Source organism: Desulfosoma sp., from assembly GCF_052743555.1.
In genome coordinates, this window is sequence record NZ_JBRAHS010000003.1 from 133,997 (window position 1) to 188,287 (window position 54,291).

Consider the following 54,291-nt stretch of genomic DNA (forward strand, 5'->3'; position numbering starts at 1 on the left):
CGCAAAAGGTGGTGGTGCCGGAAAGAATCATTTCTGCACAACCTAAAAGGGATCCCCAGTAGACCCAGGCCTCATTGAGCCGGCTTTCGGCGGGGAAAATGTGTTGGTGCAGCCAGTCCATGAGGGGAAGGTCATCGGCGAGGCCCCGAAAAAGGGTCATGGCTGCATGGGTGTGGGCATTGACGAGCCCGGGCAGCACAACACCTTGGCGGGCATCCAAAAGATGGTCGGGCGCAAAGCGGCGTTTCATCTCCGCGGTCGCTCCCAGGGCTTCGATGCGACCGTGGGTAACGGCGACGGCTCCATCGTCAAGAACCGTTCCATGATCATCCAGGGTCACGATGAGGCCATGGACGATGAGCAGATCACAGGGAGTCTTTTCCATCGTTTTCAGAGTCCTCAAGTGTGGTGGCGATGCGGGGCAAAGAGCGTTCCAAGAGGTGCATGAGTTTGGGGCCGGCGGCCGAAGCCGTTTCGATGACTTTTTCCAAGGGCACGGGCTCGTAACAGTCCGGGCGGTTGACGTTGGAGATGACGGAGATACCCACGACCTTCAGACCGGCATGCACGGCGGCGATGACTTCCATCACCGTGGACATGCCCACGGCATCCGCTCCGGCAGCGCGCAGGAATCGGGTTTCCGCCGCCGTTTCCATGCTCGGCCCAAGCACTCCCGCATAGACCCCTTCTCGCAACGGAAGGCCTGCCTTCAAAGCTTCTTTTCGAACAATATCCTGCAGCCTTCGACAATACGGTTCGGTCATGTCGGGGAACCGAGGACCCAAGGCGTCCACATTGGGACCCACCAGGGGATTTTGTCCCGTGAAGTTGATGTGGTCCGTGATCAGCATCAGATCGCCGGGCTCAAATCGTGGGTTTAACCCTCCGGCGGCGTTGGACACGATGAGGACCTTAATGCCTAGGCGTGCCATGAGTCGGACAGGAAAGGCAATCTGCACGGGGCTGTAGCCTTCGTACAGGTGAAAGCGTCCTTGAAGCACCATCACCTCCACGCCCGCCCATGTGCCCCAGAGGTAGCGTCCTTGGTGGCTTGGCACCGTAGAGATCGGATGATGGGGCACCGCCGTATAGAGCAGTTCTCCTTGAACGCTCATAGCGTCGGCCATGCCGCTCAGGCCCGTGCCCAGGACGAGCCCGCAGCGAGGATGCAAATCCATGGCGGACGCCACAACCTCATAGGCTTCATCAAGGTGAAGGGTGGTCCAAGAAGGCTCTCCCATCGATGTCTCCTCTTGCTTGTTTTATCAGGCGGCACCCGTCGTGGTTTCTCGCCTTTTTCGAAGCAGACGGCAAAGCATCAATTGACAGAAAGCCGCCTTTTTGTAAAGATCCGCCGACTTAAGTGCCATTGTTAAGACGCCTTTTTCCGACGAACCTTAGGTGCAAAGGTGTGCACGTGTCCGAGCTGATCTTAGTTTTGGGGCTGTTGGCGGGCGCGTATATGGCCTGGAATATCGGGGCCAACGATGTGGCCAACGGCATGGCTACCGCCGTGGGGGCCAAAGCCATCACAATGCGCCAAGCGGTGCTTTTGGGAGGTACTCTGGATTTTATTGGTGCCACTTTCGTGGGTTCTCATGTGACGACCACTATTCGGGAAAACATTTTGATAGCGGAAAAGATCACGCAAGATCCCCAAGTCATGATGTTGGGTATGCTGGCAGCCCTGCTTTCGGCGGCGTTTTGGGTCTTTTTCGCCACATGGAGCCAGTTTCCCGTTTCCACGACCCATTCCATTGTGGGGGCCCTTATCGGCTTTGGCATCGTTTCCGGAGGACTTCGAGCCATTGTCTGGGCAAAAATCACGGCCATCGTCGCCAGCTGGATTGTGTCGCCGATTCTTTCAGGGGTTCTTTCTTTTCTCATCTTTCATTTTGTTCGAAAAAGTATTTTGGCGCGGCGCAACGCCTGCGCGAGGGCTCTTCGCTGGAGCCCCCTTTTTGCCGGGGCGACGCTTTTCATCGTGGTGGCTTCGTTTCTCATGAAGACGCCTTTGGGCAAGAGGCTGCAGATCTCGGATTGGGACGCCCTGGGCATAGCCTTGAGCATCTCGGTCGTGCTCGGCCTGGTCGCTCAAGAATGGCTGGGCCGTACGATTCGGCGTTTCGATGAAGAGGGTGTGGAAGAGATCTTTCGCCGTTTTCAAGTGTTCACGTCGTGCTATGTGGCGTTGGCTCATGGCGCCAACGATGTAGCCAATGCCGTTGGACCTGTGGCCGGCATCTATGCGATTTACGCCACCCAGTCCGTGGCGACGACGACGCCCGTTCCCACGTGGCTTCTGGCCGGTGGAGGCCTCTTTATCGCCCTTGGCGTTTTCACGTGGGGATACCGAGTCATCGAAACCCTCGGCAGCCGAATCACGACCCTGACCAACACGCGAGGGTTTGCCGTGGATTTCGGCACGGCCACCTCCGTACTCTTGGCCTCAAAGATGGGCCTCCCTGTTTCCACCACCCATGCGGCGGTGGGCGCTGTTATCGGCGTGGGGCTTGGCGGCGGCTTGGCGGCGGTTGACTGCAAGGTTGTTTTTAAGATTATTATCTATTGGGTGATCACTTTGCCCCTGGCGGCCATACCGACCATGATGATTTTCAAGGCGCTGATGTGGATTTTTAACTAGATAAGGAGACCGGCAATGCGTTCGGCGTTTTTCTCCATCTTTCGTAAGTCTCCCTTTGAGAGTCTGTTGCGTCATGCGGAAATCATACGGGAGGTAGCGCCGCTTTTCAAAATGGCTTTTCTTTCCTACCTGGAGGAAGTGCCATCGGATTTTGAAAAATACCATAACCGCGTCACGTTGCTGGAAAGCGAAGGGGACGCTGTCAAGCGCAACATTCGAGGCCATCTGCCTCGATGGATCTTACTTCCCATGGATAAATTCCAATTGTTGTGGTATCTGCGAGAACAGGACAAGATTTTGGATTCGGCGCAGGATTCCCTGCACTGGCTCTCTTATCGGTACACGCACATTCCCGATGAATTTGTGGATGACTTTTGTTGATGGTGGACAAGATCACCAGTGTGCTTAAATCGGTGCATCCCATGGTGGCTGCGGCCGAAAGCTACTTTCAAAGTTTTTCTGAAAATTATCGGGCCATGGTCAAGAACACCATCAAGCAAATCCGTGAATATGAATTTGAATCGGACCAGGTGGAACGCAAGCTTCTTGCGGATTTTCTCAATTATCCCTTTGATCATGCCACCTCGGCCTTTCATTTGGTACGCCTCGTGGAATACATGGGAAACATCTCCAACCATGCGCAAAACGCCGGAGACATGATGCGGGCCATGATTGCCCGTTAGGTTCGTTCGTGCCATGACCGCTTCACCGTTTTGTGAAAAGCCCTTGGAACGCTGCGCGCCTTCTGAGGGCTTTTTGCACAGGTCCTCGACTCCATTCACGATGCCCCTTCGCCTGTCCTATCCAGACGATTTGCCCATTACAGAAAAAAAGGACGCTGTTGTTGACGCCCTGTGCCGGCATCGCGTTGTGGTGGTCACGGGGGATACCGGATCGGGCAAGAGCACGCAGCTGCCGAAGATGTGCCTGGAAGCGGGCCTGGGCCGACGTCGGCTCATCGGCATCACCCAGCCGAGGCGCATTGCGGCCGTGACGCTGGCCCGTCGCGTGGCTCAAGAGCTTCAAGAGCCTCTCGGCGGCCTGGTGGGCTACAAGATTCGTTTTCAGGAAAAGCTCTCAAGCGTGACGCGGATCAAGTTCATGACGGACGGGATTCTTCTGGCGGAAGCCCAAGCGGATCGATATTTCAAAGCCTACGATGTGGTGATTGTGGATGAAGCCCACGAACGCAGCCTCAACATCGATTTTCTTCTCGGCCTGTTGCGCAAGGCCATGGCGCGCCATTCGGACCTCAAGGTGATCATCACATCGGCGACCATCGACCCGGAAAGCTTTTCCAAAGCCTTTGACAACGCACCCGTGATCGAAGTGACGGGTCGGACCTATCCCGTGGAGATTTGCTACCGGCCTCCTGACCCGATGGCGCAGGAAGACAGCACGGCGGTGGATCTGGCGGTGGAGGCTGTCGGGGATCTGCGAAAGGAAGGACGTCGCGGGGATATTCTGGTGTTCATGCCCACGGAAAACGATATTCGCGAGGCATGCGCGCGTTTACAGGAGGTGCACGGATCCACGGCCGCGGTTTTGCCCCTTTACGGAAGGCTTGCGGGTGCGGATCAGGAAAAGGTCTTTCAGCCGATTGCACAGGATAAGATCGTTGTCGCCACCAATGTGGCGGAGACTTCGGTGACCATTCCTGGAATCCGTTATGTGGTGGATACGGGTCTTGCCCGCTTAGGCATGTATAATCCACGAAGCCGCACCCAAGGACTGCCGGTGGTGCCCATATCCCAAGCCAGTGCCGATCAAAGAGCGGGGCGCTGCGGCCGCACGGGACCCGGCCTGTGCGTGCGGCTCTACGCGGAAGAAGACTACATAAGCCGCCACAAATATACCCCTCCGGAAATCCTTCGATCCAACCTGGCTGAAGTCATCCTGAAGATGCTGGCCTGGCGTTTTGGGGACGTTCGATCCTTTCCCTTTCTCAATCCACCCTCTGCCGCCGCCATCAAGGATGGGTTTGCCGTTCTCATGGAACTGGGCGCTGTGGATCGCCATCACCGCCTCACGGATCTGGGACGGCTCATGGCCCGTTTTCCACTGGATCCGCGCATGGCTCGCATGCTTCTGCAGGCGGAAAAGGAAGGGGCTTTGGAAGAAGTGACCGTTTTGTGCGCCGCCTTGAGTATTCAAGACCCGAGGGAAAGGCCTTTTGAGCAGCAGCAACAGGCGGATCACATCCATGCACGGTTTCGGGATCCCCGTTCTGATTTTCTGACACTGCTTAACATTTGGAAGGCCTACGAACAAAAGCGACGAGAGGGGGCGTCCCAGTCTCAGTTGCGTGCCTTTTGTCGAGAGCATTTTCTAGCGTACCGTCGCATGCGCGAATGGGCGCAGTTGGTGGATGAAATCCAGGGCATTTTGGAAGAGGTCGGGATTCGCAAAGGAACAGGCGATGACAGGGCGCCGGCTTCCTACGAAGCCATTCACCGCAGTGTGGTCTGCGGTTATTTGAGCCACGTGGGACTGAAAAAGGAAAGAAATATTTACGTGGGGGCCAAAGGCCGCCAGATGATGCTCTTTCCCGGCTCAAGCCTTTTCAACAAGGGCGTGGATTGGATCGTCGCGGCGGAAATCGTTCAAACAAGCCGTCTTTTCGCGCGCATGGCCGCTACCATTGAACCTGCGTGGCTGGAGGATTTGGGACGACATTTGATCAAATCCCATGTGTCGTCGCCCCACTGGGAAAAGAAAAGCGGCCGTGTGGTCGCCTACGAGAGGGTGACCCTCTATGGGCTACCCATTGTGGACAAAAGGCCTGTGGATTACGGACGGTACGACGCCGCAGAAGCCCGCCGCATTTTTATTCGTTCCGCCCTTGTGGAAGGCGAGGTGCCCAAGCCCTACGGCTTTTACGAACACAATGCAAAGCTGCGTCAAAGGCTGGAAAATGTGGAAGACAAGCTGCGTCGGCGAGGCATGCTCATTGATGACGAGGACGTTTTCGCCTTTTACGATCAAAGAATCCCCATGTTGTCCGATATTCGCTCCTTTGACAAGTGGTTGAAAACCCAGGGGGGTGACGGCATCCTGTGGATGAAGGAAGAAGATCTCCTTCGGAAGGGCACAGGCCCGTGGGGACTCGCGGAATACCCGGATACACTGGATCTGAAAGAGTGTCGTTTGCCCCTGCGTTACAGCTTTTGTCCGGGAGAAGAGGCGGACGGCGTCACGGTCACCGTTCCCATTCATGTTTTGACACGTCTTCGACCGGACGACTTTGAATGGCTGGTTCCTGGGTTTCTTGAAGAAAAGATTTTTGTGCTGCTCAAGAACCTGCCGAAAACTCTTCGACGTCAACTGGCCCCTGTGTCGGAAACGGCAAGAAAAGTCTTTCTTCATCTTTCTTGGGGACAGGGCGATTTTTATAGCGCTTTGGAGCAGGCCGTCCTGGACCTGACGGGTCTCCATGTCCCTCGGCCCCTATGGACGCGGGACCTTCTTCCCGATCACCTGCGCATGCGTTTTGAAGTGGTGGGCGAGGACGGATCTGTGCTGCAGGCGGGCCGAGACTTGGCGCAGCTGCAACAGCAGACCCTTCAAGTGCATCACGATGCCGTGTGGGACAAAGCGCGCCGTCAGTGGGAACGCTCCGGCTTGACTTCCTGGGATTTTGGGCCTATTCCAGAAAAAATCGAATTGGGACGAGACGCCTACGGTGTCATGCGCTGCGCCTATCCTGGGCTTCAAGCGGAAGGGACCACCGTGTCTATTCGTCTCTTTGCTGATGCGCACTCAGCCCAAGAGGCCACTCGAGACGGGCTGCTTGTCCTGTACCAGCATGCCTTTGCTCCTTTGTTGAGAGGGCTTCGCAAGGAATGGGTCCTGGCCCCATCGGGCGCGCGCTGTGGATCCACGCCGTCGCTGTTGCCTTTGAGCGCCGTTCATTTTCTCGGCCATCTGGGCGAAGCGGAAAAACAAGCGCATCTCTACATGCTTCGAGAGCTTTTCGACCTTCACGACCCGCAGCCCGTGGACGAAGAAAAATACCGGCAAAAGATTCGGGATCTTCCGGCCCAGGTGGGGAGTCGCTCGAGGCAGTTGTGGGCTGAGATCCTTGCGGTGCTCCGGGCCCGCGCGGAGGTCAGCGAGACGCTGGAGAAATTTCGCTCCAAAAGCGCGGCCACGCCCATGGCCTTGGAACGATTGCAGGCTGTGGAACAGGAATTGACGGCATTGGTCCCTACGGATTTTTTGCATCGTTATCGCAGCGGAGTGATGCGGGAATTGCCGAGGTACCTTCGAGGGTTGGCCCTGAGGGCCGAAAGGGCTTACGTGGCTCCGGAAAAGGATCGACAGAAATGGGCCGAAGTGGCTCCCTTTGTGGCACGTTACGAGAGGGCGCACCAAAGCCTTGCGCCGGACGCGCCGGCCCAGGTTCGCGAGTTCCTTGACGCGATGCGTTGGATGATAGAAGAATACAAGCTCAGTGTTTTCGCGCCGGAAGTGAAAAGACCTTACGTGGTCTCGGCCGGGCGTTTGGAAAAGAAATGGGCCGAATACGAAGCCCTGACAGGTTTGAAGCCATGAAAACCTCTGCCGCCAAAGGCGATGTGGATGCAATCCTGGCACATCCGGATCTCTTGCAAGACCGCATCCTTCAACGCTTGGCTCCATGCCATTTCGAGGATTCGTGCGCCGAGGCCTTTTGGAAGCAACTGAAAACCTCTTCCAGCGTCCTTGTGCTTCTGGGCTGCGGTCTGGACAAAAATGGATGTAAAGACGAGCCCTGCTTGATTCTCAACCGCCGTTCCCGGCGCGTTCGCCAGAGCGGGGACCTATGCTGCCCCGGTGGCACCGTGGAACGGCGAATGGATCCTCTGCTGGCCAGGGCACTTTCCTTGCCGGGATTGCCTCTGGCTCGATGGCCCCACTGGGCGGCGATGCGCCGCCACTGCCCTCGGACGGCTCGCCTGCTCGCCCTGCTGCTGGCCACGGGTTTACGAGAAAGCTGGGAGGAGATGCGACTCAACCCCCTTGGTGTCCGATTTCTTGGAGCCTTGCCGGCAGAAAGGTTGCGTTTGTTTGTTCGCGTCATTCACCCATTGGTGGGGTGGATTGGTCGGCCCCAGCGTTTCGTGCCCAACTGGGAAGTGGAGCGCATCGTCAGCATCCCGCTGCGCCAACTTCTGAATCCCGGGCATTACTACCGCTACAGGTTGTATGTGGATCCGGAAGTCCAGGAAACGGTGGACCCTCCGACACAGGATTTTTCATGCTTTTTGTATCAGGACGGCGCTCACGTGGAAGTCCTCTGGGGAGCCACGTTTCGCATTATCACCCTTTTTCTTGCCAAAGTCTTTGACTTCTCGCCTCCGGACGTTTCCACACGACCCGTCGTTCCAGGCATTCTCGATGCCGCGTATCTCAACGGCACCAAGGGATAAAGGTTTTGGCCGAGAAGGCCTTTTGGGGATCGTTTTCGTTCCATAGAGAAGCCCTGCATGGCGCGATAAGGCGTCGCGGCTTGCAGCGCCGCCACAAGATGCTTGTTGGACAGCCGACCGCCAATCCACGGGGCGCACGCATGCGGTCCATCCCTTGGACCGCACGATCCGGCACACTCGCCAAGCAAGGCCTTTCCGAATGGACTTTGAAAGCCCTGCGCCTAGGTCCCTTCAAAATTTCTTGAGGATGTTTTCAAGGCGGCCATCAAATGGCGCACAAAGACATTGACCATGGCCCAGATGGTATCCAAAGCGTGAAGGTGCTTGGTGATGGAAGCATCGAAACGAAGCGCGAGGGAGGCTCGGAATTCGTCATCTCCGTGCCAATAGATGCACTGAACGGGGATGCGGGGCAACACGACGAAGGCAAAGCCCATATCGCCGAAGGCCACGGGAACACCTCCAAGGGCCGCGCACGCTTCGGCCAATCGAGGCGGGGCGTCGGCCATGCGACGCACCACGGCATCCAAAGGCAAAGCGTGAGGGCCGGTGAAGAACTGGTGTCCCGAAGGGATTTCTTTTTCGCTGATCCACCGGCCCGAGAGAGGAAGATCCTGGGCTTCCAGAAGATAGTGCAGCAGCACGAGTCCGGTTTGAAAGTCCACTGTGGGCCGGGCCAGTCCTTCTTGTGGCAAAATAACTTTTTGCGCAGGCGCGCAGGTGTATGCTCCGGCAAGGAAAGGAATGCGGTAGGATTGATGCGAAGCATGCCAGGTGACAGCGGCCCGTCGGCACACATCCTGAGGGTCACGGCGCGCCAGCTGGTCCCACAAGGAAGGATCCAGTTCCTCTATGGACTCGTAGAGCTTGGGTGCGCTAAGGGACTCCAGGACGGAGGCCACAAGCTTTCGCGCTGCGCTCAGATACCGGGCCGGCACGAGCATCTGTCCCCAGCCGCGCTGGGGCACGAACAGGCCGTCGTAGGCCGTTTCCACGAAAGAACGGACGAGATAGGGCACCCCGTTTTTTTCCAACACGTCCGAAAGCACATCCGCCTCAAAACGGTTGGCCAGAGTGTAAAGGAAAACCCAAGAAGACTCGGACGAGAACTCCATCAGCGCACAACCTTCGGGCAGTCGTCCAGGGAACTTTCCCTTCGAAAAACCTTGGCGGCAAAGGCCAGGCAGGTGGGCACACCGCACCGCCCGCAATTGGTCTTGGGAAGAAGGTGGTAAATATCCAGAACAGTCTTCGTAGGGCGAGTCTGGAAGGTCGGCGTGATCCTTTCTCGATTTCGACGGATGTCTTCAATTTTTTGAAAATAGCGATCACACCACTCCATGGCGTCCTCGGGGCCCGTGACGTCTGTGATGGTGATCATGTCGGCGTAAATACCCACGATATGCCCTTGATCCATCACGTTCACCACGCCGCTGCCGTGAATATAGGTGGCATTGGGAAGAACGGCGGCGCAGTAAGGCAGAAGATCTTCAATGGATTCTTGGAGATCCATGATGACATTATAGTGGTCGGATTGGGGCATGCACTCAATGTTTACCAAACGGTATCGATACGGTCGTTCGAACTGTTCATGGTGCGCCGACTTGCTCATGGGCGTGACTCCCGCCGTGCTCGCATCACCGTTTCATAGGCCCATTGAATCTCCTGGAACTTTTCCTTGGCCAGCTGTTGCAATTCCTCACCCAGGTGGTTCACTTTGTCGGGATGATATTGAGCGGCCTTTCGATGATAGGCTTTCTTGATACTTTCCAGGTCGGCTTCCGGGGAAACACCGAGGATATCATAGGGATTCTTTCCATTGGACGTGTTCCGATGCTGGGTGTCTTCGGTTCTTGGCCCACGTTCGTATGCTGTGCGTCGGCTTTGCGCGTTCGTATCTTGGGAGGATGTCTTTGCGTCGCTACGGGTTCCTTGACGCAGGAAGAAATAGTACACCAGGCCCAGCAGCACAAGGTCATCCGCCCATCCGGGTCCCAGCACAAAATCGGGAAAGAGATCCGTGGGCACAAGCAAATAGATCAACCAGGCGAACAAAGGCCAAAACTTCTGCATCTGGGCACCTCGGTTGTCCCTTAGCCAAAGAAATGTCTCATGCCTTGAAGGGCACGGGGGGCATGGGACGGAGCGGTGATGGGGCCGGCGGCGCCGGGGCTGAGACCCGCTTTGCGCAAAAGCAGTTCCCAATCTTCATCCACCATGCGTTGAATTTCCTCCAGATCGGCATCCGTCAGATGCTTGAAACGGCCTTGAAGTTTAAAATATTCGCGCACCAGGTAGCCTTTGGGCATGTAGTTGATGGTGTAGCGCACGCCGTTTTCCACTTCGTAAAGGGGAAAGATATTGGTTTGAACGGCCATTCTGGCGATCCTGACGGCCAATTCCGAGGGCAGGCGCCAGCCCGTGGGGCATGACGCGTAGATGTGCAGAAAACGGGATCCTCGAATGCCTTTGGCTTTGTGCACCTTGCGCATCAAATCCTCGGGAAAGGCGATGCTGGCCGTGGCCGCATAGGGAATGCGGTGGGCCACCAGGGCTTCCACGATGTTTTTCTTACGCAGCTTTTTCCATTCCTGCCCAGGTGTGGTGGTGGTCCAGGCCCCGTAGGGCGTAGAGGAACTGCGCTGAACTCCTGTGTTCATGTACGCTTCATTGTCGTAACACACATAGATGAAATCCTCGTTGCGCTCCACCGCTCCGCTCAAGGCCTGAAACCCGATGTCAAAGGTCCCGCCGTCTCCAGCCCAAGTCACCACGGTGGTCTCCCGATCGCCTTGAATATCCAAGGCGGCGCGCACACCGCTGGCAACGGCTCCTCCGGTTTCAAAGGCCGTGTGGAGCACCGGGACCTTGAGAGTCGACTGAGGGTAGGGGCCGGCGATGATGGACCAGCAGCACGCCGGGATGACCATAATGGTCTTTTCACCCAAGGCCTTCAGGAGGAACCGCATGGCTATAGCCGCCCCGCATCCCGGGCATCCTACGTGGCCCGAGCACATGTACTCACGCTCCGAAACATTGGATTCCATGGCAAGACTCCTTTACGATGCAACATTTCCTCATGCCGCCGGCGCAGGGTGCTGCAGACCCATCCACACACTTTCCGATTCGGGATGGGCGCTGGTTTTGGTGCGCCAATAGATCTCTTCCAAGAGATCGGGCGTTACGTCACGGCCGCCGAGCCCGGCCACGTAGCCAAAGACCAAGGGTCTTTTGGATTCATTGCACAAGGCGGCCCGGATTTCCTGCGCAAAGATCCCCGAAGCTCCAAAGGAAAAGTTTCGGTCGATGACCGCGAGCTTTCGAGCTTTCGCGGTCCATTGTTTGACCAGAGCGTAGGGGAAGGGCCGAAAGAGGCGCATTTTCAAAAGCCCAACCTTTTCTCCGTCCCGGCGAAGCTTGTCCACCACCAAGCGACATGTGCTGGTGATGGTCCCTGAGGTCACAAAAATAATTTCCGCATCCTCACAGTGCACGCCTTCCACAGCGCCGTAGCCTCTTCCAAGCAAGGAAAGGTATTCCGTGTCGATCTTCAGAAGCGCATCGAGCGCCGATTCCATGGCATCTTGCAGGTCCCGGCGCATTTCCATGTAAACGTTGGGCGGCGACAACTGATTGAACGCGGCAGGCTCACGAATGTTCAATTGAAAAGCCGGACGAAAAGGCGGCAGAAATCGATCCACATCGCGGGGATCGGGAATGTCCACCGGTTCGTAAGTGTGGGACAAAAAGAAAGCATCCAGAACAACCATGACCGGCAAAAACACCGTTTCGGCCAACTTGTAGGCCTGAATGGTGGAATCCAGGGCTTCCTGAGCGTCTTCGCAGTAGATCTGAATCCAGCCCGTGTCCCTTTGCGCCAGGCTGTCGGTTTGATCCGTCCAAATGTTCCATCCCGGCGCCAAAGCACGATTGACCTCCGCCATGACGATGGGAAGTCGCGCACCCGATGCCCAGTGTAGCAGTTCGTGCATGAGCGCCAGACCTTGGGATGATGTGGCCGTAAAGGTACGCGCGCCCACGGAAGCTGCGCCGATGAGCGCCGCCATGGCCGAATGTTCACTTTCCACGCGTAAAAACTTGGCTTTCAAGGAGCCGTCGGAACAGAATTCCGAAAGCATTTCCACAATGTGGGTCTGCGGCGTGATGGGATACGCCGAGATGACCTGAACGCGGCAGAGTCGAACGGCTTCGGAGACGGCATGGCTGCCTTCCACCACTTTTTTCATGGGCGGCCTCCCGTTTCGTTTTCCACTAAAGACATGGCGTTTCGAGGGCACTCCACCACGCAGACGCCGCATCCCTTGCAGTAGTCCAGATTGATGTGGCGCCCTTGCGCCGAAGCGTCTTTACAGACGGCAAGATCCGGGCAGTAAAGCCGGCAATTGTCACACTGATTGCAAAGGCCGCAATTGAAGCAGCGCTCGGCCTCACGAATGGCCAGGGCTGCCGAGATCTTGAGATCGATTTCCCCAAAGCCCTGCAGCCTCTCTTCCTTGAGCAGCCTGGGTTGCACAAGGCGAGGGCTGTAGAGGAAATAGTCCGTGTTGATTTCGTGAAAGCTGACCACATGAGGATTTCGACGACAACGGTTTCCGCCAAGATAGATTTCCATGGAGAGCGACGGTCCTGGTCCGACGCGGCACCGCGCCAAACCGTCGAATACGGCGTCCCAGCCTGTGCGCAAGCCCACATCCAAAGCCATAGCCGCCTCTTTGCCCGAGCCGATGGCATGGGCCACGGATTTGCTTTGCGCTGCCAGATCACCGCCGTAGGCCACCAGTGTCCCGTCGCGGTGGCGTACCAGAACGCTGTTGGCCAGGCGCAACACCTGGGAACCGTCCTCCATGGGCGGATGCAGCCACGTTTCTTCGGGTACATTGCCCAAAGCCATAAAAATCTTTGTGACCACAAGGTGCCCGGTTCGTCCCGATATGGGGCGCACCTCGGCACGCCCTTTTTCTTCGGCGACCACTTCCATTTGTTGCAGCGTCAACAGAAGCCCTTGGGGATGCTGAGAAATTTCCAAAGGCGCCCACAGTTCCATGAGCTCCACGCCTTCTTCCAGAGCCATATCCACTTCGTGAGCAAAGGCCGGCATGTCTTGGCGGCGCCTTCGGTAGACCATGACGGGCCGGGCCCCGAGCCTTACAGCACATCGGGCCACATCGACGGCAGTGTTGCCGCCCCCGATCACCGCCACGGTTCCCGACAAAGACGGCAAATGTCCCGAGCGCACCTTTTCCAGAAAGGGTAGACCCTGTTCCACCCCAGGCAGATTCTCGCCGGGAATCCCCGCCGCGACATTTCCATAGTGACCGCAGCCGAGAAAAACCGCGGCGTAGCGTTCCGGCAGCATCTTGAGAAAATCCGGGGACAGCTTTCGATCACAATGAAGCTGCACACCCAGGGAACGAATCATCTCCACTTCCCGCTTCAGCACCGATACAGGCAGCCGATAGGGGGGGATCCCCCATCGAAGCACACCTCCGGGTTCGGGTCGCGCTTCAAAAACGTCGCAGGAATAACCCAATCGGGCGAGAAAATAAGCAGCGGCCAGGCCGCTGGGACCCGCGCCCACCACGGCCACTCTTGCCCTTGGCACAGATGGAGCGGTCCAGAGCTCAGGATGCAGCCCGTAGCGCATGGCCGTATCGGCCACAAACCGCTCCACCGTGTGAATGGCGATGGATTCGTCAAAGGGCCCGCGGTTGCAGCGGGTTTCGCAGGGATGAAAACAGACGCGGCCGCACACGCCGGGCAGGGGATTTTCCTGAAGAATCGTTTCCCAGGCTTCCTTAAAGAGTCCTTGAGCGACGAGCATTTCCACTCGAGCGATGTCTTCTCCGGCCGGACAAGCCGCACTGCAGGGCGCCGTTTTTTCATCGTAGCGCGGCTGAAGAAATCGCCACGATCCCGTCTTGTTGCTTTCCGTAGTGGTTTTCGAGCGTGGAATAAAAGGTAGCGATACCTGGGACTTGGACGGATTTCTCATAAGGACCTCTCCTCGTGCCGCCGTCATGAAGCGGTGGGTGGACAGATGGCCAGAGGCGCACCATGAGCCGTACGATCCGGTTTGAACTCGCCAAAAATCACGGCATCATAGGCTTCACGGGCTGCGGCGATGTTGTTTTCGGGCTTCACGGGAATTTCTTCTTCTATGGCATGGATCACCGCTTCCAGAGGCGGTTCTCCGAGAACCCGCGCGAAGGCCCCTATCATGGCCGTATTCACAATGGGATGCGTGCGCGTGCCCAGGGAATGCTTCAAAGCAATGCGCGTGGCATCCACTGTGGCGATGCGAAAGGACGCAAAAGAAGGCGGCATATCCATCCCTTTTGTCCCATTGATCAGAATCCATCCCCCCGGCTTCAACCCTCGCGTGATATCCACAGCCGTGATCAAGGATGGATCCATCACCACCACGTGATCCGGCGTGTAGACGTTGGTTCGAATCAAAATTTTGGTCTTATCCAAGCGCAGGTAAGCTTCGACGGGCGCACCCCGCCTCTCGACACCGAACAGAGGAAAGCTCTGCACAAAGTAGCCGGCCTGAAAAAAAGCCCTGGCCATAAGGATGGAAGCCACCACCGTCCCCTGACCGCCACGACCATGAAATCGCACTTCGACCATTGTCGCCATCCTTTTTCGCGCCTAAGGGCGGCTCCACACCACCACCACGGCTCTGGCCGTGCCTTCGCCCACGCACCGAAAGCTGTGACTGACATCGGAATCAAAATAGATGCTGTCCCCGGGTTCCAGAATCTCCACGCGATCCGGCGTGCGAAATTCCAGGCGCCCTTCCATGAGGTAAACAAACTCCTCGCCCTCATGGCTTACAAACACCATGTCCTCTGTGGGCATGGCCGGAAATTCCACTAGGAACGGCTCCATGTGCTTGTCCGGCCTCCTATTCTCAAGCGACTCATAAATGTAAGTCACTTCCCCAGCCATGTGATGCGGCCGTTTTGCCAATCGCTTGCGGTCTTCTTTGCGTGTGAGGGAAATTTTGACACCTTCGGGCTGGTCTTCAAAGAAATAGGCCAGGCCAACCTGAAAGGTTTTGGCCAGCTTAAGCAGGGTAGCCACAGGGGGAACGAGGGCGCCGCTCTCGATGTTGGCAAGCATCTGAGCGTCAAGGCCTGTGCGTGCTGAGAGGTCTTGAAGGGTCAGACGGAATTTGTCTCGGAGTTCCCTCAGCTTGCGTCCCAGCTTGAGATCCTTCAGTTCATGACTTTCATCCTCGTGGGTTGGCATGATCCAGCCTCCTTCTTCCATAGCGTTGCGTAACGGTCCGCAGCCTTGCGAAGCTCACTGTCCTTTGGCTCCTGGCCCTGGGAGAGCCTTTAGAATGGAATGTAACTGAGAGAGCGTAGATCATCAACGCCAGCTAGCGATGCACGCACCATGGAAAGCGGCCATGAAGGGACGCCGTCGGACGGAAAGGAAAAACGGAAAGGACCAGCGGAAAGGGCATGGCGTGGTTTTCAAATTCGCCAAGCCCTTCCGCCTTTGAAAAGCCCCGCTAAAACTTGCGGTGAATAATGGCTTTTTTCAACTGCGCGATGGCCTCAGTCGGGTTCAATTGCTTGGGACACGCCTCTACGCAATTCAAGATGGTGTGGCAGCGCCAGGCGCCGTCCCGGTCGTTGATGATTTCCAGGCGCTCGTCGGCCCCCTCGTCCCGCGAGTCGGCGATAAAGCGCCAGGCTTTCAGCAGCGCCGCAGGTCCCAGGTACTGAGGATCCGCCCAGAAACTGGGGCAGGAAGTGCTGCAGCAGGCACAGAGAATACATTCATAGAGCCCGTCCAGTTTCTTGCGATCTTCGGGGCTTTGGAGTCTTTCTCGGTCCGATGGGGGCGGCGTTTTGGTGATCAGGTAGGGTTTCACGAGGTAGTATTTGGCGTAAAAGTCGGTGAAATCCACCACCAAATCCTTGATCACAGGCATAGACGGCAGGGGCTGCACCACGATGGGTTCTTTCAGCGCTTCGATGTGCGTGATGCAGGCCAACATATTGACTCCGTTAATATTCAGCCCGTCGGAACCGCACACGCCTTCCCGGCAGGACCGGCGATAAGCCAGGGTGCCGTCTTGCTCCCAGCGGATTTGGTTGAGGCCGTCCAAAACCATCATACCGGGGCGGCGCAGCTCGACGCGGTAATCCTTATAATAAGGTCGGCGGTCTTTTTCCGGGTCATATCGAAAGATTGAGAAGGTCACTGTCTTCGCCATTCCATGCACCTCTTCTGAGAGAAAATCTTTTCCATGGCTGGAGGCCGGAACCCCAACTTAATAGACGCGCTCCTTAGGTTCAAAGGTTGGTACGGTTAGGGGTTTCATGCGCACGGGCTTATAGTCCAGGGTGATGTTACCGTCTTCGTCCATGGTGGCCAAAGTGTGTTTGAGCCAGTGGGCATCATCGCGCTTGGGAAAGTCGTCGCGGTAATGTGCGCCCCGACTTTCTTGACGGGCCAGAGCCCCTTCCACGATGGCCTTGGAAAAATCCAGCATATGTCCCAGTTCCAGTGTTTCAATAAGGTCCAGGTTAAAGGTCAAGCCCTTGTCGGCGATGCCCACCTTCTTGAAACGTTCGCACAGCTTCTTGAGAATCCCTTTCTGGGCGGACAAGGTTTCCTCGGTGCGAAAAACGCCGCAGTTGAAATCCATGGTCTCCTTCAGTTCATTCCAGATGGGGCCCATGCGCTCCGAACCGTTGCCGTTGAGAAGGTTTATGACCTCTTCGATGCCTTTGTGGCCGGCATTTTCCGGAAGAGGCACATGTTCGGGAAGCGACTGGGCAAAGGCCGCCATGCGCTGTCCCCCCACCTTGCCAAAGACCATAATGTCCAGAAGGGAGTTGGATCCCAGTCGATTGGCGCCGTGCACCGAGGCGCAGGCCGCCTCTCCGGCGGCATAAAAGCCCTTCACGGGTTCTTCAAGTTTTTCCATGTTGCCGATGACCACTTCCGCAAAACGATTGGTGGGAATGCCCCCCATGGAATAGTGTGCCGTGGGTGTGACGGGAATGGGTTCCTTGGTGCAGTCCACGTGCGCGAAGACGTAGGCCAGTTCCCAGATGCCAGGGAGCCGTTCGTGGATGAGTTCCGCGCCGATGTGATCCAATTTGAGCAAAATATAGTCGCCTTTAGGGCCACATCCACGCCCTTGGCGCATCTCTTCCGCCATGGCTCGGGACACCACATCCCGGGAGGCCAGATCCCACACCGTGGGGGCGTAGCGCTTCATGAAACGTTCGCCATCTTTGTTGAGCAGATAGCCGCCTTCGCCGCGCACGCCTTCGGTGATGAGGTTGCCGACGCCGTAAATGCCCGTGGGATGAAATTGGACAAATTCCAGATCTTCCACGGGCAAGCCCGCCCGCAGCGTCAAAGAAAGACCGTCCCCCGTGTTGATGTGGGCGTTGGAGTTGGTCTTGTAGACGCGAATGTAACCTCCCGTGGCGAACAACGTGGCCTTGGCATGAAAGATATGAAAGCCGCCGTTGGCGATATCCCAGGCCAAGACGCCCACCACGTGGCCTTCGTTCATGAGCAGTTCCAGGGCAAAGAATTCATTGTAAAAAATGACCTGGTTTTTCACACACTGTTCATAAAGCGTGTGCAGCATGGCATGGCCGGTGCGGTCCGCCGCCGCGCAGGTGCGGCAAATGGCTTCCTTGCCGAAGTATTTGGTATGGCCGCCGAAACGGCGCTGAAAGATCTTGCCGTCCTGCAGCCGGCTGAAGGGCATACCCATGTGTTCTAGTTCGATGACCACTTCCGGAGCCATGCGGCACATAAGTTCAATGGCGTCTTGGTCGCCCAGGTAATCGCTTCCCTTGATGGTGTCAAACATGTGCCAAACCCAATCGTCAGGTTCCACATTGCTCAAGGAAGCCGCTACGCCTCCTTGGGCTGCCACCGTGTGGGATCGCGTGGGAAACACCTGACTGATCACCGCCGTGTTGACGGACTTGGAAGCCTCCAGGGCCGCTCGAAGCCCCGCACCCCCGGCGCCCACGATCAATGCATCGTGCTTATGGACTGTGACGGGAATATCTTTCATGATGATGTTCGCTCCTTTGTCGCTAGGCTTGCACTTTGAGAGTGACGATGGTGAGGATGCCCAGCCCGAAAAATCCGATGGCCACAACCCACAAAGCCCCCACGAGCACCGCTCGAATACCCGGCGCGTGCACGTAATCGTCGATGATCATTTTGAACCCGTTCATGGCGTGATAGACGGCGAAAACCAAAAAGGCGATGTCCAGGGCCTTCCATGCTGGAGATACCATGCGCGCCATGACCTTTTGGTATGTGACAGGGCCTTGGGTGGCGTAATGCAAGACCCAGAAGTGGAGGAACAAGGTGATGAGCAGAGCCACTCCGGATACGCGCTGAAAGAACCAATCAAAGGCTCCGGACCGACCGGATCCGAAAGACTTTCCTAACATGCTGCCCTCCTTTGCTTACAGGCCCAAGGCCAGCCGAAGCATGGGAACGGCTCCGGCGGCGACCAACACGGCGGACACCGCCAAAACGGCATAGACCGCCTTGCGCATGATCTGTCGATGGGCCAGGTTGCCGTAGTCAATGAAAACCACACGCAAACCGTTCAACCCATGATAGACCACCGTCGCCAGTAGGCCGATTTCAAGCAGGTGAAAGAGCGGCGACTGCACGACGACCATCACCTCGTTAAAGGCTTCCTCCCCTTGAGCCAGGTGATGGATCACCCAGATGTGCAGAAACAGGTAAAGGCTCAAAAGGATGCCCGTGGCTCGGTGCAGGATCCAGGCCAGGTAGCCCGAATGCATCTTGTAGCGGACCTTGGGTTGAAAGACGACCTTTTTCATGAAAAAACCTCCTCGTCTGAACGGAAGAATTGCCCTCCTCGCCCTCAAGGCTTGGAACATTCGTCGCGTTATTCCGAAGGCCAAGGGGCGGGAAGCTCACCAATGGAGGCCATCAGGTCTTTTGAGCATAGCGCCGTATCCCTTCTTCGTAAAGGTCACCGCCGTGCACATCGTTGGCAACGATTACAGGAAAATTGCGCACTTCCAATCGCCGAACCGCCTCTGGGCCTAATTCCGGATAAGCGATCACTTCCGCGGACACAATGCTTCGAGCCATGAGGGCTCCGGCACCGCCGATGGCGGCAAAGTAGACGGCCTTGTACCGGCGCATGGCTTCCTTGACGGCATCGTTGCGAGCCCCTTTGCCGATCATGCCTCGCAGACCGTGACGCATGAGCGCAGGGGCATAAGCGTCCATGCGGTAGCTGGTGGTGGGCCCCGCAGCGCCGACCGGTCGTCCGGGTGGCGCCGGGGACGGTCCTACGTAGTAGATGACCTGGCCTTCCAGGGGAAACGGTAAGGGTTCACCACGATCCAAGAGCTCCACAAGACGTTTATGGGCGGCGTCTCGAGCGGTGTGCACCACGCCGTTGAGGAGCACACGGTCCCCGATTTTGAGGGCCGTCACGTCGCTTTCCCTCAGGGGCGTTTGCAGAAGGATGGCATCGGGCATCATGAAAGATCTCCTTGGTGCGCTGGGTTTCAGCGCGCGGGTTCCAGATCACGAGAGCGCAAGGCCGGCCTATAGAGAGGCTTCCTTGTGACGTGCAGCGTGGCACTGAATATTCACCGCCACGGGAAGACTGGCAATGTGGCACGGCATCATACGTATGTGCACGGCAAGGGACGTGATGCGCCCTCCCAGCCCTTGAGGACCGATGCCGAGGCGGTTGACCGCCTCCAGCCAGTCCTTTTCCAGATCCTGCAGTTCCGGGTCAGGATTGAGGCTGCCCAAAGGACGCAACAAGGCCTTTTTGGCCAAAAGCGCCGCCTGTTCAAAGGTCCCCCCGATGCCCACACCCACAATGGTCGGCGGGCACGGATTAGGCCCCGATTCCTTGACCCGCTGTACGACGAAATCCTTAACCCCTTGCAAACCCGCGCTGGGTGTGAGCATGGTCACGCGGCTCATGTTTTCACTGCCGCCTCCCTTGGGGGCCAGGGTGAGGTGAAAGTGATCGCCCGGCTGAAAATCGATGTGGACGATGGCCGGGGTGTTGTCTCCTGTGTTCTGCCGCGTGAAAGGATGGCAGATGCTCTTTCTCAAATACCCATTCCGATACCCCTGTCGTACGCCTTCTTCAATGGCTTCACGCAGAGCGCCCCCCACAATGTGCACGTCCTGGCCCATGTCCACAAAGACCACGGCAAACCCCGTGTCCTGACACATGGGAATTTTTTCCTCGCGAGCGATCTGGGCGTTTTCCAACAGGCGTCGAAGGATATCTTTGCCTGTGGGAGATTCCTCCCTTTCCAAGGCCGCCTCAAAGGCGTTCACCACATCTTCACCGAGCTCAGTATTGGCGCGTATGGCCAAATCCCTTACGGTTCGAACGATATCATCCACGTGAATAGAACGCATGGGTGCTCCTTTGAAATACGCGGTATGCCTTCAATTGGAGGTCCAGACAAGGGATTCCAGTCGGCAGGAAGATTCTGAAGCGGGGCGTTCTTTCTCGCCTTTTGCACGCTGTTGCCGGCACGGCTTTTTTATGGAAGAAGGTCTCCCAGCACAACACACTCCGCTTGACATGCGCCGCCATGACCGTCACCGATGGGAACTCTCGCGGGAGATCCTTGATCGTCCCTTGGGCTTGTAATCCAAAGCGGTTAGGGTGTCAATCGTTTCTCCGCTTTGGAGTGCATGACGTTCATCCGATCATTTTTTGGGGAAGAAACAGCGCGATCTGAGGGAACACCGTGACCAGAATGACTGTGATAATCATGATCACGAAAAAGGGAAAAGTGGCCTTGAGAATGAACCCCACGTCTTTGCGGCTCATGGACTGCAGTACGAAGATGCTGAATCCCACGGGAGGAGTGATTTGAGAAATTTCCACCATGAAAACCAAAAAGATGCCGAACCACAGGGGCGAAAAACCCGCATTGAGGATCATGGGCAGAACAATGGGTAGGGTCATGACCACCATGGAAATGCCGTCCAGAAGCATGCCGAGAAAGAGGTACATCAGACCCAGAATAAAGATCAGCACGGACGGAGAAAGATGAAGCTCTGCAATAAAGCGGCTGACCGCCGTGGTGATGCCCAAAAAGCCGACCACCTGACTCAGGAAAGCGGCGCCGACAATAATGAAGGTGATCATAGTGGATGTGCGCACCGCACTCAGCAGGGCGTCCTTGAAAACCGTCCAACGCATGGTGCGGAAAAGCACGCCCAAGACAAAAGCGCCCAGAACCCCTATGGCGGCCGCTTCCGTTGGTGTGGTGTAGCCCAAATATATGCCACCCAAAACGATGGCGATGAGGCAAAATACCGGTGCCAAATCCCGCAGGGATTGAAGGCGCTGGGTCCACGTAAAGGATTCTTCATGAGGCGGGACGATGTTCGGCGTCAGAATGGCCCGCACAGCGATATAGAGGGAGTAGCCGCCAGCCAGCAGCAAACCGGGCAGAATGCCTCCGATGAAAAGTTGGCCGATGGACGTGTCGGACAAAATGCCGTAAATGATCATGATCAGGCTCGGTGGAATCATGAAACCCAGAGTCCCGGCACCGGCCAAAGATCCCAAAGCCATGGATTCGCTGTAGCCGCGCTTGGAAAGTTCGTCCAGCGTGATTTTGCCGACGGTGGCCGTTGTGGCGGCACTGGATCCCGATACGGCGGCAAACAAAGTGCAGGCAAAGACGTTGATATGCAAAAGCTTTCCGGGAACACGATTCAACCAGGGCACCAGGCCGTTGAACAACTTGTCCGAGACGGCGGTTCGGTGAAGCAGTTCCCCCATGAACACGAAAAGAGGCAGGGCCGTCAAAGACCAGGAGTCGACGCTGTTCCACATGGAATTGACGAGAAGGTTTCCAATCTTGGTCCAGACGGAAAAACCGGGCGGAAGGTTCAAATCAGCGAGAAGCATGCCTGCGATGGCGGCGGCCATTAAGGAAAATCCAATCCACAGACCGGAAAACAAAAACAGAAACATGATGGCAAAAACGGTCATGGAAAGCGCAAGAGGCTCTGCGATCATGGGCGCGGTTCTCCTGAGATTCTTTCAAGCGCAACATGAAACATCACGGACGAGGTCGCGACGCTTTCCAGCGCGCGTAGGCCGAGCAGCCGTGAGCCAGAAGTTGTCCCATGAAGAGCACCAGGCCTAGGGGGATGGCCGCCTGGGGAATCCACATGGGGGTTTGCGCCGGTGTCTCGGAAACCATGCGCAGCTCGTAAGCTTCCCACACCAGTGAAAGGGAAAACTTCAGGGCAAATCCCGTCAAACCCAAAGCCAAGGTGGTAGCGCACAGATCCACTAGGGCTTGGCCACGTTCATTGAGGCGGGACAACAGGATTTTTACGCGAATGTGCCCGTCGGTGGCCAGGGTGTAGCCCAGCCCGAAAAAGACCAGGACCACGTAGAAATAGGCGCTGTATTCATCGGTGATCATGGTGGAGGTGTCATAAATTGACCTCACAAACACTTCCAGAAGGATGAGAAGGACAATCAGCAACATGGCCGCCGATGAAATAAGGGCGGCCCATTCGGAGACCTTATTAGCCGATCGAAGAATCTTTTCCATAAGCGTCGTCTTATTGAAAAAAGTTTCTAGCACCCATCGCAACCCTCAGGAGCGGCTGTAACACCGCCCTTTGAGGTCGTTTCAAAATGGTCCATGTGGGAGCGGCGCAAGCCCCGAAACCGTCTCGCGCCGTGCAACACCCCCACAACGGAGAACCCCGCAGGTCTTATCGGACGCTCTGTATAGGGCGCCGTACGGCTTTGCCCGTCAACCGGCATCCCTTGCACCGCGTGCCTCACGCCTTGGCCGTACGGGGCTGCTATTTCTTTTTGCGAAAGCCTTCCACCACGGCGGCCACATCGGCTCCGGCATCGGCCAGAAACTCTTTGATGATGGTGTCAGCGGCTCGATCCAATTCGGCACCCAAAGCGGCGTTCGTGTCACTGATGACCATGCCGTTTTCTGCCAGGGTTTTTAAAGACTCGTTGTTGTCGACGGCGGACTTTTTCCACTGCAGGTCCTGAACCTCTTTGGCAGCCTTTTCCATGGCCGCTTTTTGGTCGGCCTTAAGCGCCTTCCAGTAGTCCAGATTGATGGCGACCATATTGAGTGGGTAAGCGTAGTCGATTTTATTGAAGTATTTCAGAACCTCCCAGAGCTTGGCGTCCCGTCCCGAAACGGCGGACGTGAGCACGGAATCGATCATGCCTGTACGTAAAGCCGCGTAGACCTCACCCCAGGGTAAGGATACAGGGCTGCCGCCCAAGTTGGCCAAGAAGTCGGCACCGTTCTTGTCGTAGGTTCTCGTCTTCAGATTCTTGATGTCGAGGGCCGTCTGGATTTCCTTGTTGGTGAAAAGACCGCTGGGCGGCCACGGCGAAACGTAGAGGATCTTTTGATTCCACTTGGCTGCCGCTTTGTCGTAGAGATCCTTGCAGCTCTCATAGAGCTTATAGGCTTCCTCGTATGAGGTGACCATGCGGGGCAGGGAACTAATACCAAAGACTTTTTCACTCCCTTGGACCACCCCCATGAGAATATCCGACATGGGCACCGTGCCGTCCTTGACCGTCTTGAGCAGTTCCGGGCCCTTGAACCCTAGGGCGCCTCCCGGATGCACCGCGATCTCCACGGTCCCTCCAGTGTATTCCTTGACTCGCTTAGCGAATTCCTCAGCCCCTTGGGAATGAAAATTGGTGGCCGGATAAATGGCGTTCAAGTTCATCTTCACAACATCGGCGGCTGATGCCAAGCCGCACACAAGAAGACTCAGAACGAAAAAGGGAATCCACACTTTTTGAACCATTCGTCTTTCCTCCTTGTCTGGCGTTTTTCGGGTGAAATGCATCGGCCCTTTGATACCTAGACGCGGACCTCGTATTTCGCACATTCTTCACCACAAGGGCAATAAAAAGCTTTTCTCCCTGTCGAAAAGCCTCCAAGCTTTTCCGCGAAGGGATTTTTGGAAGTGCCGCAGGCCGCGATGCCTGAGCGCGCCTTGAGGCTCTTCTCCGGAACTGAAGGAAAACCATCTGGAACGAACACGAGAACAAGCGCCCAGAGTTCGCTGCCTTTCTATCGAGGCTTTGAGCCCACAAACCGATGCATAGGAACCACCTGAATGCCGGAACTTTCCAGCGCTTGTCGAATGGCCGCCGCCAACTGCCAGGCTCCGGGCGTATCCCCGTGAACGCATAGCGTATCCGCTTCCATGGGGATATCCTGGCCTGTGATGGTTTGGACTTTTTTTTCTTGAACCAAGCGCAGCACCCGTTCGCGCACTTCCTGCGGATCGTGCAGGACGGCGCCGGGCATGGAACGGGGCGCCAAGGCGCCGGAATCCGTGTAAGCGCGGTCCGGAAAAAATTCCCGAGCCACCGCGATGCCCTCCTGCGCGGCCAGCCGTGCCAGGACGCTTTCAGGCTGGGTGACCAAGATCAATCGAGCATCAAAGGCCAGAACTGCCTCGCAGACTTCCCGAGCCAGCCGCTCGTTGACGGCCCCCATGTTGTAAAGGGCGCCGTGAAGCTTGACGTGCTGCAACGTGGCGCCGTGAGATCGAGCCAACCCGAAAAGGGCTCCCAACTGGTAGAGCAGGTAATGTTTGACTTCTCCGGGAAAGGTTTCCAGAGCACGACGCCCAAAACCCATAAGGTCTGGAAAGCCGGGATGCGCTCCTACGGCGACCCCATGGTCCAGGGCCAGCCGAATGGTGGCCCCCATGACCAGAGGGTCTCCGGCATGATAACCGCACGCGATGTTCGCCGAGGTGATGGAACGGATGACCGCCGCATCATCACCCAGGGTGTAGGAACCGAAACTCTCTCCCATGTCGCAGTTGATGTCGATCCTCATGAATTCATGTCCTTCCTTGTTCGTGGAGCCCCCAGAAATGCCGAAACGCAAAAACGTGTTTGAGGTAAAGTTCCCGAGCTTCCAAAAGACTGAGGCTTTGAAATTGGAGGCATCGGCCCGGTGCGGTTTGCACCAGAAGCGGCAGGTCCAGGGAAAACACGGTGGCGACTTTGGCGTAGCCCCCCGTGGTGGGCCGATCCGCCAAGAGGACAAAGGGTAACCCTTCCCCCGGGACTTGAATGGCTCCCAGAGCCAGCCCTTCCGAGATGATATCCGCCGCGCGGCGGTGCTGGAGTCGTGGACCATCCAACATCATGCCCATGCGATCGCTGCGTGGGGTCACTTGGTAGTGTGCCGACAGAAAGGTGTGGATGGATTCCGGAAGAAAGGCGTCGTCCTGCGGGCCGAGGATCACGTGAATGGTGGGGAAATCGGTATAAGAAGGCCGCAAAGCCTCGGGAAGGAAATCCAGGGGATTCCGCCGCCGTGGGCCCGCTGCCAAGACATCTCCTCGGCGCAAGGCTCGACCGTCCAACCCTCCAAAGCGTCCCCGCAGATAGGTGGACCGGCTTCCCAGCACCACAGGCACGTCAAGGCCTCCGGCCAGGCATAGATAATGCCAGATGCCCGAACCACCGGCTTTCACCTCCAACACATCCCCGGGCTCCGCCCCGCAGGCCGTCCAGGAAGGCACGGATTGGCCGTTGAGAAAGGCCTGAGGGTTAAAGCCGGTCACAGCAAAGGTGGTCGCAGCCAGAAACCGCGCTCGAAAACCTCCTACGGAAATTTCCAGAGCCGCTGCACCAGGGGTATTGCCCACGAGCACATTGCCGAGTGTCAAGGCGGCGCTGTCCATAGCTCCGGACACGGGAACCCCTTTGTCTTGGTAGCCGTAGCGCCCTGTGTCCTGGACTGTGGTGAGAAGGCCGGGGTCTTCAACGTACAAGATTTTCATAGTGTTCCCGTGAAATGGCGCGAAACCGCACCTTCATTCCGGCTTCCACCAAGAAAGGCGGTTCGCGATGGACATCGAAAAGTTTCAGCGGCGTTCGGCCGATGATCTGCCACCCACCGGGGCTCTCGATGGGATAGATTCCCGTCTGCTGTTCGGCAATCCCCACGCTGCCTGCAGGTACTTTGGGTCGAGGGGTCTTTTTCCGGGGTGTGGCCAAGCGGGCGTCCAGGCCGCCTAAGTAAGGGAAACCCGGTGTGAATCCGATCATGTACACGTGATAGGTGGGCGCCGTGTGGCGTCGCACCACCTCTTCCTCCGCCAATCCGTGAAAAGCGGCCACGTTGGCCAGATCCGGTCCAAATTCCTCCCCATAACACACGGGAATCTCCACGCAGGATGCGTCATCTTCGCCGGTATCTTGAAGTTGCTCCAGAAGCTCCTGAACCGTCAGCATCAGACGTTCAAAGGAGCACAGAGCCGGATCGTAGTGCACGAAAAGGGACCGGTAGGTAGGATTCATGGAAACAATGCCGCCCAAGGGCCTCTGTTTCAAGGCTCGGTGCAAAGCATGGACGCGCCGGTTGACCTGCGCATCGATGCCTTCGCCGAGCTCCACCGAAAGGGCCGTCTCTCCACTATGGCGAAATCGAGGAAATGGGCTCACAGGGTTCCCCTTGAACACGTGTAAGATTCCCGCAGGCATCTTTGCCGTGGGTCGGCATGTGCCGTCCCTGCTGTTTTTCTTCGCCGGGGCTTTCGCACAACCGATCAAGGGGTTTATCTGACATAAGTTCGATCGGCTGGCCAGAAGAAAAATCGGTGGAACTTCGGCAGGGTGTTCCAAAATCCACTCTGTGAAACTGGATCGAACCGAAATTGAGTGTCTTGTCCTTGGGCGGTCATTCAGGAGCCCGTGCGGAAATGCCAATTCTGGTCAGATGTGACCTTTTTACTCACTGAGAGTACTAGGCGGCCAACGGGCAAAACCCAGAGAAGCGCCCAGAAGTGTTGGAAAATACCGGCAGAAGCCGTCCTCGGTCAGACCTTCGATGGCACAGCCTGTTATTTTTCAGCTTGACTTGCCCACGGGTTTTTGAAATAAACTTCGATTGAAGAATCCCCCGCTCCGCACGCATTCCTTCTTCACACGGTGTAATGATCTGTGTCCTTCTCCCGCGGTCATCCATTGCGTCCAGGTTGTTCGGCGTCATGACATGAGCGTTGTTCTAAGGTTGTGAGCAGGGGGAAAGGTATTGTTATTGGAGAAAGGGGGTGATAAGGGTGGCTCGGTTGAGCCCTGAGCGGTTCTCGCACAGGAGGGCTTAGCTCAGGAAGACGTTTATTGGCTCTTTTCAAAACCATTTTACTCCGTTCTGTGACATTTGACGTGCATCGTTCAAGATTTTCCACGCACTCGAGAATGCGGCCACGGCGAAGCCCACAGTGTGGAATTCCTTGCGGGAACGTCTTTCGACCCTTATCCCACAGAACAGGCGCGCACACCCTCCGGTGTCGTTTCCCTTATCGTTTCCTCATGACCCCAAGGTTCTCTTAATCCCACGAGAGATTTTCGTCAGGGGCCGAGTTCCTCAACCACCAGGGCGTTAGGGAAAGGTTCCAAAAGAAGGCCGAAAAGGTCTCCGAGGTGAACCCCTTAAGAGGAAGGGAAGGAGGGACCAAAATGGCGGACAAAGTTCCAGGAAGAGCGTGGGTGGTCACCTTTGCGGGAACCGCCATCAATTTGTGCTTGGGTATTCTTTACGCATGGAGCGTTTGGGCAAAGGAACTCATTAACGAAAAGATGGTCGGACAACCCATGACCGGCCTCAATGAGGGGTGGACCTATCTGAACAACGCCCAGGCGTCCGTACCTTTTTCGCTTTGCGTGATTATCTTTGCGCTTTTGATGATTCCCGGCGGACGCATTCAAGATAAGTTCGGACCCAAAGTGGGTGCCACAACAGGTGGTTTATTCCTTGCGGCTGGGTGTATTCTCTCCGGGCTCATGAAAAGTTACACGGGCCTGATCATTGGGTTCGGCATTTTGGGGGGTATTGGCATGGGCATTGGGTATGCCGCGCCCACTCCGGCGGCCCTCAAATGGTTCGGGCCGCATAAACGGGGTCTGGTGGCCGGCCTCGTGGTGGGCGGCTATGGTGGCGCGGCCTTGTACGTGTCGCCTTTGGCGGCTTACCTGATCAAATCCGGGGGTCTCTCCTACAGCTTCTATTTCTTGGGCATTCTGTTTGCGGCCGTGACCATCATTGCGGGTCAGCTTTTGTCGTGGCCCCCGCCAGGTTATGTGCCTCCGGCGCCTCCCGTCAAAGCCGGTCCTACTCCCAGTATCACCACAGTGGACTGGGTCGCTGGCGACATGGTGAAGACGTGGCAATTCTACGCGTTGGTGTTCCTGTTCATCGGCACCACCCAGTCGGGTCTTCTCATTATTGCCAATGCGGCAAAAATCCTCGCTGAAGCGGCGAAAGGGAATCCGTTCTTTGCAGCCAACGCCTGGATTTTGGCCTCCTATGGCGGCCTTGTGAACGCTTTGGGCCGTGTGGGCACAGGGTTGTATTCGGATAAGATCGGGCGCGCCAACGCCTACACCCTCAATTGCTTGGTGTCCGCTGTGTGCCTGTTTGCGCTCCCTGCGATTATTACTTCAAAGATCTTGTTCTTCCTGTTTCTTGCCGTGGGTATTGCGTATTGGCAGTACGGCGGCGGTCTGGCCCTGATGCCTTCCTTTACGGCGGACTTCTTCGGGCCCAAGAACTTGGGCTTCAACTACGGCTTGGTGTTCCTCGGCTGGGGTCTCGGGTTCTTTATGGCGCGCCTCGGCGGGACCATCAAAGACGTTACGGGAAGTTTGAACTGGGCGTTCTATCTTTCCGGTCTCGTCTTGATCATTGCCGTGATTGTGTGCCGGCTCACGAAGCGACCTATGGCGGTCGGCGAGAGACAATAGTCGAGCCGACATGGTCTTTAGGCCCCCGAGGGGGTGTTTAAGAATCGTTCGGTTGACATCACGTTTTTGGGATGAGCCTTGGGCGGCGCCCCATGGCCTTAAGGAAGGCAGGAAGCGGGCTTCCTGCCTTCCTGTTTGAGAGATGGACAGGAGGTGCAAAAGTTTCATGGAAGCGCGCCCACTTTTTCCCATTCCCTTTGTGCTGCACCCTGCGCATATGGCCCTCGATGATGTCGTCTCCTTCTGTGTGGCTGTCTTGGTTTCCGTGTTGGTCAACGCCGAAGGGCAGGCGTTTGTGGCGACCCTTCTTGGGGACAAGCGGCCGGGGGCCAGAGATCGTTTGCATTTCAACGCCTTTCTGCATCTGGATCTTTTAGGCACGTTGTCTTTTTTGGCCACAGGCATGGGCTGGCCCAAAGCCGTTGCCGTGGACACGACCAAATTTAAGCATCCTGACCTTTGTCTTGTGATCACGCGGGCAGCCGGCCCCTTTGCCAATTTTCTCATGGCTAACATCGCCGGCAGTCTGGTTTGGCTTCTTAAGAGTCTGTCCTTGGACCCCCGGGTTTTTCTCATGGTTGTGGCGGTTAACTTAACCGTGACGGTATACCACCTCGTGCCTCTACTGCCCATGGCCACCGGGACCCTGATTTCCGCCATACTCATTCCCAAGGGCTCCCGCCTGGAACAATCCTACGGGCAGCTTGGCCCCTACCTTCTTTTGTCGCTCCTCCTTTTAGACCGATTGTTGCGGGGGGAAATCGTCGGGCACATCTTGGCGCCTTTCGTGCGCGATCTGTTTACCCTACTGACCACTTAAGCCCATGGCCGAGACGAGCGCACAAAGCCTCGTGTGAAGAAAGCCCGGGTCTTGACGGACTTTCTCAGCCAGTGGCTCTTGAAGGCACATGGTCTGGGCTGCGGCGATTTTCGGACGGCCTGAAGCCGTCCCACCGGAAGGGAAAGCCGCGCCCGTGGCGCTACTGCAGCCCTCGGCGAAGCAAGAATGGACGGGTGGAACAGAAAAGGCGTGCCCTTGATGGTCCAAGGCAGCATGTTGTCGCGGTCTGTACCACTTTGACCGTCCAGGGGGTGCTGCTTTGTTGCCACACCCGCGCGGAGGGCGGAAGAGCACTTGGCTCTTGCGTCACGAAAACGATGCCGTTATGGTCCAGCGCCGTGGGTGCCGCCGAGGCGTTTGCGTGGAATTGAGCTTTGGGGACGGTCGATTCCCTTTGAGTTAAGGCCGAGGGCCTTTTCCCGCCTAAGGGAACTGCGGCGGGATCACCATTTTCTGCAGGTTGTGGATGGGTGGTCATGCTTTTGTGAGAACCGGCGGGTGAGGCACTGACCTCTTTAGGAGGAGGCGGGCAGGTTCGTTGCGCTATTTCCCCCGTGGAATGCCTTGTAGGGGACATGGAGCGGTTGCATGGTGGGGACGGCATTGAATGTGAGCACGGTTGTTGTCGGCGCCATGGTGGGGAGCGTGCTGGGCGCGCGCCTTCCGCAAAAAGCCCAGCAGACCGTCATGAACGGCCTTGGGTTGGTCACTCTGGTTGTGGGACTGCAGATGGCCCTTCAAACCCGCAACATCCTGATTGTTCTGGGAGGTATTCTGCTGGGTGGTCTTTTGGGGGAAGGGCTTCACCTGCAAGACGGATTGGAAAAACTCGGAGGCTTTGCTCAAAATCTCTTCCGATCCGGGTGCAGCTCATCCGTGAGTGAAGGGTTTGTGACGGCGAGTCTCGTTTTTTGCGTCGGCCCCATGGCCATTCTTGGCTCCATTCAAGACGGCCTGAGCGGCGATTTCAGGCTCTTGGCCGTCAAGTCCACCTTGGACGGATTTGCCGCCGTGGCCTTTTCGGCCACCCTGGGCTGGGGGGTCAGCTTGTCGGCCTTGAGTGTCTTGGTTTTTCAAGGCTCGGTCACGCTCATGGCCTTGGTTTTGGATCGGCTGTTGTCTCCGGAGATGGTCGCCGAGATGTCCGCCACCGGTGGGTTGCTCATCATGGCCATCGGCTTGAAGCTTCTGAGCATCAAAGATGTTCGAGTGGCCAACTATCTTCCGGCTTTGGCTGTGGTTCCGGCCATTGTTTTTCTGGTACCGTGGGTTCAGTCGTGGTGGCCGCTTTAGGGCAAAGAAAAGGGGCTCGCAGGAACAAGGAGAATGCATGAAAATTTTGGATTTTCCCGAGAGTGTTCGCGACCGGATCGTGCCCAAGGTTTCCGGCACATATGTTTACCGCTGCCTCTCGTGCCAGGGGACCTTTGACGTGGGGAAGCTGCTCTACACCTGCCCCGATTGCCGCAGCGTGCTGATGATTGAAGACCGCGACTGGGAGCGCCTCAAACAAACACCCGGCCCGCAGTGGCGCCGAATCTTTGACTATCGGGCCGTGATTCAGGAGCCGGCCCTCAAGGGCATCTACCGTTTTCATGAGCTACTCGGGTCCATTTTACCTCTCGATGCCGTGATCTTTCTGGGCGAAGGGCATACGCCTGTGGTGCAGGCCAACGGACGCCTTAAGGACTGGGCGGGGCGGCCTTTCTTTTTTAAAAACGACGGCCAAAATCCCAGCGCATCCTTTAAAGACCGAGGCATGGCCAGCGCCTTTAGTTACCTGAACCACCTCATCACAAGCCAAGGACTGACCAACGTCTTGGCTGTGTGCGCTTCCACAGGGGACACTTCCGCCGCTGCAGCCCTCTACGCCTCATACCTCGTGCAAGGGGTCACTTCTGCAGTGCTGCTGCCCCAGGGCAGAGTGACACCCCAGCAATTGAGCCAGCCCCTGGGCAGTGGCGCTCGAGTGATCGAAATTCCGGGCGTCTTTGATGACTGCATGAAAATTGTGGAATACCTAGCGGAGCACTACCCGGTGGCGCTCATGAATTCCAAAAACGCCTGGCGCATTTTGGGCCAGGAATCGTACAGCTATGAAATCGCGCAGGTGTTCGACTACAATGTGTCCGATCTGGTGGTGACCGTTCCCATCGGCAATGCCGGCAACATCACGGCGGTCATGGCGGGTTTCCTTAAATTGTACGACCTGGGTATCATCACCCAGCTTCCGTGGATTTTGGGCGTGCAATCGCACCATGCCGATCCGGTTTATCGGTACTACTTGGAACCCAATCCTCACAAGAGGGTTTTTCGGGCGGTGACGGTCCAGCCCAGTGTGGCTCAGGCGGCCATGATCGGCAACCCGGTGAGCATGCCTCGAGTGGTGCAGTTGGTGGAGCAATACCGATCCATGGGTGGGGAAAAGGCTGTCCAAGTGGTCCAGGTGACGGAACAGGAAATCATGGACGCCATGCTTCTGGCCAACCGAAACGGGCACATTGCCTGCACTCAGGGCGGCGAATGTCTGGCAGGGTTCCGCCGCGCCGTTTCCGATGGGCTGGTACCGGACGGCAAGGTGGGGGTGCTGGATGCCACGGCGCACGCACTTAAATTTGCTGTTTTTCAAGAAAAGTACTTCGAAGATCGCTTTGAGCCCGAATTCGGCGTGGTGCCCAAAGAAGCGCTTCGGAATCGACCGGTGCTGGTGCGCCCACCCGAGGGCGTGCCGTGCCCGGTGCCGGGAACCGCCATGGATTCGGAATCCTTCCGGGCCTTTGTGACGGCGACCGGCGATGCCGTGGCTTCAGTCCTAGGGTTGCGGCCCTGAGGCGAGCTCATCAGCAGTGCATCGTCCCCGCTTTGGGGAACGCAAGGAAGAGGTTTTCTCGAAACTTTTCATCGGAGCGACACCGCGATGAAGGAAACGACTTATCCATCGCACGATGGAAACGGTGGATGCGGGCGAATGTCCGACAACGTTGCCGAAGGTCACGGGGCCGTGAGGTTGAGGCCGGGCCTTGTGGCCTACAAGGGGATCGTGCCAACGTTGGGACAACACGTTTTCATCGCACCCGGAGCGTGGGTGATCGGGGACGTGCATCTCGGAGACCGCACAAGCATTTGGTTCAACACGGTGGTGCGCGGCGATGTGCATTTCATTCGCATCGGCTGTGATACCAACATTCAAGATAACGTCACCTTGCACGTGACCGGAAAAAAGTTTCCGTTATTTATAGGAAATCGTGTGACCGTAGGGCATCAGGCCGTGGTGCACGGCTGTGTTGTGGAGGATGAGTGCCTCATCGGCATGGGAGCCATCGTCTTGGATGGTGCACGGATCGGCAAAGGATCCCTAGTGGCGGCGGGCGCCGTGGTGAGCCCGGGGACTGAAGTGCCGCCGGGAAGCGTGGTCATGGGCATTCCCGCCAAGATCAAAAAGACGCTCACCGAAGAGGAAAAGGAAAGAATTCGGGAAACGGCCGAGCACTACGTCGAACTGGCTCGGCGGTACATGACGGACGATAGGGCGTTAGGAGAGCGGCCGATTCGAGGATTTCTGGGATAATACTTTCCAAATGGCCTGCACCGCGTGGTCCAGATCTACGGCGATGATCCGTTCAGCGTCTCTCAGTTCTTTGACGGACTGAAAAACAGAGCCGAGAGCCAGCAGAATGCGGTGAAAAGGGGAAGGGCGCACGGCCCAGCGTTCGTAGGGGATGTGCAATTCTTCGTAGTGATCCCCCACGAAGAGGTATTTTCCGAATCCGTCGCATCCCGGCTTGCGATAGGGCCACCGAAGCTTCCATTGCCAGATGCGTCGCAGAGCCCTTTGCACGGACGGATGTGCCAACAACTCGGGCTGTACGGCCTCGCCCAGTCTGTCTGAGACGGCCTGGTACACGCCTTTGACCAGATCGATGTCCGTGATGACAAGGCCATAAAGATACCAATCATTCAGGGTTTCCACCACGAACAACTGTTCGTTTACGGTCAAATAATAATAGCTTGGGCAGAAATGGCCTTCACAGAGTTCCTTGCCGTAAAAGGAACAATGCCGCAGGTCTTTGCCGTCATGGCGCAAGGGATGAAGAAGACAGCCTACCCGCCGATGCGCCTCATCCAGAAAGCCCACGAACTCACAGTTGAAGACGGTTTCAAACCTCTTGGCAGACCCGTTGTCCCGGCCTCGCCACCTTTGACTGTGCAAGGCCAAGGCTCCCAGAAGCACCTCTCGGTCTTCGCCGGGTAAAAGGGTCCCGTTGCGATGAAGCCTGCGGCTGACGGCTCGGCGTGCATTGTTCTTGAAGTTGTAGATGCCGCAGCACGCGGCACAGGATTTCTTCAAATCCGGTTGGCACAGATGGATGGGAAAACGAGGTGCCGATAGCATCGACCTGTCACTCGCTTCGAACCCATTGGCGGGACGGTTGCACCCAAAAGCGGCCCGAGGATTCGCTCTCCAACTCAATGCGAAGGACTTTTCGGCTTTCCAACTCTTTGGCCGCCGTCCACAAGGCGTCCTCAGAGGCGGTCCATTGGCGGCGCACCGTTTCCAGAGAGGGATCCTGGCCTTCATCCGCCAAGGCGCAAATCAAAATGTACAAGGACACGGCATGCACGCTGAGCCCGAGATCAAACACCGAACGGTCCATTTGCATCATCGTATGTCCTTTGCGTGGTTCGCCGACGCATAAAGGGATAGCCCATTCGGCGCCAAACTAACAGCCATCCATGAGAGCGTCAATAAAGCCTTTTCGCTACAGAGGCGACATCACGGCCGCAGGAAAAGGGGCGGCCGATGAGCTTCGGTGGCTTCGTTGGCAGAAGACAGGCTTGGAGCCAGCGCAAAAAAGGTGTTCGTTCTGGCTGCCGACGGTCTGTTTGGGCATAGTCAGGAAATGGGGTTGGAGGCCGTCTCTGGAGAAGCACCGAAGAGCGACTCGTGCATTGCCTCATGGGGCATGGACGTAGTAAGAAAAAGCCACGGCGGTCGTCCCTGTCGGAGAGGATAAAAGCTATGGAAAAGAAAATCACTGTGGACCTGGAAAACTGGAAAGATTTCTTGGAACGGTCCTGGCGTGCCGTGCCCAAACCTTTTCAGTCGCAAAAGGCTCTTCGTCGCACCCTGCAGTGCGCCCTCTACGCCAAATTGGCCTCAGAAGGCTCGCTGGTCGTCGCCGATTACCAGCCCCCTCGCGCTGACCGGCCCGTGGATTTGATCGTCGTGGACGGAACCCCTCCGACCATTGCCTGCGCCATCTGCTTCGACGATGTGGTGACGCTCTATGCCGTGAAAAGCCTAAGCTCTTTCGAAGCCGTTGAAAAAGTGATCTTCACCACAGGATTTCTCAAAAAGAAGGTGGAAGAAAGTCGCTTCTTTCTGAAACCGGACATTCACCACATGCACCTGGAATGGTGAGGTGAACCGTCGCGACATGAAAGATTTGCGCACAAAAGGCCTTAAGGCGCTTTGTGCATTTCTTAACAAGTGAAAAATAAAGACTTTTTTCCTGACCGCGCACCCTAGGGTATGGATAAAAAGACATTGAATGTGTGGCAGGGTATTCTGTGGGTGTCAAAAAGGAGGTGCCAGCAGAAATTTTTAGAAAGGGGGGGCAAGGGAGTTTTCAAATTTTTTGAACTCATGCGCGTGTGCCATGAATGCGCCTTCACCTATCCTGAGGCATTGAAAGTCGTTGGCCACGTCGTGCAGTCGATCTGTTCCCCATTGGATGGTTTTCCCGCAGGAATCTTCTCAGCGGCGGCATTCAGCTGCAAAAAGTATCCTCTCGTTTCCACCGCGTATCGCTGAATTCTTGAGTTTTCTTCTCCTTTTTTCTCGTACGGATTTTGGGTCATTCGCCTCTTCCTTGGCAGGAGAGGAGGGCGTGACTGGACGGTGTGTCTTCAAATGGCGCCAGCGCCCTTTGAAGGCCGCAAGGAACAACGGTGTTGCAAGACGACAAGGGGGATTCCCAATGACAGCGGCACAAGCAACCGTGGACAAGGTTCCAGGCAAGGCTTGGCAGGTGGTGGTGGCCTGAATCGTCGTCAATTTATGTCTCGGCTGTCTGTATGCCTGGAGTGTTTGGGTGAAATACTTGACTGACAAGAATCTCATGGAAGCCCAGGGTTGGATACCTTTGACGGCGGAACAAGCCTCCAACCCGGCATCCCTGTGTATTCTGATTTTTGCTTTGCTCATGATTCCCGGAGGGCGCATTCAGGACCGCTACGGCCCGACCATCGCCGCCTCCATTGGCGGTTTGGCTATTGGTTTAGGGCTTCTTGTGGCGGGCTTGATGAAGAGCTACACGGGAATCCTTTTGGGATTCGGTATTGGCGGTGGCATCGGCATGGGTGTGGGGTATGCGGCCCCGACCCCGGCGGCGCTCAAGTGGTTTGGCCCGCACAGGCGGGGTCTCATAGCAGGTCTGGTGGTCAGTGGATATGGGCTGGCCGCCTTTTATGTGGCACCTCTGGCTAACTGGTTAATCACCTCCTACAGCATGAGCGCTTCCTTTTACGTTTTGGGAGCGGCCTATTTGGTGATCATCTTAATTGCGGCTCAATTCCTGGCGTGGCCAGAACCCGGTTGTGTACCGCCGCAGCCCTCCGCCGCCGTCGTGGCCGCCAAAGCCTCGACGCAAACGCGGGCGGATTGGACCGCCGGAGAAATGCTCAAGACCTGGCAGTTCTACGCTTTGGTCATCATGTTCTGCATCAACACGCAAGCGGGTCTGTTGCTCATCGGTCACGTGAACAAAATGATCGCGGGAATCATGAAAGCCGTGTATCTCTTGGTGTCCTGGGGCGCCATCTTCAACTCCGTGGGCCGTATCGGGACGGGCATTATTTCCGACAAAATCGGGCGCACGAACGGTCTGATTGTGAACTACATTGCGGCGGCCGTCATCATGTTCCTGCTGCCGTACCTGTTTGGGATCAAAAACATTCCGCTACTGTTTCTGGCTTGCGCGGTGGGGTTCTGGTGCTATGGCGGCGGACTGTCTCTGTTTCCGTCCTTTACGGCGGACTTTTACGGTCCCAAGAACCTGGGGTTCAATTACGGTTTGGTGTTCATCGGGTGGGGGCTGGGCGCCTTCATGCCCAAATTGGCCGGCCGCATTTACGACAGATACCAGTCCTACGATTACGCTTTTTACATTGCCGGGGTTTTGCTCATCGCCGGCATCATTCTGGCTCTTGTGACCAAGCGGCCGAGATGCGCCGCGGAATAGGGAGGGTGAGCGTCCTGGAGCCGCTCATGGCCGATCGATGATCAAGGAGCAGGCTGCGAAGCCTGCTCCTTTCGTGTGAGCGCCTGCCCAGGCGTGAGCGTTCTCTCAGGCCGTGAAGCTTTGCGTCGAGCCGAAAAGGGATGAGCCACCATGTTGCGATCGGGCACGGTGCTGATTGCGGGCTGCCGAGAAGATGAGCTCGGGCTGCTCAAGGACATGATCGGACAAGCGGACCCGGCACTGTTCGTTCAGGGTCTCGACGCGGTGGATGAGCAGGCCGTGCGAAGCAGCCCTGACGTCCGCTTGGTAATTGTGCGCGTGGGCGGACGCGACAGTCGGCCGGAGGTGGCGGTGCAAAAACTGCGTAATGTGGTGGGCCGATCTGTGCCCATCATGGCCCTGGTGCCCCAGGGCCGCGGGCAGAGAGTGCGGGACATTCTTCGTGCAGGTGCCGATGATTACTGGATTCTGCCCGTGGACGAGAGCGCCTTGCCCATTCGCCTGCAGGTGTTGCTGGAATGGGGGCATCGTATTCGGGAAACCATGCGCACCACGAACCCGGGGCGCGAAGGTGTGTGGCACCGTTTTGTGAGCCGCTTGCGCGCCGCGTGGGATCGTCTCTGGGGACGAGGGCTTACCGCGGAAGAGTTGCAGCAAAAGGGCTCGGTGGATACGGCTCGCTTTCTCGATCGTTGGGAAAAGATCAGGAGGCTGGGTTTCGGCAGTTTTGGAGAAGTCTGGTTGCTGCGTGAAAAAGATGGCCAACACTTGGCTGTGGCCAAGATTCCGCATGAAGAAAAGCTCAATCGCAAGTTCCTGGTGGAAGCGGCCATCCTTGGACGCCTCAAAGAGCATCCCAACGCCGTGAAACTGTTGGATGTATTCAAATCCGGCGGCAAGGTGGTTTTGATTCAGGAATTTGTTTCGGGAAAATCTTTGCAGGAACTCCTTGACGAGGGGCTGGATTCCTTGGGCAAGGAAAAATACTACCTGCAACTATTGGACGTGGTGGCTTATGCGCATCGCCACCACATCATGCATCGCGATATCAAACCGGAAAACATTTTGATCACCCCGGAAGGGGTCTTGAAGCTTTTGGATTTTGGCACGGCCAAGGATGTGACGCGTCGAAGCATCAGCAGCACCGTCATCGGATCCCGCCCTTACATGGCTCCTGAACAGATCATGGGGCGCAGCCGTCTGGCCAGCGATGTCTGGGCTCTCGGCGTGATCCTCTACGCCTTGGCCACCGAATTTTTGCCCTTTTATTCCGAAAACGAAAAGGAACTCATGGACCTCATACTGGAATCGCCGCCCCAGCCCCTTCGAGAACTGGTTCCCGACATTCCTGAGAACCTGGAACGCATCATTTTGCGGTGCTTGGAAAAGGACTGGAAAAAGCGCTACCACAACGCCGGCCTTCTGCAAAGGGTTTTGTTGGAGGCTTTTCCAGAATTTGGACGCGGGCACATTTTGCCGTGACGGGCAGATTCATAGGGCTTCCAAGGGCTTGAGAGTTCCCCATCGAGGGTCGTAATGGGCGGTCACGTCGCAGATCATGATGAGAATATCCACATTGCGCTGATGAATGTCTTTGACCAGTCCTTCGATGACCGCCTTGCACCCGAATCCCGCGTTACGAAAAGCGCGGATGGCTCCCGGAGAATCCAGGGGGATTTCGGCCCAGAGCTTTTCCAGGCCGATTTCCGAGGCCAAGGCAACGAGTTCATTTAGCATTAAAGTGGCGAGCCCTTTGTTCTGGTACTTGGGTGAAACAACAGTGCGCACTTCGCCGATGTGCCGTTTCCAGCCGTGGGGGATAAGGTGCAGGGTCACGTCGGCGACGATCTCGTTTTCGACCCATGCCAGCAAGGGCAAAACCCGGCGGTAATCCAGTTCGCGGACCCACTGTTGCAGTACGTGAGGGTCCCGGACATTGTGCCGAATGTAAAGAAGCATTTCGTCAGTCAGATCGTGAAAGAACCGGTAAAGGGCGTTGCCGTCCTCTCGAGTCATCAACCGCACGTTGACCGGCGTGCCATCTTTCAGCAAAACCTGCTTCCTTCCAAACATCGTCTTTCCCCTCGCTTCCTCGGTTCCTTCGTGCCGGATCCTTCTTCTGTTCACACACCGTCTTGCAGACGCAGGGCCAAGTACTCGGGAAGCCCTGCTTGAAGAATCTTTTCCTGAGCCCGCTGCACATCGTACGGCACAGCGCGGAAATCGACGGTTTTAAGGTCGGTGTCAAAGATCAGGAACCGGGCTCGATTGTCGCGCTCTCGAGGTTGGCCCACACTACCCGGGTTGATGAGGTAAAGGTTCTCGGCGCTTAGCCTTACGGATTTGCCGGGGACATCCACGGCCATGACTTTGCCTCGTGGATCTTGGATCCAGATTTTGTGCTGGTGCGTATGGCCAAAAAAGCACACGGAAATGTCTGGGTATCTTTTCCGCATGAGGTTAAAGATGCGCCGAGCCTGATACAGGTTCAGGATGTAGGAGTGGGGGGTTTCCGGGGTTCCGTGGCACAGGAGCGCCCCTTCTAGGGTGCGGCACAGCGGCAGAGCATGCAGTTGGGCCAGATGGCCGGTGTCGAGTTGTTGAATGGTGTAATGAATCGCTTCATGGGCAAGGACGTTAAAGGACTCGGCGATCTGAGGGTCCAGGGCGGCCAGATCGTGATTGCCTTGCACGCCGCGTGCGCCGCATTCCTTAAGCATTTCCAGACAGGCTGTGGGATCCGCATTGTAGCCCACCACGTCTCCAAGGTCCCAGAAACCTTCCACCCCTTCAGCCTGCGCGGCACGCACCACGCTTTTCAAAGCTTCCAGGTTGCCGTGAATGTCCGAGAGAATGGCGACTCGAGCCATAAAGAAGCCTCGTGAACCCTTTTACCCTCTCGGCTCGCGCCGTTCATTGCACCAAGACCGGTTCCCGCAAAATGCTTTCGATGGCGTCGCGTGCAGAAGCGGCAAGACGTGGATGGGTTTCCGTCAGCGATTCCACCTGACGCAAGTGGTCCGCGGTTCTCAAGATCACCATGGTCAAGTCTCCCTCATCGATGTGGGTGAGGTTCTTGACCACATTCCAGCTTTCCCCTTTGGCCCAATGATAGACGGTGACCACGGTCCAGAAAGGCATAGGCGGCGTCTCAAAGCCCTCCGCATGCAGCCTCTCCCTCAGTCCGTGCAATGTCTGCAGAACCGCAAAATACGGGCGCGCCAAATCGGGATATTTCCGGATGAGCGACGACAACTGAGACTCCCCAGGACGATCGCGATCCACCACAAAAGGCGCCATGAGCGCGGCCAGCAAGGCCTGATCCGACTCCGGAAGCACCCTCTTGCGGATCGCTTCGGAGACCAAAAGCGGTTGGTCCAGGCGCAGCTTGGACGCCCACAGGCCGTCGTCGGTAAGGTGGCCTTGAGGAGTCACGTAGCCCTCGTGTTGCAGAATTCTCAGGTGCTGTGTAAAGGATCGCCAGAGTGTTTCCTGCACGGTCAAGATGTGGGAACGATGGGTGAAGTATGTGTGCAGCAGCCTTGAAAAAGGGTGCTTGGTGCCCTTGTGACACGGCCCGTAGAGTTCGCACCGAGCGCATGGCAGGGCGTCTTTGGCGAGCGCTCGACGGGCCATGTCGTGAGTGATGGAGGTGAGGGGAGGCGGTTCATCCCTGTAATGTTGGGGGCCAAAGAGGGTTGGAAAGGGCTCTTCGTCCATGCGGCGTGCCAGCTTTTCCCACGAATGCCGATCAGACATGGGTGGCACATGTTCCACCTTCTTGCCCAATTCCCGAATTTGGCAGAGGCGCACCAAGTGCGCTTCCAACCTCTGATCTTGCCAGGCAATGGGAAGCCGCAGCCGCGCCGCCTGGACTCGATCGTCCCCTTTGTCAACCCGTTCCAGCACCACATAGGGGGTGCCTCGACGGTTCAGGAACAGTCGACCGGGCACCAAAAGGCCCTGCGTCACCCAGGCGAGAGCCTGGTTTCGTGCAGCTCGATGCGCCTTTCTTTGTTCTTCTTCTAGGCGCATGAACAAAGGCCGAACCTCGGCCAAGGCGTCCATGGAGCTGCAGGCCATGAGGGGTTCCCATTGGGCCAGATCCCTTTGGAAGTTTTCCACTAGGGCCGCCACGGAGGCCTCTTGGCCCAGGTGCTGATAGGTGGCCAGGCTGCGGGCAAAAAGGTCTCGAATTTCTTCGGGTTCGTGGGACAAGAGCAAATTCAAAACCATGGAAAAATTTACGCGGATCTGGCTCTCTATGGGATCCGGCGGCGATCTCAAGAGATCGTGAATCAGCTGCACGTTTTGGTATCGACCGGGCGTGACGAGCACAAAACCGATCATGTCCCTGCCGCGTCGTCCTGCTCGTCCCGTCATTTGCAAAAGATCTGTTGCCGTCAGGTCCACGAATTCACGTCCGTTGAACCGATCGCTTTGAGGAATGACCACGGTGCGTGCGGGAAAATTCACCCCGGCGGCTACGGTGGATGTGGAAAAGATGGCTTCCAGCCAGCCTTCCTGCATAAGGTTTTCCAACAGGAGTTTCCAGTGGGGCAATTGCCCGGCATGGTGAGCGCCGACCCGTGACCGTTTCAGGATGGACAGATGCTTATGGTCCCGCAGAAAAGGCCACTTGGTCAAGAGCTGTTCCAGTCGTGCGGCAAAGGCTTTGGCATCAAACCCCGGCGTTGAAGGCGCCTGCGGGGCCAGCGTGATGGCCCGTTCACAGTCGGCTCGGGACTTGAGGAAGAAAATCGCCGGTAAGAGGTTTGCCTTGCGAAGCGCTTCCAGAATATGAGCGACATCTGGAAAGTCCGTGCGGGCAAACTGCCGGGGATCCAGGTTTTTGATGGGGCCGTACAGGCCGCGGCGGCCTCCAAGCGGCGTGAGTTCTCCAGTAGGAAAGAGAAACAAAGGATAGAGCGGCACCGGACGTTCCACGGCGTTCACCCATAGGCAAGGGGCCTTGCGCAGCCACCCCAGCCATCGGCATAGCTCCTGGGCATTGCGAATGGTGGCGGAAAGCAGCAGCAGGCGCACGCGACTGGGCAGGTAAATGAGCACCTCCTCCCAGACCACACCGCGATCCGAGTCTCCCAGGTAATGGGCTTCATCCATGACCACCAGATCGACGGGCAGGTCCTGACCGCGATGCATGGCGTCGTAGAGCTGATTTCGAAGGATTTCCGTGGTGCCGACGAGAATCGGCGCGTCGGGGTTTTCCTTGCGATCCCCTGTGAGAATCCCCACGTTGTCCGGGCCAAAGGCCGTGGAAAATTCTTCCAGCTTGGCGTTGGACAGAGCCTTGAGAGGAGAAGCGTACCAGCTTCGACCACCTCTCAAAAACACTTCGCGAATGGCTTCGATGGCGATATAGGTCTTGCCGGACCCGGTAGGCGCCGTGACCAGCACATCGGTGGTGCGCACCTTTTCGATGGCTTCCTGCTGAAAGGGATCCGGCACAAAAGGCTGCGGCTTCGGCACACCGATCTGCCCGAGAACCTTGCGCACCGCCGGCGCCAAGCGCAAACGGAATTCCGGCCCTTGGAGTGCGACGACGTCACGGGGCCTTTTGCCTGAAGCTTTTCTTCCTCGCACAAAGGGTCTGGATGTGGGTTTCAATGAGGGATCCGCCTCTGAAAAGCCGTCTCTATGGAATGTGGCGATGGCATTGCGCGCCTATTATGGCTAACATGGCTTTGGAGGAACATCAAGGGAATGAATAAGCTTTTCAAGGAAGAAGATCGGGGTGTTTCGATAGGGCGCGACACGGAGCGCCAAAAGGCCGCCACCCTGTCGCGCCGAGGGCCTTGGTATGCCCATGGCCTGCGCGTTCCCCTCTTTGCCGTGGACCTTGGCCAGGGCGTGTACCATGGCAGCTATTTTCATCTTTTTGAATTGGGTCGGGAAGCTTTTCTTCGAGCCTTGGACTATCCCTATGCCCGCCTTATGGCCCAAGGCCTACATTTGACCGTGGCGGCTCTGGAGTGCCGTTATGGCGCATCGTTGCATTATGATGACTTGATCGAAGTGCAGACGGCCGTGTGTCGTCTGGGGCACCGCAGTCTTTCCTTGGTGCATCGCATTCAGAGGCTCAACCGGGAACACGGCTTGGAAACCACCACCGAGGCCGTGATGCACTTCGTCTGCGTGCGGGAAGGCGTGGCAGTGCCGCTGCCGAAGGCTTTCAAGGAGAAGATCCTTCGGTGGATGGAAGGAGGCGGCCAAGATCCATGATGACTTGTCGTGCCTTGACGATGCCTTCCTAACGCAACGTGGCCAGTTCGTAGCGGCGGATGTCGGGATCCGGTTTGATTTTGGAAACCACGGCGTACAAACGACCGCGAAGGCCAAGCTTTTCCGCTAGCTTTGGGGGAACCTGCACGGGCTGAACCGAGCAGGGTTGCCTTTGGACAATGCGGTCGTGTCCGTCATAGAGAATGAGCTCAAAGTGTTTGTCCTGCACATCATCCGAAACGTTCACGAGGTATTTAACCAGAAGCACGGCTTCGTTTTTTTGCACCCGCATCCATTGCATCACGTCCCCTTTGGGATAAAAGCTCGAGCGATACATCCGCACGGCCTGCTGAGGCTCCTGTGAAGGCATCGTCGTGGTGAGAAGCTGAGTCAGTTCTTCGGGGGAAAGGGTTTCGGCGGGCGGTTCGGACGGGGCTCCTTTCAAGAGAGCGGCCCATTCTCTTTGCTGCTCGGGGTCCGAGGCCCCCACCGTGCGCATTCGGGACCCGACGGTGTCGTAGGCGATTTCCGATCCCGCCACGATTTCCTGAATGCTTCGAACTAGTCCCTTGGGAACACCCGCGACGCCTCCAGGCATTTCAAAGAAGATGGTGTCCTTGGCTTCCCAGCAATAGGGCACTTCGACCCTGTTGCCGTCGATAAGGGTGATGCGGATTTTGGCAGCCAAAGCGCTTCCGGTTCCCCAAAGCCAAAAGGTTGCGGCCGCCGCCAAGACTGTCAGCCATTTTAAAAACTTCACCTCTTTTCGTGCCATGGGAACGGCCTCCCTTCGTCGGCTTTTCCAGGATTTTTTTCCATGAACGCGAAAAAATCCCCAAACGCTTTCAAAACGATGTTCTGTCGTTTGCCGTGGCTCAGACTTTTGGTATAGACTCGAGCCGCCAGGGCGCAATCAGTGTGCCAAATTTTAGCTCAAGGGCCAACAAGAATGTGGTGGGCCTGGCCTTTAAATTGTGGAGGAATTCCTTAACGTGATTGAGGCTTTTAAGAACCTGTTTCGACGAATCCTTTGGTGGCGGCGCCGTAATTTGGAAATGGCTCCTCACGATGGTGCGAGCCTTGAACCAGCGGCACTCGAGCCGAGAAAGGCGCGCGAGGATCTGGCGGCCGGCATGGCCTTTGCCGAGCTGGGGCTTTCTCCGTCTGTGCTTCAAGGGCTGCATGAGGCTGGCTTTGTGCGATGCACACCCATTCAGGAAAAATCCCTGCCGGTGACACTCCAAGGCAAAGACATTGCGGCGCAAGCCCAGACGGGATCGGGCAAGACTGCCGTGTTTCTCATCACCATCTTTGAACGCCTGCTCAAAAGGCAGCCCTTGTCTTCCCACTGCCACGCTCTGGTTCTGGCCCCGACTCGGGAACTGGCCCTGCAGATTCAAGCCGACGGGCAGATGCTTGGACGCTATTGTCCTTTTCGGTTCGCGGCCATTTACGGTGGTGTCGGCTACGAAAAACAGATTCAGGCTCTTCGGCAGGGAGCCCATATTGTCATTGCCACTCCCGGTCGCTTCATCGACCTTATGAAGCAAGGCCGGATCAAGACGGACCGCGTGTCCTTGCTGGTCATCGACGAAGCGGACCGCATGCTGGACATGGGCTTCGTCAAGGACCTGCAGTACATCCTCAAACGCCTTCCTCCTTATCATTCTCGGCAAAGTATGCTTTTTTCTGCAACACTTTCTCCACGTGTTCTGGAGATCACCTATCCCTACATGAACGCTCCAGTAGAAACGGCCATAGAACCGGAAAGACTCGTGGTGAAGACAGTCAGACAGGAGCTGTTCCACGTGGCTCGGGCCGAAAAATTTCCTTTGCTTCTCGGACTCTTGCAAAGAGAACAACCGGAGCGCGTCCTTCTTTTTTGCAACACCAAGGTGCAGACATTGCGGCTCGCCGAAAGACTTACAGCCAATGGCTATGTTGCTCGAGCCATTACTGGGGACCTGCCGCAGAGCCGGCGTGTGCAATTGTTGGAGCGGTTCAAGAGAGGGCAGATCGTCCTGTTGGTGGCGACCGATGTGGCGTCTCGAGGGCTTCACGTGGAGGGCGTGACCCACGTCATCAATTACGACGTGCCGCAAGATCCCGAAGAATACGTCCATCGCATCGGCCGAACGGCCCGCGCCGGCAAGGAAGGCAAGGCCATCACTCTGTGCGGCGAAGACGATGTGTATGCGTTGGAGAACGTGGAAAAACTTCTCGGACAAAAGATTCCCGTCGTCTGGCCCGAGGAGGATTGGTTTGTGCGGGATCGAGCCGAAAAGGGCGCCGCGCGCTGGTCCTTGCGAGGGCGACGGCCGGAGCCGACCAAGAAAGAAACCGCTTCGGCAAAGAACAAGGGGACGCGGGCCAAAAAACCGAGCGGGCGCGGCAAGAAAAAAGGACCCTTCACTGCCAGGGGTCCGGCTTCTCAAGAGCGCTGAGACAGGATCGGCGGCACAAGTCAAATTTTGACGAATCCCAAAGAAGGAACGGCCATGGAGATTTACATCAGCGGATCGCTGGCCTACGATCGCATCATGACGTTTCCCGGACATTTTGCGGACCACATTCTGCCCAATAAAATCCATGTGCTCAACGTGTGTTTCAACATCAACGGGCTTGTGGAAAAGTTTGGGGGGACGGCGGGCAATATTGCCTATACCCTAAGCCTGCTCGGGGAAAGCCCCTGGGTCGTCGCGACGGCGGGGGATGACTTTGAACGTTACGAGCAGTGGCTGCGCCACTGCGGATTAAGCACGCGGTGGGTCAAACGCATTCCCGGAGTGCTCACGGCCGGAGCCTACATTACCACGGACCAGAACGACAACCAGATCACGGCTTTCAATCCCGGTGCCATGGCTTTTCCCGCGGATCTGCCCCCCCTGAACGACGGCGGGCGTCCAGCCCTGGTCCACATCGGCCCGGGAAACAAAACGGATATGCTGGAAATGGCCAAGCGCTGCAGAAGCTGCGGCGTGCCGTTTGTGTTCGATCCCGGCCAGAGCCTCAACATTTGGAGCGGTAAAGAAATTGCTGAAGCCGTGGACAGGGCCCTGTGCTTCATTTCCAATGATTATGAACTGAGCCACTTTCTCGAGCTTACCCGCTGGCAACTCAGGGATTTGGCGTCCCGGGTGGACATGGTCATCACCACGCACGGGCCTGAAGGCAGCCTGCTTCACAGGCATGGAGACAAGATTCTTATTCCGGCCGTCACGCCCGCTGTGGTCGTGGATCCTACGGGAGCCGGCGATGCGTATCGCGCGGGATTTCTCAAGGGGCTGGCCCTGCAGCATGACCCGACGGTCTGCTGCCATCTGGGGAGCGTGGCCGCATCCTTTGCCGTCGAACACCACGGCACGCAGGAACACCATTTCGACTGGAAGGATTTTTGCGATCGGTTCGAAAAGCACTTCGGCTATCGGGTTCCGGAAACGCCCTTGCCACAAACCACTTCACCGATGAAAGCGCGGGCCTAAAACAAGCTTTTGCGGCCGATGGGCCGAGAACGGGCTCGAACCGTAGTCTGCGAGGGGGTTAGGCCCTTGGGCCGCACAAAAATCGGAAGAGACGCTGGCATTTCCGGGTAAAAGACATCCCCGGACAAGATGCTGGGAGCATCTTTCAGAGCGCGATCCGAGGGTCTTTAGCTGTGATCGGGAATTTCCGCGGTCCACGTTTTCTGAAAAACGACCTTCGGCCGTGCGCCGATCTCGGGCTGGCAGGAGCCAGCCATGCCTTTGCACATAGGCACTTGCGCGAACCCAAGGGAAAGCCTTCTCGGACGAGGTTCTTGAGAAAACTTGTCCGACAATGGTTTGGTCCCTTCCTCTGGGCTTGAGGCTGAAAGAGCGCCGCAAGGCGTGATAAGGAATCGCGGCTAGCGCCGCTCCTACGTGGGGCGAAAACGATTTCTCGGACATGCGCTTAAGAGTCTAGGGAAGAACGTGTTTTGCCGGTTCCCAGCCTTCATTGTAATGAGCTAGAAGACCTCAGTGGGAGAGTAGTGGCATTCCTGGGCAATCTCTTACTGCATGAGCAGCTGCTCCTGGCGCAGTCGCTTGATTTCGTCCCGAAACGCCGCCGCCTTTTCAAATTCCAAGCGAGCTGCCGCTTCTTTCATCTTCTTTTCCAGCTCATCGATGGTTTGGTCCAGATTCGCCTTGGGAGTCGCCGTGTAGAGGGCGCGCACTTCCTGAACCACTTCCTCAGGAACAAAGCTTTCTTCCTGGCATCGGTAAGGAGCCAGAATGTCGCCGATGGATTTTTCCACGCTTTGCGGTGTGATGCCGTGCGCCGCATTATAGGCTTGCTGCAGACCTCGCCGCCGCTCGGTCTCGGCCACGGCCCGGCGAATGGAGTCCGTTAGTTTGTCCGCGTAGAGGATCACTGTGCCGTCCACGTGGCGGGCCGCCCGCCCCGCCGTTTGGATGAGGGAGCGCTCCGAGCGCAAAAAGCCTTCATTGTCGGCATCCAGCACGGCCACCAGGGAAACCTCGGGAATATCCAATCCTTCCCGCAACAGATTGATGCCAACGAGGACGTCGTATTCGCCCAGGCGCAGATCCCGCACCAACTCAATGCGTTCCAGCGTGTCCACGTCCGAGTGCATGTAGCGCACGCGAACTTTCAGTTCTGTAAGATATTCCGTTAAGTCCTCCGCCATGCGCTTGGTCAAGGTGGTCACCAGGACCCTTTGCCCGGCAGCGACCCTTTTGCGAATCTCGCCGATCAGGTCATCCACCTGATGCTCGGCGGGCCGCACTTCCACCTTGGGATCCACCAACCCTGTCGGCCGAATGATCTGTTCCACCACGTAGCCTCGAGTCCGCTCCAGTTCATATGGGCCCGGTGTGGCGGACACATAGATGACCTGATGCACCTTGGCTTCAAATTCTTCAAAACATAGGGGTCTATTGTCCAGCGCCGAGGGCAGCCGAAACCCGTAACGCACCAGAGTCTCCTTTCGAGATCGGTCCCCTCGAAACATGCCACGGAGCTGTGGAATCGTGATGTGGCTTTCATCGATAAAGAGCAAGAAATCGTCGGGAAAGTATTCCAAAAGCGTCGGAGGTGGTTCGTCGGGACGACGGCCCGTGAGGTGGCGCGAGTAATTTTCAATGCCAGGACAATATCCCAGCTCCTGAAGCATCTCCAGATCCAGACGCGTGCGTTCCTCGAGGCGCTGCGCCTCCAACAAAAGGCCTGCCTCCCGCAGTTCCTGCAGCCTTGCGGTCAATTCTTCCTTGATGCTTTCAACGGCTCTTTGCAGCGTGGATTTGTCCATCACGTAATGGCTTCCGGGATAAATGGCCACGTCCGTGAGAGCCCTCAATGTGCGGCCGGTCAGGGGGTCAAATTCTCGAATGGCGTCGATTTCATCTCCAAAGAATTCCAGGCGAACCGCCCGGTCTTCTTCATGGGCGGGAAAGATTTCCACCACGTCCCCACGGACTCGAAAGGTGCCCCGGTGAAAGTCCACGTCGCTGCGAGTGTACTGAATTTCCACCAGCTTGCGCAACACCACGTCCCGGTCCACGGCCATGCCGGCTTTAACCCACAAGAGCATGTCCCGGTAGGTTTCGGGAGCCCCTAGGCCGTAGATGCATGAGACGCTGGCCACAATGAGCACGTCGCGGCGCTCCAACAAAGCCCGGGTGGCCGCGTGGCGCATTTTATCGATGGTTTCATTGATGGAGGCCTCCTTGGCAATGTAGGTGTCCGTTTGCGGCACATAGGCTTCCGGCTGGTAATAGTCATAATAGGACACGAAATACTCGACAGCGTTTTCCGGAAAAAAGGCCTTGAATTCCCCGTAGAGCTGGGCTGCCAGTGTCTTGTTGGGGGCGATCACCAATGTGGGTTTTTGAGCGTTCGCGATCACATGGGCCATGGTGAAGGTCTTTCCAGACCCGGTGACCCCCAAAAGGGTTTGCTCCCGTACACCGGCAAAAAGATTGGCGGTGAGCTTCTCAATGGCCTGAGGCTGGTCTCCTTGGGGAGCCCAGGGAGCGTGAATCTTAAAAGCGTTCATCTGTAAAGTTCTCCCGGGTGCCATAAGGGTACGAAGCTAATAACAGACTCTTGTCTTCCTCTGTCAAGAGGCTGCGGCCGTTCCAGCCAAAGACCAAGGGTGCTTTATTTGTGAAAAAGCACATTTTGTCATCTCGTGTTGAGTGCGTTGTAAATTTTTGACTATGAGGGTGTGGGAAATTTGAAAGCTGACCAGTGACAAAGGGGACGTCATGAAAGCTGCCATTCAACCGAAAGCGTGGCATCGTCGTTGGATCAATGAGGCGGTTCGAGCCGAGATCAATCTGTGCTTTACGTGTGGCTCATGCGCGGTGGAATGCCCTGTGAATCGAGCAACCCAAGGGCTGGACCCGAGGCGGCTCGTATGGATGGCCAACTTGGGTTTGATGGAGGACCTGTTGCGGTTGCTGGATCTTTGGCTGTGCTTGGAATGCCGCAAGTGTTCCCACGTGTGTCCCATGACGGTCAAGCCTTCGGCCCTCATTGCATTCTTGCGCTGGGAAGCGGTGCGCGAAGGGGTGGTTGACGAGGCGTTGTCCGATCAAAGGCGCCGTCTTCAGGAGCGTCTCCATCGAGAGCGTGCCGGTGTGGTACGCGATCTGCTCGAGCAAGCCAGGGACGGCGGCAAAGAGACGGCTCATTCCGCTTCTACTCCTCTTTCTTGGAAAAGGTTTGCCCGGTTTCACGGCCATGACACGCATGTGGCTTCATGCTTTGCCTGTGGGGAATGCAGCAACGCCTGTCCGGTGTGCGTGGACCGATCCGTGCTGGATCCCCTGGTGTTGGTGCGGTCGGCCCTTTTGGGCTACGGTCGAGAGGCAATAATGTCGCCGGCGCCATGGCTATGCCTTCAGTGCCGGAGTTGTTCTCGCGCCTGCAGCCATCACGTGCAGGGGCACCTGGTGGCTTTGGCCCTGCGTGAAGAGGCCGAGAGGCAAGGGTGGGTCGATGCGGAATTTCTCAAGGCGTGGCACGAAAAAGACAAAGTTCTTTTCCAAAAGCATGCCGAGCGCGTGGGCGACGCTTACCGTCTCTTACTCAAGGAACCATCGTCTTCACCTTCGGCTTTGTGACGTTCGTTTGCAAAAGCCGGCACGCGTAACCGCAAGGTCTGTTCCAAAGCGAGGGGTTCTCAGAAGGTCGCGCCAGGGGGCACCCAAAGGGCGTGCTTTACGGTGTGGGAGCGTCGCACGGCGCGAAAAGGGTTTTTTACGTCCCTTCCCAGGTTCCCTTGTTGAACAGGCTTCCAGGCGCTTTTGCCGGCTCATAAGAAAGCCCCCTTGCGGGTCTTTCTTGAAGAAGACGCCGCGGTGCCGATGACGCTCGCACCATGCATGTTTAATATGAAGATCAGGACAGCGTGCCCGAAGAGCCCACCTGGGGGCAGGGTGCAGGGTCGAAATCGGACCATTTCGACGCCGCAAGGACGCGGTGCATTGAGGAGAGCGTCATGAATGCAGAAGCCAAAAATTTTCTTCATACAGTGGACGAGCATGGGTGCCCGACGCCCGTGGACAGCTCGGGCAAGCCTTATACGTGTCGAGAACGATCCTCGGTTTTGACTTATCGGGAACAGGAAGTGATGCAAAAAATTCTCGAGGTCAAAAAGGAAGCGGAAGCGGTGAAGATCCGTCTGAAGGCGCTGCGTGAAGGTGCACCAGCGCAACCAGAGGCCGAAGCGGCGCTGACGCAGCGGCTTGATGAGCTGCGGCAAGTACGGAATCGACTGGAAAGGGAACGTGAAGAGGCTGCTCACGAGCGCATGCGTTTGCTGGGACATGCATAAGGATTCAGCCTTTGAGCGTGAAAGCTTTGGGGCTTTCAGAATACCACAAGCTTTTCACCCCAAAGGCTTCTTCAAGCACATCCATCTGCCAAAGAATCCGGGCCGCTCGATGCGCAACGTAGGCTGAAGGCTTTGCAGCGGAAAAATTTTTCGGTTTTGGAAGCACGGCTGCCAGCCAAGCGACCTGTTTTCTGGCGTGAAAAAAGACGCGGGCCCCAGCCCTGAGGCCAAAGAGGCGAGGATCCATCTGGGCTGCGTTCACATCGACTTCCAAAATCCTTTCCTTCGACCACAGCGTTTCGATGGCAATGATTCAAGCGGCCTGTAGAAATTTTCGCACGCAACCTCTTCCCGGCCAGAGAAAAAGGTTCTTTGCCGTCTGCTGCGAAATGGTGCTGGCGCCACGCAAAGGCCTGCCTTTTTGATGGTCCTTTCACGCCTTCTTGATGGATTCGAGATTAAAGCCCCTGTGCTTATGCAATCGTTGATCTTTCGCCGCCAAGACCGCTAGAACCACGTGAGCGCATACGCCTTGGCGAAGAACCCACGCGCCGTGGATGATTGCGCCTGCCTCTTTCTCGCGTACTGCCCTGATCTTTTCAAAGACCATAAACATGGTTGTGGGTGGAGGCATCCATCGAAAAAGCACAATGAGAAATAAGGAAAGTATCAAGAACAAAGCGGTGCCGACACACAGAAACCGTCTCCGCAGGCGGTGCGGAAACCAGCCCTGTGTTTTCGCGAAAACATTTTTTTCCGCATGATCGATGGCCACGAAAGTCAGCTTGAGCAACCGTGTGCGCAGAGGACGTGTTCACGGCCATCCTTGGCGACCTTTTGAGAATGCCACAAATATAGCATGTACGGAAAAGTAGCCAAGAAAACTCTTGTTGCGTTCATGCAATTTATGTATATGAAACGTGCAGCGAAACTATTAACTTAGTTAAAACTGGAGGTGGGGGCATGAGTAAAAGACTTTTGGAAATGTGTGTGCAGATCGTGGAAGCTCAAGCTTCGGCTGGCGTGATGTCCACAGAGGAAATCGAGGAGTCTTTGAGAAGGATTTACAAAGTGCTTCAAGAGCTTGATGCGGTGGAGGAGGTTGGTCCCGGGGTGGAACCGGTGCGTGAAGTGCCCAAAAAGCTCCATCCTGCCAAATCGGCGGTGCTCGGCAAGGGACCGTACGAATCCATTGGCGAAAACAGCGTGGTATGCCTGGAATGCGGGGCTCAGTTGCGACAAATCACGGCCAACCATCTGAAAAGCCACGGCATGACGCCTCGCGAATACAAGAAAAAGTGGGGATTTCGCCTTAAGGATTCCCTGGCTGCCAAGGCGGTGTCACGATCGCGTAGTGCTGCGGCCAAAGTGCGAGGAATTCCTGAGAACTTGAAGGCCTATCAGGAGCGCCGAAGGAAGAAATCCACGTAGGCCATACCCTGCGTTGCAGGGAAGGTCCCAAGGAGCCACGGCATTATGGAGAGCGGGACTCGGATCCAGGACTTATTGCGTTCACTGGAACACCAGTACCCCCATGCGTCTTTGGCCTTAAACTTTCGCAACCCCTATGAGCTGCTCATCGCGGTAATTCTTTCGGCCCAATGCACCGACGAGCGGGTCAATCAGGTGACCCGGACTCTTTTTGAGCGCTGCCCGACGCCGCAAGCTCTCGCGGTGGAACCTCTGGAAAGCCTGGAACAGATGGTTCGCCCCACGGGATACTACCGCAACAAGGCCAAGGCCATTCGAGCGTGTGCTCAAGAGCTGGTGCAAAAGCACGGCGGCGAAGTGCCACGGACCATGGAGGCCTTGATGTCGCTTGCTGGGGTCGGACGCAAGACGGCGGCCATGGTGTTGGGAAACGCCTACGGCATTCAGGAGGGCATTGCCGTCGATACGCACGTGCTCAGGGTGTCCCAAAGGTTCGGCCTTGTCGGTGAAAAGACGCCTGAAGCTGCGGAAAGACGGCTCATGGGACTGGTGCCTAGGGAGAAATGGACCTGGTTCAGCAATGCCCTGATCCTGCATGGGCGCACGATCTGCACGGCGCGCAAGCCGTCGTGCCGACGGTGCCCCCTTGCCGACCACTGCGACTGTGCTCGACAGACGGGGAAGGGAACCTGATTGGGTGTGATTCGCAAGACGGTGACGGCAGCGATTCTTGAGCGTGACGGGTGCGTCCTTCTGGCCCAAAGGCCGGCATCCGATGTCTTGGCTTTCCTTTGGGAATTCCCAGGAGGTACGGTGGAGCCTGGGGAGACTTTGGAAGAATGCCTGTGCCGGGAAATTCTGGAAGAACTGGGCATTCACGTGGAAGTGTTGTCATTTTTCGGCGAAAGTCGGCACTGCGACGATCGCGCCGAAATTCGGCTTATGGCCTACAAGGTTCGCTGGATTTCCGGCCACATCTGTCCCTCGGTGCATGGGGATGTGCGCTGGGTGCCCATCGGCGATGTGCCTCGCTATGCCATGGCCCCGGCGGATCGCCCGTTTGTTCGTCGGCTCTTGGACGAACATGGCGGGCCCTAAAAAGGGGGGGCTGAAACATGTGTTTGCATCAAAAGCGGCCGTGCGAATGCGGGCTGGAGGAGGCCTACATCTTTCATCGGGACAGTATCCTGCCCGAAGAGGTCCTGGTGCATCTGTATTGTCCCCAATGCGCTGCCTCCGTCCCATGGGATGTGAAGACCATGGTTAAGGACGGCGGTTGGATTCTGGAATACGATATGGAAGCGGCCCGATTTTACTTGGGCCGGCGTTTTGGTCGCAGCGACTATTCCCCCGAAGAGATCTTTGACCAAGACTACTGCAGCTGGTACGGTCTGACGCCCAAGGACCTGGAATCCAGCACGCGCCTGCATGAGGAATTGCAACCACTCAAGCACACCGATCTCAAGGAATATATTCGCCGGATCACGCAACGGCGCCAGCAAGAAGTGCTTCTCCTAAAACGCCAGGGGTGGCGCAAGGCTGCTCGCACCTGAACACCGCGCTTTTTTAGGAGACGGGAAAAAGCGCGAGGGCGACAACGTCCTTCGCTAAAGGTTTAAGATTCGTGACCCATGTGCCGACCTCTTGTTCAGAGGTCAAGTGAGGCAGAGGCGTCACGCGCCTTCAGCCAAAGGGATCGGGACAAAGGAGGTGCGGCCCATGAATTCCTTTCAATTTGCCGTATGGGCGATGGTGCGCCAGCCGTATCGGTGGTTCTTGGCTCCACAGGTGAGCGGCCTGGAAAACGTTG

At 56.8% G+C, this 54,291-nt stretch carries 53 protein-coding genes and 1 pseudogene (1 of these 54 running past the window's edge); 23 read left to right on the forward strand and 31 right to left on the reverse strand.

All coding sequences use genetic code 11. From position 1 onward, the window contains the following. Both ACUVSA_RS03065 and ACUVSA_RS03070 read right to left on the reverse strand, forming a co-directional pair. Window positions 1-385, reverse strand: partial view of an amidohydrolase family protein gene (locus ACUVSA_RS03065; protein WP_445893748.1) — the start only. The gene continues 932 nt to the left of window position 1, outside the view; only the first 385 of its 1,317 coding nucleotides appear in the window; the start codon lies at window positions 383-385; its stop codon lies off the left edge, out of view. After that, window positions 366-1,241, reverse strand: coding sequence for a purine-nucleoside phosphorylase (locus tag ACUVSA_RS03070; protein ID WP_445890960.1), 876 nt, complete (start codon window positions 1,239-1,241; stop codon window positions 366-368). The genes ACUVSA_RS03065 and ACUVSA_RS03070 overlap by 20 nt, the downstream gene beginning before the upstream one ends. A 176-nt stretch (window positions 1,242-1,417) precedes the next feature. Between ACUVSA_RS03070 and ACUVSA_RS03075 the strand changes: the two genes are divergently transcribed. From ACUVSA_RS03075 to ACUVSA_RS03095, 5 genes are all read left to right on the forward strand, one after another. After that, window positions 1,418-2,644, forward strand: a complete 1,227-nt coding sequence (locus tag ACUVSA_RS03075; protein ID WP_445893749.1) for an inorganic phosphate transporter — start codon at window positions 1,418-1,420, stop codon at window positions 2,642-2,644. Window positions 2,645-2,659: 15 nt separating this feature from the next. Next, window positions 2,660-3,025: a DUF47 domain-containing protein gene (locus ACUVSA_RS03080; protein ID WP_445893750.1), complete on the forward strand. Its 366-nt coding sequence runs from the start codon at window positions 2,660-2,662 to the stop codon at window positions 3,023-3,025. Then, complete coding sequence (locus ACUVSA_RS03085) at window positions 3,025-3,327, forward strand: DUF47 family protein (protein ID WP_445893751.1); 303 nt, start codon at window positions 3,025-3,027, stop codon at window positions 3,325-3,327. Before ACUVSA_RS03080 ends, ACUVSA_RS03085 begins: the two co-directional genes overlap by 1 nt. A 100-nt stretch (window positions 3,328-3,427) precedes the next feature. After that, window positions 3,428-7,198 (forward strand): ATP-dependent RNA helicase HrpA, encoded by a 3,771-nt coding sequence (hrpA, locus tag ACUVSA_RS03090; protein WP_445893752.1) that lies wholly within the window; start codon window positions 3,428-3,430, stop codon window positions 7,196-7,198. Continuing rightward, the gene (locus ACUVSA_RS03095) at window positions 7,195-8,055 is read left to right on the forward strand and encodes a hypothetical protein (RefSeq protein WP_445893753.1); all 861 of its coding nucleotides are present in this window, start codon (window positions 7,195-7,197) and stop codon (window positions 8,053-8,055) included. Before hrpA ends, ACUVSA_RS03095 begins: the two co-directional genes overlap by 4 nt. 221 nt (window positions 8,056-8,276) lie before the next feature. Here ACUVSA_RS03095 and ACUVSA_RS03100 read toward each other — a convergent pair whose 3' ends face one another. The 20 genes from ACUVSA_RS03100 to pxpB form a co-directional block, all read right to left on the reverse strand. After that, a complete protein-coding gene (locus tag ACUVSA_RS03100; protein ID WP_445893754.1) occupies window positions 8,277-9,170 on the reverse strand; it encodes a DUF3786 domain-containing protein in 894 nt (297 codons plus the stop codon). Further along, window positions 9,170-9,667, reverse strand: a complete 498-nt coding sequence (locus ACUVSA_RS03105) for a (Fe-S)-binding protein (RefSeq protein WP_445893755.1) — start codon at window positions 9,665-9,667, stop codon at window positions 9,170-9,172. Before ACUVSA_RS03105 ends, ACUVSA_RS03100 begins: the two co-directional genes overlap by 1 nt. Further along, window positions 9,664-10,128 (reverse strand): DnaJ domain-containing protein, encoded by a 465-nt coding sequence (locus ACUVSA_RS03110; RefSeq protein WP_445891706.1) that lies wholly within the window; start codon window positions 10,126-10,128, stop codon window positions 9,664-9,666. The genes ACUVSA_RS03105 and ACUVSA_RS03110 overlap by 4 nt, the downstream gene beginning before the upstream one ends. Before the next feature lie 20 nt (window positions 10,129-10,148). Next, window positions 10,149-11,102: a 3-methyl-2-oxobutanoate dehydrogenase subunit beta gene (locus ACUVSA_RS03115; protein ID WP_445893756.1), complete on the reverse strand. Its 954-nt coding sequence runs from the start codon at window positions 11,100-11,102 to the stop codon at window positions 10,149-10,151. Between the two features lie 30 nt (window positions 11,103-11,132). Then, window positions 11,133-12,302 (reverse strand): transketolase C-terminal domain-containing protein, encoded by a 1,170-nt coding sequence (locus tag ACUVSA_RS03120; RefSeq protein ID WP_445891704.1) that lies wholly within the window; start codon window positions 12,300-12,302, stop codon window positions 11,133-11,135. Then, window positions 12,299-14,068, reverse strand: a complete 1,770-nt coding sequence (locus ACUVSA_RS03125; protein ID WP_445893757.1) for an FAD-dependent oxidoreductase — start codon at window positions 14,066-14,068, stop codon at window positions 12,299-12,301. The genes ACUVSA_RS03120 and ACUVSA_RS03125 overlap by 4 nt, the downstream gene beginning before the upstream one ends. A gap of 23 nt (window positions 14,069-14,091) precedes the next feature. Further along, complete coding sequence (locus ACUVSA_RS03130; protein WP_445893758.1) at window positions 14,092-14,706, reverse strand: 2-oxoacid:acceptor oxidoreductase family protein; 615 nt, start codon at window positions 14,704-14,706, stop codon at window positions 14,092-14,094. A gap of 21 nt (window positions 14,707-14,727) precedes the next feature. Next, window positions 14,728-15,330 (reverse strand): helix-turn-helix domain-containing protein, encoded by a 603-nt coding sequence (locus ACUVSA_RS03135; RefSeq protein ID WP_445893759.1) that lies wholly within the window; start codon window positions 15,328-15,330, stop codon window positions 14,728-14,730. Between the two features lie 268 nt (window positions 15,331-15,598). Continuing rightward, the gene (locus ACUVSA_RS03140; RefSeq protein ID WP_445891700.1) at window positions 15,599-16,309 is read right to left on the reverse strand and encodes a succinate dehydrogenase iron-sulfur subunit; all 711 of its coding nucleotides are present in this window, start codon (window positions 16,307-16,309) and stop codon (window positions 15,599-15,601) included. 57 nt (window positions 16,310-16,366) lie between these two features. Then, the gene (gene sdhA, locus ACUVSA_RS03145; protein WP_445891713.1) at window positions 16,367-18,133 is read right to left on the reverse strand and encodes a succinate dehydrogenase flavoprotein subunit; all 1,767 of its coding nucleotides are present in this window, start codon (window positions 18,131-18,133) and stop codon (window positions 16,367-16,369) included. Window positions 18,134-18,164: 31 nt separating this feature from the next. After that, window positions 18,165-18,530, reverse strand: a complete 366-nt coding sequence (gene sdhD / locus ACUVSA_RS03150; protein WP_445891699.1) for a succinate dehydrogenase, hydrophobic membrane anchor protein — start codon at window positions 18,528-18,530, stop codon at window positions 18,165-18,167. A 15-nt stretch (window positions 18,531-18,545) separates the two neighbouring features. Continuing rightward, entirely contained in the window at window positions 18,546-18,932 is a 387-nt protein-coding gene (gene sdhC / locus ACUVSA_RS03155; protein WP_445893760.1) for a succinate dehydrogenase, cytochrome b556 subunit, read from the reverse strand. Window positions 18,933-19,044: 112 nt separating this feature from the next. Beyond that, window positions 19,045-19,605, reverse strand: coding sequence for a Fe-S-containing hydro-lyase (locus ACUVSA_RS03160; protein WP_445893784.1), 561 nt, complete (start codon window positions 19,603-19,605; stop codon window positions 19,045-19,047). 69 nt (window positions 19,606-19,674) lie between these two features. Continuing rightward, window positions 19,675-20,514 (reverse strand): fumarate hydratase, encoded by an 840-nt coding sequence (locus tag ACUVSA_RS03165; protein WP_445891697.1) that lies wholly within the window; start codon window positions 20,512-20,514, stop codon window positions 19,675-19,677. 289 nt (window positions 20,515-20,803) lie between these two features. Then, the gene (locus ACUVSA_RS03170; protein ID WP_445891696.1) at window positions 20,804-22,138 is read right to left on the reverse strand and encodes a TRAP transporter large permease; all 1,335 of its coding nucleotides are present in this window, start codon (window positions 22,136-22,138) and stop codon (window positions 20,804-20,806) included. A 43-nt stretch (window positions 22,139-22,181) separates the two neighbouring features. Beyond that, window positions 22,182-22,718, reverse strand: a complete 537-nt coding sequence (locus ACUVSA_RS03175; RefSeq protein WP_445891695.1) for a TRAP transporter small permease subunit — start codon at window positions 22,716-22,718, stop codon at window positions 22,182-22,184. A 226-nt stretch (window positions 22,719-22,944) separates the two neighbouring features. Then, the gene (locus tag ACUVSA_RS03180) at window positions 22,945-23,931 is read right to left on the reverse strand and encodes a TRAP transporter substrate-binding protein (RefSeq protein ID WP_445893761.1); all 987 of its coding nucleotides are present in this window, start codon (window positions 23,929-23,931) and stop codon (window positions 22,945-22,947) included. Between the two features lie 269 nt (window positions 23,932-24,200). Then, a complete protein-coding gene (locus tag ACUVSA_RS03185) occupies window positions 24,201-24,980 on the reverse strand; it encodes a LamB/YcsF family protein (RefSeq protein ID WP_445891693.1) in 780 nt (259 codons plus the stop codon). A gap of 4 nt (window positions 24,981-24,984) precedes the next feature. Beyond that, entirely contained in the window at window positions 24,985-25,935 is a 951-nt protein-coding gene (locus ACUVSA_RS03190) for a 5-oxoprolinase subunit C family protein (RefSeq protein WP_445893762.1), read from the reverse strand. Then, on the reverse strand, window positions 25,916-26,599 hold the full coding sequence (gene pxpB, locus ACUVSA_RS03195; RefSeq protein ID WP_445893763.1) for a 5-oxoprolinase subunit PxpB: 684 nt from the start codon (window positions 26,597-26,599) through the stop codon (window positions 25,916-25,918). Before pxpB ends, ACUVSA_RS03190 begins: the two co-directional genes overlap by 20 nt. Before the next feature lie 718 nt (window positions 26,600-27,317). Between pxpB and ACUVSA_RS03200 the strand changes: the two genes are divergently transcribed. The 6 genes from ACUVSA_RS03200 to ACUVSA_RS03225 all read left to right on the forward strand — a co-directional run bounded on the left by ACUVSA_RS03200 (window position 27,318) and on the right by ACUVSA_RS03225 (window position 33,309). Next, window positions 27,318-27,473 (forward strand): hypothetical protein, encoded by a 156-nt coding sequence (locus ACUVSA_RS03200; protein ID WP_445893764.1) that lies wholly within the window; start codon window positions 27,318-27,320, stop codon window positions 27,471-27,473. A 143-nt stretch (window positions 27,474-27,616) separates the two neighbouring features. Beyond that, on the forward strand, window positions 27,617-28,900 hold the full coding sequence (locus ACUVSA_RS03205) for an L-lactate MFS transporter (protein ID WP_445893765.1): 1,284 nt from the start codon (window positions 27,617-27,619) through the stop codon (window positions 28,898-28,900). 166 nt (window positions 28,901-29,066) lie between these two features. Then, window positions 29,067-29,720: a hypothetical protein gene (locus ACUVSA_RS03210; protein WP_445893766.1), complete on the forward strand. Its 654-nt coding sequence runs from the start codon at window positions 29,067-29,069 to the stop codon at window positions 29,718-29,720. Window positions 29,721-30,329: 609 nt separating this feature from the next. Then, on the forward strand, window positions 30,330-31,034 hold the full coding sequence (locus ACUVSA_RS03215) for a DUF554 domain-containing protein (protein ID WP_445893767.1): 705 nt from the start codon (window positions 30,330-30,332) through the stop codon (window positions 31,032-31,034). A 37-nt stretch (window positions 31,035-31,071) separates the two neighbouring features. Continuing rightward, the gene (gene thrC, locus ACUVSA_RS03220) at window positions 31,072-32,571 is read left to right on the forward strand and encodes a threonine synthase (RefSeq protein ID WP_445891687.1); all 1,500 of its coding nucleotides are present in this window, start codon (window positions 31,072-31,074) and stop codon (window positions 32,569-32,571) included. A gap of 138 nt (window positions 32,572-32,709) precedes the next feature. Continuing rightward, window positions 32,710-33,309, forward strand: coding sequence for a gamma carbonic anhydrase family protein (locus ACUVSA_RS03225; RefSeq protein WP_445893768.1), 600 nt, complete (start codon window positions 32,710-32,712; stop codon window positions 33,307-33,309). Here ACUVSA_RS03225 and ACUVSA_RS03230 read toward each other — a convergent pair. Both ACUVSA_RS03230 and ACUVSA_RS03235 read right to left on the reverse strand, forming a co-directional pair. After that, window positions 33,274-34,134 (reverse strand): hypothetical protein, encoded by an 861-nt coding sequence (locus ACUVSA_RS03230; RefSeq protein ID WP_445893769.1) that lies wholly within the window; start codon window positions 34,132-34,134, stop codon window positions 33,274-33,276. The genes ACUVSA_RS03225 and ACUVSA_RS03230 overlap by 36 nt on opposite strands. 7 nt (window positions 34,135-34,141) lie before the next feature. Then, window positions 34,142-34,405 (reverse strand): hypothetical protein, encoded by a 264-nt coding sequence (locus ACUVSA_RS03235; protein ID WP_445891684.1) that lies wholly within the window; start codon window positions 34,403-34,405, stop codon window positions 34,142-34,144. A gap of 356 nt (window positions 34,406-34,761) precedes the next feature. Between ACUVSA_RS03235 and ACUVSA_RS03240 the strand changes: the two genes are divergently transcribed. Further along, complete coding sequence (locus ACUVSA_RS03240; protein ID WP_445891683.1) at window positions 34,762-35,163, forward strand: hypothetical protein; 402 nt, start codon at window positions 34,762-34,764, stop codon at window positions 35,161-35,163. Window positions 35,164-35,417: 254 nt separating this feature from the next. On the opposite strand, the gene ACUVSA_RS03245 is transcribed toward ACUVSA_RS03240, so the two are convergent. Further along, the gene (locus ACUVSA_RS03245; protein ID WP_445893770.1) at window positions 35,418-35,603 is read right to left on the reverse strand and encodes a hypothetical protein; all 186 of its coding nucleotides are present in this window, start codon (window positions 35,601-35,603) and stop codon (window positions 35,418-35,420) included. A gap of 185 nt (window positions 35,604-35,788) precedes the next feature. On the opposite strand from ACUVSA_RS03245, the gene ACUVSA_RS03250 reads away from it, so the two are divergent. Next, window positions 35,789-36,985, forward strand: coding sequence for an L-lactate MFS transporter (locus ACUVSA_RS03250; protein WP_445893785.1), 1,197 nt, complete (start codon window positions 35,789-35,791; stop codon window positions 36,983-36,985). 150 nt (window positions 36,986-37,135) lie between these two features. Next, a complete protein-coding gene (locus tag ACUVSA_RS03255; protein ID WP_445893771.1) occupies window positions 37,136-38,467 on the forward strand; it encodes a serine/threonine protein kinase in 1,332 nt (443 codons plus the stop codon). Window positions 38,468-38,476: 9 nt separating this feature from the next. On the opposite strand, the gene ACUVSA_RS03260 is transcribed toward ACUVSA_RS03255, so the two are convergent. From ACUVSA_RS03260 to ACUVSA_RS03270, 3 genes are all read right to left on the reverse strand, one after another. After that, complete coding sequence (locus ACUVSA_RS03260; RefSeq protein ID WP_445893772.1) at window positions 38,477-39,037, reverse strand: GNAT family N-acetyltransferase; 561 nt, start codon at window positions 39,035-39,037, stop codon at window positions 38,477-38,479. A gap of 71 nt (window positions 39,038-39,108) precedes the next feature. Next, on the reverse strand, window positions 39,109-39,855 hold the full coding sequence (locus ACUVSA_RS03265; RefSeq protein ID WP_445893773.1) for a metallophosphoesterase family protein: 747 nt from the start codon (window positions 39,853-39,855) through the stop codon (window positions 39,109-39,111). Between the two features lie 43 nt (window positions 39,856-39,898). Continuing rightward, a complete protein-coding gene (locus ACUVSA_RS03270) occupies window positions 39,899-42,589 on the reverse strand; it encodes a DEAD/DEAH box helicase (RefSeq protein WP_445893774.1) in 2,691 nt (896 codons plus the stop codon). A gap of 120 nt (window positions 42,590-42,709) precedes the next feature. Between ACUVSA_RS03270 and ACUVSA_RS03275 the strand changes: the two genes are divergently transcribed. Then, window positions 42,710-43,228, forward strand: a complete 519-nt coding sequence (locus ACUVSA_RS03275; protein WP_445893775.1) for an acyl-CoA thioesterase — start codon at window positions 42,710-42,712, stop codon at window positions 43,226-43,228. A 28-nt stretch (window positions 43,229-43,256) separates the two neighbouring features. Here the strand turns inward: ACUVSA_RS03275 and ACUVSA_RS03280 are convergent, their stop codons facing one another. Beyond that, entirely contained in the window at window positions 43,257-44,003 is a 747-nt protein-coding gene (locus ACUVSA_RS03280) for a hypothetical protein (RefSeq protein WP_445893776.1), read from the reverse strand. A 217-nt stretch (window positions 44,004-44,220) separates the two neighbouring features. Here ACUVSA_RS03280 and ACUVSA_RS03285 point away from each other — a divergent pair, with 217 nt between their 5' ends. Continuing rightward, window positions 44,221-45,672: a DEAD/DEAH box helicase gene (locus tag ACUVSA_RS03285; protein ID WP_445893777.1), complete on the forward strand. Its 1,452-nt coding sequence runs from the start codon at window positions 44,221-44,223 to the stop codon at window positions 45,670-45,672. 54 nt (window positions 45,673-45,726) lie between these two features. Next, the gene (locus ACUVSA_RS03290; RefSeq protein ID WP_445893778.1) at window positions 45,727-46,710 is read left to right on the forward strand and encodes a carbohydrate kinase family protein; all 984 of its coding nucleotides are present in this window, start codon (window positions 45,727-45,729) and stop codon (window positions 46,708-46,710) included. A 548-nt stretch (window positions 46,711-47,258) separates the two neighbouring features. On the opposite strand, the gene uvrB is transcribed toward ACUVSA_RS03290, so the two are convergent. After that, entirely contained in the window at window positions 47,259-49,265 is a 2,007-nt protein-coding gene (gene uvrB, locus ACUVSA_RS03295; RefSeq protein ID WP_445893786.1) for an excinuclease ABC subunit UvrB, read from the reverse strand. A gap of 211 nt (window positions 49,266-49,476) precedes the next feature. Between uvrB and ACUVSA_RS03300 the strand changes: the two genes are divergently transcribed. Then, a complete protein-coding gene (locus ACUVSA_RS03300; protein ID WP_445893779.1) occupies window positions 49,477-50,337 on the forward strand; it encodes a 4Fe-4S dicluster domain-containing protein in 861 nt (286 codons plus the stop codon). A 377-nt stretch (window positions 50,338-50,714) separates the two neighbouring features. Then, complete coding sequence (locus ACUVSA_RS03305; protein ID WP_445893780.1) at window positions 50,715-51,050, forward strand: hypothetical protein; 336 nt, start codon at window positions 50,715-50,717, stop codon at window positions 51,048-51,050. A gap of 4 nt (window positions 51,051-51,054) precedes the next feature. Here the strand turns inward: ACUVSA_RS03305 and ACUVSA_RS03310 are convergent. Beyond that, a pseudogene (locus tag ACUVSA_RS03310) lies at window positions 51,055-51,462 on the reverse strand (transglycosylase domain-containing protein); the annotation flags it as partial. Between the two features lie 551 nt (window positions 51,463-52,013). On the opposite strand from ACUVSA_RS03310, the gene ACUVSA_RS03315 reads away from it, so the two are divergent. The 4 genes from ACUVSA_RS03315 to ACUVSA_RS03330 are packed head-to-tail and all read left to right on the forward strand — an operon-like array spanning window position 52,014 to window position 54,034. Then, window positions 52,014-52,481: a MucR family transcriptional regulator gene (locus ACUVSA_RS03315; protein WP_445893781.1), complete on the forward strand. Its 468-nt coding sequence runs from the start codon at window positions 52,014-52,016 to the stop codon at window positions 52,479-52,481. A 45-nt stretch (window positions 52,482-52,526) separates the two neighbouring features. Further along, the gene (nth, locus tag ACUVSA_RS03320; protein WP_445893782.1) at window positions 52,527-53,174 is read left to right on the forward strand and encodes an endonuclease III; all 648 of its coding nucleotides are present in this window, start codon (window positions 52,527-52,529) and stop codon (window positions 53,172-53,174) included. 6 nt (window positions 53,175-53,180) lie between these two features. Beyond that, window positions 53,181-53,579, forward strand: a complete 399-nt coding sequence (locus tag ACUVSA_RS03325; RefSeq protein WP_445891668.1) for a (deoxy)nucleoside triphosphate pyrophosphohydrolase — start codon at window positions 53,181-53,183, stop codon at window positions 53,577-53,579. Between the two features lie 17 nt (window positions 53,580-53,596). After that, a complete protein-coding gene (locus ACUVSA_RS03330) occupies window positions 53,597-54,034 on the forward strand; it encodes a hypothetical protein (protein WP_445891667.1) in 438 nt (145 codons plus the stop codon). The last annotated feature ends 257 nt before the right edge of the window (window positions 54,035-54,291 follow it).

Excerpts from the sequence above, each read along its gene's own strand:
- ACUVSA_RS03070 (WP_445890960.1), bottom strand. The coding sequence starts at position 1,241 with ATGGGAGAGCCTTCTTGGACCACCCTTCACCTTGATGAAGCCTATGAG.
- ACUVSA_RS03080 (WP_445893750.1), top strand. The coding sequence starts at position 2,660 with ATGCGTTCGGCGTTTTTCTCCATCTTTCGTAAGTCTCCCTTTGAGAGT.
- ACUVSA_RS03085 (WP_445893751.1), top strand. The coding sequence starts at position 3,025 with ATGGTGGACAAGATCACCAGTGTGCTTAAATCGGTGCATCCCATGGTG.
- hrpA (WP_445893752.1), top strand. The coding sequence starts at position 3,428 with ATGCCCCTTCGCCTGTCCTATCCAGACGATTTGCCCATTACAGAAAAA.
- ACUVSA_RS03095 (WP_445893753.1), top strand. The coding sequence starts at position 7,195 with ATGAAAACCTCTGCCGCCAAAGGCGATGTGGATGCAATCCTGGCACAT.
- ACUVSA_RS03100 (WP_445893754.1), bottom strand. The coding sequence starts at position 9,170 with ATGGAGTTCTCGTCCGAGTCTTCTTGGGTTTTCCTTTACACTCTGGCC.
- ACUVSA_RS03105 (WP_445893755.1), bottom strand. The coding sequence starts at position 9,667 with ATGAGCAAGTCGGCGCACCATGAACAGTTCGAACGACCGTATCGATAC.
- ACUVSA_RS03110 (WP_445891706.1), bottom strand. The coding sequence starts at position 10,128 with ATGCAGAAGTTTTGGCCTTTGTTCGCCTGGTTGATCTATTTGCTTGTG.
- ACUVSA_RS03115 (WP_445893756.1), bottom strand. The coding sequence starts at position 11,102 with ATGGAATCCAATGTTTCGGAGCGTGAGTACATGTGCTCGGGCCACGTA.
- ACUVSA_RS03120 (WP_445891704.1), bottom strand. The coding sequence starts at position 12,302 with ATGAAAAAAGTGGTGGAAGGCAGCCATGCCGTCTCCGAAGCCGTTCGA.
- ACUVSA_RS03125 (WP_445893757.1), bottom strand. The coding sequence starts at position 14,068 with ATGAGAAATCCGTCCAAGTCCCAGGTATCGCTACCTTTTATTCCACGC.
- ACUVSA_RS03130 (WP_445893758.1), bottom strand. The coding sequence starts at position 14,706 with ATGGTCGAAGTGCGATTTCATGGTCGTGGCGGTCAGGGGACGGTGGTG.
- ACUVSA_RS03135 (WP_445893759.1), bottom strand. The coding sequence starts at position 15,330 with ATGCCAACCCACGAGGATGAAAGTCATGAACTGAAGGATCTCAAGCTG.
- ACUVSA_RS03140 (WP_445891700.1), bottom strand. The coding sequence starts at position 16,309 with ATGGCGAAGACAGTGACCTTCTCAATCTTTCGATATGACCCGGAAAAA.
- sdhD (WP_445891699.1), bottom strand. The coding sequence starts at position 18,530 with ATGTTAGGAAAGTCTTTCGGATCCGGTCGGTCCGGAGCCTTTGATTGG.
- sdhC (WP_445893760.1), bottom strand. The coding sequence starts at position 18,932 with ATGAAAAAGGTCGTCTTTCAACCCAAGGTCCGCTACAAGATGCATTCG.
- ACUVSA_RS03160 (WP_445893784.1), bottom strand. The coding sequence starts at position 19,605 with ATGCCCGATGCCATCCTTCTGCAAACGCCCCTGAGGGAAAGCGACGTG.
- ACUVSA_RS03165 (WP_445891697.1), bottom strand. The coding sequence starts at position 20,514 with ATGCGTTCTATTCACGTGGATGATATCGTTCGAACCGTAAGGGATTTG.
- ACUVSA_RS03170 (WP_445891696.1), bottom strand. The coding sequence starts at position 22,138 with ATGATCGCAGAGCCTCTTGCGCTTTCCATGACCGTTTTTGCCATCATG.
- ACUVSA_RS03180 (WP_445893761.1), bottom strand. The coding sequence starts at position 23,931 with ATGGTTCAAAAAGTGTGGATTCCCTTTTTCGTTCTGAGTCTTCTTGTG.
- ACUVSA_RS03185 (WP_445891693.1), bottom strand. The coding sequence starts at position 24,980 with ATGAGGATCGACATCAACTGCGACATGGGAGAGAGTTTCGGTTCCTAC.
- ACUVSA_RS03190 (WP_445893762.1), bottom strand. The coding sequence starts at position 25,935 with ATGAAAATCTTGTACGTTGAAGACCCCGGCCTTCTCACCACAGTCCAG.
- ACUVSA_RS03205 (WP_445893765.1), top strand. The coding sequence starts at position 27,617 with ATGGCGGACAAAGTTCCAGGAAGAGCGTGGGTGGTCACCTTTGCGGGA.
- ACUVSA_RS03210 (WP_445893766.1), top strand. The coding sequence starts at position 29,067 with ATGGAAGCGCGCCCACTTTTTCCCATTCCCTTTGTGCTGCACCCTGCG.
- ACUVSA_RS03215 (WP_445893767.1), top strand. The coding sequence starts at position 30,330 with ATGGTGGGGACGGCATTGAATGTGAGCACGGTTGTTGTCGGCGCCATG.
- thrC (WP_445891687.1), top strand. The coding sequence starts at position 31,072 with ATGAAAATTTTGGATTTTCCCGAGAGTGTTCGCGACCGGATCGTGCCC.
- ACUVSA_RS03225 (WP_445893768.1), top strand. The coding sequence starts at position 32,710 with ATGTCCGACAACGTTGCCGAAGGTCACGGGGCCGTGAGGTTGAGGCCG.
- ACUVSA_RS03230 (WP_445893769.1), bottom strand. The coding sequence starts at position 34,134 with ATGCTATCGGCACCTCGTTTTCCCATCCATCTGTGCCAACCGGATTTG.
- ACUVSA_RS03235 (WP_445891684.1), bottom strand. The coding sequence starts at position 34,405 with ATGATGCAAATGGACCGTTCGGTGTTTGATCTCGGGCTCAGCGTGCAT.
- ACUVSA_RS03240 (WP_445891683.1), top strand. The coding sequence starts at position 34,762 with ATGGAAAAGAAAATCACTGTGGACCTGGAAAACTGGAAAGATTTCTTG.
- ACUVSA_RS03245 (WP_445893770.1), bottom strand. The coding sequence starts at position 35,603 with ATGACCCAAAATCCGTACGAGAAAAAAGGAGAAGAAAACTCAAGAATT.
- ACUVSA_RS03255 (WP_445893771.1), top strand. The coding sequence starts at position 37,136 with ATGTTGCGATCGGGCACGGTGCTGATTGCGGGCTGCCGAGAAGATGAG.
- ACUVSA_RS03265 (WP_445893773.1), bottom strand. The coding sequence starts at position 39,855 with ATGGCTCGAGTCGCCATTCTCTCGGACATTCACGGCAACCTGGAAGCT.
- ACUVSA_RS03275 (WP_445893775.1), top strand. The coding sequence starts at position 42,710 with ATGAATAAGCTTTTCAAGGAAGAAGATCGGGGTGTTTCGATAGGGCGC.
- ACUVSA_RS03280 (WP_445893776.1), bottom strand. The coding sequence starts at position 44,003 with ATGGCACGAAAAGAGGTGAAGTTTTTAAAATGGCTGACAGTCTTGGCG.
- ACUVSA_RS03290 (WP_445893778.1), top strand. The coding sequence starts at position 45,727 with ATGGAGATTTACATCAGCGGATCGCTGGCCTACGATCGCATCATGACG.
- uvrB (WP_445893786.1), bottom strand. The coding sequence starts at position 49,265 with ATGAACGCTTTTAAGATTCACGCTCCCTGGGCTCCCCAAGGAGACCAG.
- ACUVSA_RS03300 (WP_445893779.1), top strand. The coding sequence starts at position 49,477 with ATGAAAGCTGCCATTCAACCGAAAGCGTGGCATCGTCGTTGGATCAAT.
- ACUVSA_RS03305 (WP_445893780.1), top strand. The coding sequence starts at position 50,715 with ATGAATGCAGAAGCCAAAAATTTTCTTCATACAGTGGACGAGCATGGG.
- ACUVSA_RS03315 (WP_445893781.1), top strand. The coding sequence starts at position 52,014 with ATGAGTAAAAGACTTTTGGAAATGTGTGTGCAGATCGTGGAAGCTCAA.
- nth (WP_445893782.1), top strand. The coding sequence starts at position 52,527 with ATGGAGAGCGGGACTCGGATCCAGGACTTATTGCGTTCACTGGAACAC.
- ACUVSA_RS03330 (WP_445891667.1), top strand. The coding sequence starts at position 53,597 with ATGTGTTTGCATCAAAAGCGGCCGTGCGAATGCGGGCTGGAGGAGGCC.